Source organism: Bradyrhizobium sp. 87 (assembly GCF_023073015.1).
Taxonomy (GTDB): Bacteria; Pseudomonadota; Alphaproteobacteria; order Rhizobiales; family Xanthobacteraceae; genus Bradyrhizobium; species Bradyrhizobium canariense_D.
The window spans coordinates 1-55,146 of sequence record NZ_JADPIQ010000126.1; the positions used below are offsets into that span (position 1 = coordinate 1).

Below are 55,146 nucleotides of genomic sequence, written 5' to 3' on the forward strand. Positions count from 1 at the left end.
CGTCCCCCCAGCGCGGTTTCCTCCTTTGGAGGCTTTCGGACGCCGGCCCCCGTGTGCGCGGCAACACCGTCATGGGGCCGGCATCCGAAACCCTTCACATTAGCGGACCCTCGCGAACCCGTACCTACGGGGGGAACCAAGGGGCCCGTGATGCGTTAAGAGCAGTTCGGCGGGCCGGAGGGGCGTCCGCCCATTGCACGAACGACGCTCGTATCGGGTCGTCGTTCCTCTCGCCCCCGAGAGCCGGGCACCCGCATGTCGAACGTAGAAGAATTCCCACTCTCCGCCCGGCACCGCCCCACGGAGTTCGAGGCCCTGGTTGCGGCCGGCGCTGCCGCGCTCGATGCCATTCCGGGCGCAGTCTATCTCTGTGACGCGGAGGGGCTGCTGGTCGCCTATAACGCGGAGGCTGTGGTGCTGTGGGGGCGCACACCTGATGTTGGGAGGGAGCGCTTCTGCGGTTCACACCAGCTCTACCTGCTGGATGGAACTCCCCTCGCGCATGCCGACTGCCCCATGGCCACCGCCGTTCGCGCGGGAACGCCGACGCGCAATGCCGAAGTGATAATGGCGCGGCCGGATGGCTCTCGCTTCACGGCCATGGTCAACATCCGGGCGTTGCGCGACTTTTCTGGTCGCATCCAGGGCGCCATCAATTGCTTCCAGGACATCACCGGACGCAAGCAGGTCGAGGAGGAAGTCCGCCGCACGACGCAGGATCTGCAGGACTTTTTCGACAACGGCGCGGTGGGCCTTCACATCGTCAGTGGCGAGGGAATTATCATTCGCGCCAATAAGGCCGAATTGGATCTGCTTGGGTACCGGCCCGAGGAGTATATCGGGCGTCATGTCGCCGAGTTCCACGCCGACGCTCCCGTGATTGGCGATATTCTCCAGCGTCTTTCATGCGGTGAGCCGCTGCAGCGCTACCCTGCCCGGCTGCGCGCCCGCGACGGCACGATCAAGCATGTCCTGATTACCTCGAACAGCCGCATTGTGGACGGCAAGTTTGTCAACACGCGCTGCTTCACGACCGACGTCACCGAACTGCATGCTGCCGAAGAGGCACGGCAAGCAAGTGAGGCGCGGCTTGCGGCGACTTATGAGGCCGCCAGCGTCGGCATTTCGGAGACCGACGAGAACGGTCGCTTCTTGCGGGTGAATGATTCCCTCTGCCGCATCACCGCGCGCAAACGCGACGAACTGTTGGGGATGACCTTCCTCGACTACACCGATTCCAACGATCAGACCGAAGATGCCGAATTGTACGCGCGGCAAGTCCGCGGCGACATCGAGAACTACACGGTTCGCAAGCGTGTACTACGGCCTGACGGGTCCGTTCGCCATCTGGATATCTTCAGTTCGTCGGTGCGGGATTCGGAAGGCTGCTTCCTTTATGGCGTGCGGGTCGCTCAGGATGTCACCACCACCAAGCAACTGGAGGATCGCTTGCGTGAAGGCGAGCAGCGCATGCGCGATCTCCTCGAGGCGTTGCCAGCAGCCATCTACACGACGGACGCCAAGGGGCGCATTAATTTCTTCAATCGGGCTGCCGTCGAGATGGCGGGCAGAACGCCGCAGCCAGGCGACGAATGGTGTGTGACCTGGAAGCTCTATTGGCCCGACGGCTCGCCGCTGCCGCACAATGAATGCCCGATGGCTGTTGCGCTGCGCGAAAACCGGCCGGTTCGCGGTGCCGAAGCGGTGGCCGAACGTCCAGACGGCAGACGCGTGCCGTTTATTCCTTTTCCAACGCCGCTGCGCGACGCGGACGGCAATCTTGTCGGCGCCATCAACATGCTCGTCGACATTAGCGAGCGGAAGAACGCCGAGAACGCTCAAAAGGCTCTCATCGACGAACTAAACCACCGTGTGAAAAACACCCTGGCCACGGTGCAATCTCTGGCGAACCAGACCGCCCGTCACGCCGCCGATCTGCAGGAATTTCTGCCGACCTTCACGGGACGGCTGCTTGCGCTCGCCCGCGGACATGACCTGCTGACGAAGCGAAACTGGCAGGATACGCCTTTCGAAAAGCTCGTCCACGATATCGTCGCTCCGATGTCGGGCGGACGGGTGCTGACTAGCGGGCCGCACGTTGAACTAGACGCCCGCATGGCACTTAGCATCACCATGGTGCTCAACGAGCTTCTGACCAATGCGGCGAAGTACGGCGCACTCTCAGTGCCGAATGGATCAGTTTCGCTCACTTGGCGGATCAGCGCCGGCGAGCGCTCGCAAGCCGTGCTGGATTGCGAATGGCACGAACGTGGCGGACCACCTGTTACGCCTCCAAAGCGGCGCGGCTTCGGCACGCGGTTGATGGAACGTTGCGTCGAGCATGATCTCGCAGGTGAGTTCGATCTGGTATTCGAGCCGGAGGGCACTCGCTGCCGCATGGTGTTTCCCATTATGCCTGCAGCGTCCAATGGTTGAGCTGTCCGGCGCCAAGGTTCTCCTGGTCGAAGATGAGGGCCTTGTGGCCCTCATGCTCGAAGATATGCTTGAGGAACTGGGCTTGAAGGTCGTTGCCTCAGCAGCCCACGTACAAAAGGCGTGCGAACTCGCGACGACGGCATCGTTCGATTTGGCGCTCCTTGATGTGAACCTGGCTGGCGAACTTGTTTTTCCGGTAGCTCGCATCTTGCGGGAGCGAAGGATTCCCTTCCTGTTCAGCACGGGTTACGGCGGACCTCCGCTCGAGGAGGAGTTCAACAGTTCGCCCGCGATAGGCAAGCCGTTTTCTATCGATCAGTTGAACGAGAAATTGCGGGCGATTCTGGCGCTCCCATAGCAGGACGGCTTCGCGCGTTTCCTTGCGTCGGATGCCGATCCGGGCGCCGTGTGCAGGTGCCGAAAGCGAGTACGATTCTCCGGGGTCCGAGGCATCAAGGGGCCAACGCTGCTTTACTGGTACAAAGCTCGTAGGATGGGTTGAGCCCTTGCGAAACCCATCGCTTCTCTATCCCCGTTCTCCGAAATCGCGGCCGTCATCCGACTGATCGCCGGCCCAATCGGCCGGGTAATTGCCGAACTTTATGTGGCGATGAAACGAGGAGGGCGCCCAGTCACGGACTCTGTCGACGAGCCCGTGCTTGACCGGATTGATATGAACATAGTCTACATGCCGCGCGAAATCAGCTTCGTCGCGAATGGTATGCTCCCAATATCTGCTTGCCAGATGCCCCGTTCACCTTTGGCCGCGCGGCTTGGGGATATCCTCTCGTTGCGCGCCAAGCCGCGCGAAAAGGTGGATTTGATCAACTGCCAGCGCATTGCAAAATCGGCACCACCTTCTGGCAACGTCCACACCGTGTGAAGGTGATCAGGCAGCACCACGATGGCATCGATCGTGAATGGATGGCGTCGGTGCGTTTCACGAAACGCCGTGCGCAACAACCCGATATGATCCGTCAGCAACGCTAGCTTCCGCTCCGCCAGGTTGACCGTGAAGAAGAAGCACCCACCCGGAAGAAAGTTGCGGCGGTACGCGGTCATGACGGGACGTTACCACGAAACAAGTGCGATGGGTTTCGCAAGGGCTCAACCCATCCTACGGGCTGCTTACGGTACAAGGTGAGCGTAAAATGGGTCCGTTAGAGCGACTGCGTGGATGGTTTTCAACTGGGTTACTGCCACCGGCGCAATGCCCGCGTTCCGAAGGAGCGAGAGGAGCATCAAAAACTTTGCGTGCGAAATGCGATTTGGAAGTGAAGTGTTGTGAGCAACGATGAACTTTCTGATGGCTGTGAAGCCAGCAACGGTATTAGCAAGCTCGCGGTGAAACTGCGTTACACTTGAGGTAGCAAAGCCCCCTGCCTTGCGAAGTATTGCCTCAAACTTTGATTGAAGCGGAGAGCCAACAAATCTGGAAAACATTCCTGCGACTAATCGAGTGAGATGCTCGTTGCTTCCCCACATGGAGGCCTTCGTGTCAATTATTGCCATGAGTTCATCGTTCGATGAGTACTTCGAAGCAAGCCAGATTTGGGCATACAAGCTCCATATAGACGAAGAACCGAGACCACTTAGCGTTTGTTTGATGTGTCCACGTACCCAACTATTGTCCGGCAAACGTGCCGCCACAATGGCACTGGCGATTTCGACAAGGGACGCGTCATCTACGAGATGGCCATCTTGAAGGATTTGGGTAAGCAAGTTGAGCTTGAGAGCAGGAGAGCCGGTCAATCCCATCGCTGGTCGTCTGCGTATGGTCCCGATGAATTCGGGCTCGCGCCTCAGCGGCGAGCGCTGGAATGACGGGGAGTTCGGGCGCCGCCCCCTTGAGCCCGGCCCCGATTCGTGCGACCTCCGCCCCCAGCAAATCCCTCATTTCTGAGCCCTCGATGCACATTCTCCTGCTTGGTTCCGGCGGTCGCGAACATGCCCTGGCGTGGAAGATCGCGGCCTCTCCCCTGGTGACCAAATTCTGGTGCGCGCCGGGCAATGCCGGGATCGCGCGCGAGGCGGAATGCGTGGCGCTCGATGTCGCCGACCATGCCGCCGTGATCGACTTCTGCAAGACGAATGCGGTCGAGCTCGTGGTGGTCGGCCCGGAGACGCCGCTGGCGGCCGGTATCGTCGATGACCTCACCGCCGCCGGCATCAAGGCGTTCGGGCCGGACAGGATCCCCGCCCAGCTCGAAAGCTCGAAGGGCTTCACCAAGGCGCTGTGCACCGAGTTCGGCATTCCGACCGGCGCCTACAAGCGATTCACCAACGCCGCCGATGCGCGTGCCTACGTCCAGAGCCAGGGCGCGCCGATCGTGGTCAAGGCCGACGGTCTTGCCGCCGGCAAGGGCGTCGTCGTCGCCAAGTCGGTGCGCGAGGCGGAGGACGCCATCGCCATGATGTTCGACGGCACCTTTGGCGAGGCCGGCGCCGAGGTCGTGATCGAGGAGTTCTTGCCGGGCCGCGAGATCAGCTTCTTCGCGCTGTGCGACGGCGAGACCGCCATTCCGCTGGCCTCCGCGCAGGACCACAAGCGCGTGTTCGACCATGACGTCGGCCCGAACACCGGCGGCATGGGCGCCTATTCGCCGACGCCGCTGGTCACGCCGGCGATCCATGACGCGATCATGGCCAAGATCATTCTGCCGACGGTATCAGGCATGAAGCAGCGCGGCACGCCGTTTCGCGGCATTCTCTACGCCGGGATCATGCTGACGACGCAAGGGCCAAAACTGTTCGAGTTCAACGTCCGCTTCGGCGATCCCGAGTGCCAGGTGCTGATGCTCAGGATGATGTCGGACATCGTGCCGGCCTTCCTCGCCGCCTGCGACGGGCAGCTGAAGAACTTTGACCTGCGCTGGCATCCGGAGGCCGCGCTCACGGTGGTGATGGCGGCAAAGGGATATCCCGGCGATTACCAGAAAGGCACGCGGATCGAGGGGCTCGATGACGCCGCCAAGGTCGAGACCGCCGAGATCTTCCACGCCGGCACGGTCGAGAAGGACGGCGCCATCCTCGCCAATGGCGGCCGCGTCCTCAATGTCTGCGCGCTCGGCAAGACCGTGACGGAAGCGCAGGTGCGCGCCTACCAGGCCGTCGACCGCATCAATTGGCCGGAAGGCTTCTGCCGCCGCGACATCGGCTGGCAGGCCGTGGACGCCGAGAAGTCCAAGGGCTGACACGCTTTTTTCGCACGCGCGCGCAATTTCCGCCGTGCCCGTCGGCACTCCGAATTTGTGTAGGCGGCTGTTGGACTTAGCTACTGTGCATGGGGTTGTTTTTCGACTTTTTTGTTTTGGGGCATTCTCAAGACCGAGCAGATCCCACGCTGACAGATAAGGATGCAGAAGATGTCCGATCTCGCCGACCTCTATCCCGGCTTCGCCTCCGAATGGATCAACACCTCCTTCGGCCGCATCTTCGCCCGCGTCGGCGGCAAGGGACCGCCGCTGTTGCTGCTGCACGGCTTCTCCGAGACCAACGTGATGTGGCACCGCGTGGCGCCGCAGCTGGCCGACCGGTTCACGCTGATCATCGCCGATCTGCCCGGCTATGGCTGGTCCGACATGCCCGAGAGCGACGCGCTGCACATGCCCTACAGCAAGCGCGCGATGGCCAAGGCCATGGTCGAGGCGATGGAGCGCCTCGGCCACGTGCACTTCGCGCTCGCCGGCCATGATCGCGGCGGCCGCGTCTCGTATCGGCTGGCGCTCGATCATCCCGGCCGGCTGTCGAAGCTTGCGGTGCTCGATATCCTGCCGACCTACAATTACTGGGAGCGGATGAACCGCGCCTATGCGCTGAAGATCTATCACTGGACTTTTCTGGCGCAGCCCTATCCGCTGCCGGAGACGCTGGTCGCGAGCAATGGCGAGTTCTTCCTGCGCTTCAAGATGGCGAGCCAGACCAAATCGAAGACGCTCGATGCGATCGACAAGCGCGCGCTCGAACACTACATCGCCCCGTTCCGCGATCCCGCCCGCGTCCACGCGATGTGCGAGGATTATCGCGCCGGCGCCTATTTCGACTACGATCTCGACAAGGCCGATTTCGAGGCCGGCAAGAAGATCACCATTCCGATGCTGGCGCTGTGGGGCAATGCCGGCGTGGCGCAAGCCGCCGCCACCCCGCTCGACATCTGGAAGCAATGGGCGACCAACGTGGACGGCATGCCGGTGGATTCCGGCCACTTCCTCACCGAGGAAAATCCCGGCGTCACCGCGAAGGCGCTGCGCGAGTTCTTTGCCGCGCCTTAGCGCCGCTCGCGAAAGAAGTCCTTCAGCATCCGCGCCGACTCGCTTTCGCCGACCCCGGAATAGACATCCGGGACGTGATGGCAGGTCGGCGAGGTGAAGAACCGCACACCTGATTCAACCGCGCCGCCCTTGGGGTCGGCGGCGCCGTAATACAGGCGCCTCACCCTTGCAAACGAGATCGCGCCCGCACACATGGTGCACGGCTCCAGCGTCACGTAGAGGTCGCAGTCGACCAGACGCTCGCTGCCGATCTTTTTGGCCGCCTCGCGCAGCGCAACGATCTCGGCATGGGCCGTGGGGTCGTAATCGGTTAACGTCCGGTTCGCCGCGGTGGCGATGACCTCGTAATTGCGGACCACGACACATCCGATCGGAACTTCGCCCGCCTTTCCGGCGTTTTCGGCCGTTTTGAGCGCCAAATCCATGAAAGAGGGGGCTTTCAAGCCTCGTATCATCGCGAGAAACCTGCTAGTAGCTGCGCCTTCAGCAGAAGTGCTTGACCGAATTTGCCTGAGCATGCGGCTCGAGACGAGCGCGCACAATGCTTTCTGGCCATCCCCTGAGTGAGATTATTCATGCCTCGCGACAGCGACAAAGACAACGATTCCCGCGGCCGGCGTGATCGCGGCCCGGCCAAGGGAGGCCCGGCCAAGGGCCGGTCCGGCAAACCACGCGGGCCCGACAAGAAGTTCGCCAAGCGCGGCCCTCCCGGGGACAAAGGCGACGCCCGCCCGCCCCGCGGCGACCGCGACAGCCGTCCATCATTCCGCCGCCGCGAGGAGGGCGATGCCCCGCGCCGCGACTTCAGCGACCGCCCGAAGTTCAATCGCCAAGACCGGCCGCGTGAAGACCGGCCGCGCGGCGAGGATCGTGGCGAGCGCAGCTTCAAGCCGCGTGGCGATCGTCCCTTCAAGCCGCGTGAAGACCGTCCGTTTTCCGATCGTCCGTCGCGCGACGGCGAGAAGCGCCCGTTCAAGCCCCGTGGTGACCGCCCATTTTCTGATCGCCCCTCGCGCGATGGCGACAAGCGGCCGTTCAAGCCGCGCGGTGATCGCCCGTCCTATGGGCGTGATGACCGTCCGCCGCGCAGGGATCGCGACGATTCCCGTCCGGCCGGCCGAACCGGTGACGCGAAGTTTGGCGACAAGCGACCTTATGCGCCGCGTGGCGACCGTCCGGAACGCAAGTTCGACGGCGAGCGGAAGTTTTCGCGCGGCGCACCGGACCGCAATCGCAGCGAGCGCAGCGATTCAAAACCCTGGCAGAAGCGCGATGCGGCGCCTCGCGGCGACCGGCCGCCGCGCAAGGACTTCAGCAAGGGTCCGCGCAAGGATTTTGGCGGCAGCGACCGCGGTGGGGACAAGCCCTGGCAGAAGCGCGACGATCGTCCATCGGGTGATCGTCCGTTCCGCGAGCGCCCCAAATTCGATCGTCCTCGCGATGATCGTCCGAGGTTCGATCGCGGCGGCGATCGCCCGAAATTCGATCGTCCGCGCGAGCGTTCCGAGGGCCGTTCCGACTGGCACGAGCATCCCCGCAGCGAAGCGCGTTCCGGCGATCGTCCACGCCGCGAAAACGAGGACGAGAGCAGGATCTTCGAGAAGCGTCCGGCCTTCGGCGGTCGCGGCGCCTATCGCGAGCGCGATCGTGATTCCGAGCGGCGGCCGCGCCGCGAGGAAGAGACCAAGCCGAAGAAGGCCGGCGAGCGTATCGCCAAGGTGCTGTCGCGCGCGGGCCTCGCCTCGCGCCGCGATGCCGAGGAGATGGTCACGCAGGGCCGCGTCAGCGTCAACGGCCGTGTCATCAATTCGCCGGCGCTCGACATCACCTCGAACGATGTCGTCACTGTCGACGGCAAGCCGTTGCCGGAGCGCGAGCGCACGCGGCTGTTCCTCTATCACAAGCCCCGCGGCCTCATGACGACGCATGACGATCCCGAGGGCCGTCCGACCGTGTTCGACAATCTGCCCGAAGGTCTGCCGCGGCTGATCAGCGTCGGCCGGCTCGACTTCAACACCGAGGGCCTGCTGCTGCTCACCAATGATGGCGGGCTCGCGCGCACGCTCGAGCTGCCGGACACCGGCTGGCTGCGCCGCTACCGTGTCCGCGCCCATGGCGACGTCACGCAGGCGCAGCTCGACGAGCTGAAGAACGGCATCGAGATCGAGGGCATCAAATACGGTCCGATCGACGCCACGCTGGAGCGTGACCAGGGCGCGAATGTCTGGCTGGTTTTCGCGATCCGCGAGGGCAAGAACCGCGAAGTGCGCAACGTCTGCGCTCATCTCGGGCTCGAGGTGAACCGGCTGATCCGGGTCTCCTACGGCCCGTTCCAGCTCGGCGAGGTCCCCGAGGGCCAGGTCGACGAGATCAAGTCCCGCGTGCTGCGCGACCAGCTCGGCGAAAAGATCATCGAGAAATCGGGTGCGCAGTTCGACGTGCCGCAGAAATCTGCCTCGCATGAGGGCGACGACGTGCCGCGCGAGAAGAAGCCGGCGACCAAGCGCGGCGTGATCAACGACCGCAAGGGCCGCCGCGTGCTGGTGCAACGCACCGGCAGCGAGGAAGCGCGCGAGCGCAACGAGGCTGAGGCGAGCGGCTACGGCCCGCCGCGCCGTCCCAAGCGCGGCTATCACGGCAAGCGCGATCTGGCGCCGAAGGAGGACTGACGTTGCGCGTCGTCGGCGGTCGATTGAAGGGGCGCAATCTGGCCTCACCGTCCTCGCGCGACATCCGCCCCACGGCGGACCGCCTGCGTGAGTCCGTGTTCAACATCCTCGTGCACGCCTATGACGATCCGATTGCGGATGCGCGCGTGCTCGATCTCTTCGCCGGCACCGGTGCGCTGGGAATCGAAGCGTCTTCACGCGGCGCGAAGTTCACGCTGTTCGTCGACAACGGCGCGGAAGCGCGCGCCCTGCTGCGGAATAATGTCGAGACGCTGGGCCTGGGTGGCGTGACAAAAGTCTATCGCCGTGATGCCACCGATCTCGGGCCTGCGCATCCGGTCGAGCCGTTCTCGCTGGTGTTCCTCGATCCGCCCTATGGCAAAGGGTTTGCGGAGAAGGCGCTTGCGAGCTTGCGCGACGGGGGCTGGCTCACGCCGGGCGCGCTGCTCGTGGTGGAAGAGGCGAAGGCTGCGCAGTTCGTCACGCCGGAAGGCTTCGAGGAATTGGAGCGGCGCGCTTATGACGACACGGAGTTCGTGTTTTTGAAGCGGCCGTAATTTCGAACGTTACCGTCGCCCGAACAGCTTCTCGACATCCGACAGCTTCAGCTCGACATAGGTCGGCCGGCCGTGATTGCACTGGCCGGAGTTCGGGGTGTCCTCCATCTCGCGGAGCAGGGCATTCATCTCCTCCGGTCGCAGCCTGCGGCCGGCGCGCACCGAGCCGTGGCAGGCCATGGTGGCGGCGACGTGCATCAGGCGGCGCTCCAGAGGCAGCGCCTCGTCCCACTCGGCCATGTGCTCGGAAAGATCGCGCAACAGGCCGCCGGCGTTGGTCTTGCCGAGCAGCGACGGCGTCTCGCGCACCGCAACCGCGCCGGGGCCGAAGGATTCGATCGCAAGGCCGAACGACGCCAGCTCCTCGCTGCGCTCGAGCAGGCGCTCCACCGTGGCCTCGTCCATCTCGACGATCTCGGGGATCAGCAGGATCTGCCGCTGCACGCCGTTGGCCGCCAGCGAGGCCTTCAGCCGTTCATAGACGATGCGTTCATGCGCGGCGTGCTGGTCGACGATGATCAGGCCGTCGCGGGTCTGCGAGACGATATAGGTCTCGTGGATCTGGGTGCGCGCAGCGCCGAGCGGGCGGTCGACCAGGTCACTGACTGGCTGGGATTCGATCCGCACGTCCGCGCTGGGTGCGCCGACATCGAACGCGGCCTGTGCGCGCTCGGCGAAGGCCGGCACGGCGGCACCGTCGAATGACGGCATCGGCGCGACCGGGGCGGATGGCGACTGGCGCCAGTCCCAGCTTGCCGGGCGCGGCGTGAATGCGGGGCGGAACGAGGACAGCGCGCTTTCGCCGCTGTTGGCGGCGGTGCGCCGGCCCTCCCGCGCAAGCCCGTCCTTCAATCCGTGCACGATCAGCGCGCGGACCAGGCCGGCGTTGCGAAACCGCACCTCGGTCTTGGCCGGATGCACGTTGGCGTCGACCTCGCGCGGATCGAGCGTGACAAACAGCGCCAGCACCGGATGGCGGTCGCGCGGCAGATAGTCGGCATAGGCCCCGCGGACTGCCCCTAGGATCAGCTTGTCGCGCACCGGGCGGCCGTTGACGAAGAGATATTGCCCGAGCGCGTTGGCTTTGGTCAGCGCCGGCGCTGCGGCATAGCCGGCGACCACCACGCCCTCGCGCTCGGCATGGACCCCGATGGCATGGCTGCGGAACTCCGCCCCCAGGATGTCGCCGAGACGGGTCAGGCGACCGGCGACGCCGGGCAGCGCCGCAGCCCAGGTCACCGGCGCGCGCTCTTCGCCCGCGAGCGTGAAAGCGATTTCGGGTCGCGCCATCGCGAGGCGCCGCACCACCTCACGGATCGCTTCCGCCTCGGTCCGGTCGGTCTTCAAGAACTTCAGCCGCGCCGGCGTCGCGTAGAAGAGGTCGTTGACCTCGACCCGCGTGCCGTGGGCCAGCGCCGCCGGCATGATCTCGGATTTCTCGCCGCCCTCGACATTGAGCGCCCAGGCGTGCGGCTCGCTGGCATGCCGCGTGGTGATGGCAAGCCGCGCCACGGAGCCGATCGAGGGCAGCGCCTCGCCGCGGAATCCGAGCGTGCGGATCTGCAGCAAGTCCTCGTCGTCGAGCTTGGAGGTGGCGTGACGCTCGACCGCCAGCGACAGGTCCCTGGCGGTCATGCCGCCGCCGTCGTCGGTGATGCCGATCCGCCGGCGTCCGCCGCCATCGGTAAAGACATCGATCCGGCTCGCGCCGGCGTCGATGGCGTTCTCGACCAGTTCCTTGACCACGCTCGCGGGACGCTCGACCACTTCGCCGGCGGCGATGCGGTTGACGACCTGTTCGGGTAATTGGCGGACGGGCATGAAACTCGATTTTCGGCTTTGATCTTGGGCTTCGATCTGGATTCGCGGAGAACGCCATTCTAGGCCGTGTTGCGTCAAAAGCATGTGTTGGGCAACAGGAACGTGGCGGGCTGGGGAAAAGGGCTATCTATCGCATTGATGGGATTGGACGTTCGAGAAAATCGCGCAACCGGGATGGATCGATCTCCGGCTGCCGTCCCGATTGTGGGGTACCGGGCTGCGGTGTAGCATCGCGAAAAAATGGCAACAGGACGGGAGGACGCCATGTGCCATCTCTTCGCGCATCAGCCCCAAGGCGACTACGAATCCCAGACCCGCTCGTTGCGGATCGGTGGGCATTGCACCTCGATCCGGCTGGAAATGGCATTCTGGGACACGCTGGAGGAGATCGCGGCCAAGGAGAACATGAGCGTCGGCAAGTTCCTGACGACGCTCTACACCGAGGTGCTCGACCATCACGGCGAGGTCAACAATTTCGCTTCGTTGCTGCGCTGCTCCTGCCTGATCTACCGCTCCAAGACGGCAGCGCCGGTGCAGGCGTTCAAGACGACGGTTGCGCCCATCCTCGATGCAGCGGAATAGCCCTGATGTCGTCCTGGCGAAGGCCAGGACCCATACCGCGGAATCCATCAGCGATGGGCGGTATGAGTCCCGAACAACAAGCCTTCGCCGAACTCCTTCCCGGGGCAATGGGTCCTGGCTTTCGCCAGGACGACGAACGAGATTGGATCAAATTTCCTTCTTCTGCATCGCACCCGCAATGTAATCCGCCTGCCGGATCGCCAGCGAGACGATGGTCAGCGTCGGATTGCAGGCTGCGCCGCTGGTGAACTGGCTGCCGTCGGAGACGAACAGGTTCTTGACGTCGTGGCTTTGCCCGAACTTGTTGACCACACCATCCCTGGGCTTCTCGCTCATCCGGTTGGTGCCGAGATTGTGCGTGCTCGGATAGGGCGGTGTCGGATAGCTCACGGTGGCGCCGACGGCGTCGTAGACCGCAGCGCCCTGCTTGTAGGCGTGCGCGCGCATCGCGAGATCGTTGGGATGATCGTCGAAGTGCACGCTTGCGACCGGCTGGCCGAACTTGTCCTTCACGACAGGATCGAGCGTGATGCGGTTGGTTTCCTGCGCCATGTCCTCGCCGACCAGCCACATCCCGGCCATCCTGGGATAACCGTCGAGCGCGGCGGTGAACGGACGTCCCCAGGCGCCGGGGTTGAGGAACGCCGCCATGAAGGGCAGTCCGAGCGACAGCGTCTCCATCTCGTAGCCGCCGACGAAGCCGCGCTTCGGATTGTTGGCGGCCTCGTCGCGGATGATGCCGGCCATGGTGGTGCCGCGATACATGTGCACCGACTTCTCGAACACGGCATAGACGCTACCGGTCATGTGGCGCATGTAATTGCGGCCGACCTGACCGCTTGAGTTGCCGAGGCCGTCGGGGAACATCGTGGATGCGCTGTTCAACAGCAGCCGTGGGCTTTCAATCGAATTGCCGGCGACCGCAACGATGCGTGCCTTCTGGCGCTGCATTGCACCGCTCTCGTCGGCGTAAACCACGCCGGTGACTTTGCCGGCGGCATCGTGCTCGATCTTGACCGCCATGCTGGCGGGGCGAACCTCGAGATTGCCGGTCGCCTCGCCCTTGGGTATCTCGGTGTAGAGCGTCGACCATTTCGCGCCGGACTTGCAGCCCTGGAAGCAGAAGCCGATCTGCTGACAGGCGCCGCGTCCGTCGCGCGGCTGGCTGTTGATCGCCATGTTGCCGGTGTGCACCGTCTTGTAGCCGAGCTTCTTTGCGCCGGCCTCCATCACTCTGAAGTTATTGTTGCCGGGAAGTCCGGGAATGCCGTTGGTGCGGGTCACGCCCATCTTGTTCTCGGCCTTGGCGTACCACGGCTCCATCTCCGCGAGCGTGACCGGCCAGTCCAGCAGGTTGGCGCCGGGAATGTTGCCGTAGGTGCTCTTCACCTTGAACTCGTGCTCGTCGAACCGCAGCGACGCGCCAGCCCAGTGTGTGGTCGAGCCGCCGACCGCCTTGACGATCCAGGCGGGAAGACCCGAGAAGTCTTTTGCGACGCGCCATGATCCCGATGTGGTGCGCGCATCGGTCCAGGCGAGCTGCGAGAAACTCTCCCACTCGTCATTGACGAAGTCCTGATTCTCGATGCGGGGACCTGCTTCGAGAATCACGACCTTGACGCCCTTCTGTGCGAGCTCGTTACCCAGCGTGCCGCCGCCGGCACCGGAGCCGACGATCACCACAACGCTGGAGTCGTTCAGATCGAATTTTGCCATATGCGTTCTCCTGAACCGTTGGGTGAGCCTTAAGCCTTCGGCAGCCAGTCGATGTCGGCGAAGCCGCGGTTGATGTAGCCGCCGTGTTCGGCGGAGGAGCCCTCGTAGCCGAACCGCGGCCAGACCTCTTTCTGGTTGTAGAGAGAGACGACGAGGTCGCCGCGCACCTTCTGGAAGAAGTCGCTCTGCTCGATCTCCTTCAAAAGCACCACGCGGTCGGCTTCCCAGGGCACTTCGACATAGGGCGCCTTGTGGCGATCACGCGCGTTCTGATCGAGCCTGGTGATGCCGTCGCTGATTAGCGCCTTGACGGCGGGGTCCTTGGCGGCCTTTCCGTCCCACGGCTTGATCGCGGTGATGTAGTAGCTGTCGCCGAGGACGTCGTGTGGATAGATATCGCGCGCGACTTTCAGCAGCGTCTTCATCGTCGCGGGCGAAAGCGCGCTTGCCTCGTCGGCCCAGGCGCCCTCGATGCTGACGGCGACGCTGGTCGCGACTGCCGCGACCGGCACGGCGGCCGCGGCGCCCTTGAGAAAGATGCGGCGGCTGTGCCTGCTTCGACGATCGACTTCTCTCATGGCATTCCTCCTTTTATGATTTTGATTTTGTGGTTCGATCAGTTGAAACGTCCGCCGCGCTGGATCACCTCGATCTTGTAGCCGTCGGGATCGCTGACGAAGAAGAAGCGCGCCAGCGTTTTGCCGTCGTGCTTGAAGTCGCGCAGCGGACCCGGTGCGAGCTTCTCACGCTCGAAGCGGGCATGTTCGGCATCGAGATCCTCGACCACCACGGCGAGATGTCCGTAGCCGTCGCCGAGCGCATACGACTCCTTGCGATCGAAATTGACCGTCAGCTCCAACTCGAAGGGTGAGGAGGGGTGACGCAGATAGATCAGGGCAAAGTCTGCGAACTTCAGACGGTCGGTGACTTCCAGGCCAAAGGCCCGTCTGTAGAAGTCGAGCGAGCGCGCCTCGTCGAGTGCGCGGATCATGGAATGGACCGGCTTTGCCACTCAGTTCTGCTCCTTAAGAAAGGCGATGATGGCGGCGCGCGTCTCCGGCTTCGCCTGCCGGTAGACCATGACCACGCCGGGAATCACGGCTTGCGGATTGGTCAGCCATGCGTCGAGCTTCGTCTCGTCCCAGGCGAAGGCTGCTTTTGCGAGGGGCTCTGAATAGTGAAAGCCTTCGACCTTGCCGGCGGGCCGCCCGACGATCCCGACCAGCGGCGGACCCTGCCGCACCGGTTCTGACAGGTTCGTGGTGTGGCACACCGCGCATTGCTGCTTGAACAGTGTTGCGCCATCCGGCGGCTTTGCAGCCGGCAAGGGCATCTGCGCCTCGGCCACCCGCACCACCAGCACCACCGCGGTGCACAATCCCAGCACGATCGCGCGCATCGTCAAAAGTCCGCCCGTCGCGTCAATTCAGCGTGCGCAAACTCTAGGCGCGGCAAAACATGCGGTGGTAGTAGCGGGCTGTTTCGCTGCGTGCGGAGGTGCACGCGGGTGCGTTGTTCCGCGCTGCCGTATATGCGGAGGACAATTCCGCGAAACCGCCGTCAAATCCCTAAACGATCACCACACGAGACAGGTTGCATTGCGGTCGCGCCGTTCGAGCTCGTAACGCGATGGACTGGTTCGGCTCAGACGGACGGCGCATCAAGCCGCCGAACCGATCATCGCGAAAATCCAGGAGAAATGGATGAAGTTGGTGAAGACCTCCGCAATCGCATGCGCCGTCTCGGCTCTCATTGTGACACCGGTTCTCGCGCAAGGTACGTCGTCTGGCGCGAGGCCTAGCGGCGCCGTGCAAAGCAAACCCATGCAAGGCAGCACAATGGGCAGCGGCGACGAGGAGATGAGCGCCCAGCCGGGCGCGGCGGGCGAGACGACGGGCATGAAGCCGACGAAGGGCACCAGGGGCACGGTTGGCACCACGGGCAGTGCTGCACACAAAGGGACCGCCGACGATTCCGCGACGGGCGGTGCAGCCACGGGCAAGCGCTACTAGCCAATGGAGTGAGACGGCAGAACTCCGGTCGCCCTGCGGCCGGAGTTCTTTTGCAGTCTCTGCTAGTCGTCGAAACCGCGCCCGCGCTTCGACTTGATGTCGCTGCGGTGTTTCTTGCCCTCGAGCCGGCGCTGCTTGGAGCCAAAGGTCGGCTTTGTCGCGCGCCGCGGCTTCGGCCGGATCATGGCTTCGCCGAGCATCTCCGTAAGGCGGTCGATGGCGTCCTGGCGGTTGCGCTCCTGGGTGCGGAAGCGTTGGGCCTGGATCACGATGACGCCGTCCTTGGTCATGCGCTGCCCTGCGAGCCGGGCGAGGCGCAACGCGGCATCCTCCGGAAGCGTCAGCTTCCGGGTGTCGAAGCGCAATTGCGCCGAGGTCGCGACCTTGTTGACGTTCTGCCCGCCCGGGCCGGAGGCGCGGACAAAGCCGATCTCGATGTCGTCCTCGTCGATGACAAGATCGCGGGATATCCGCAGCATGGTGGCACCATTCGTGATGCCCGGACATATCCCGGACGCCCAAGTTCGGCAATGGCGCCCCCAAATGCAAATGGCCGGGCGAGCCCGGCCATTTCAGAAGGGTATGGAAGACGTCAGTTCGACTTCGTCGCCGGTGCGGCTGCCGGTTGCGCCGCGGCCTGCGGAGCGCGGCCGACGACGACGGTCAGGAGGCCCTGGCCCCAGAGGCGCTTTGCGGCCGCCTTGGCGTCGTCCATGGTGACCGCATCCACGACGGCGTTGCGCTTCTCGATATAGTCGATCGGCAGCTTGTCCTGCTGATATTGCAGCAGCGCCTGCGCGAGCTTCGAGGAGGTGTCGAGCGCCAGCATCTGCGAGCCCTTGAGGTAGGATTTGGCCTCGTCGAGCTCCTTCTGCGTCGGGCCTTCCTCGGCGATCCGGCGCACCTCCTTGTCGATGGCATCGATGGTGTCGCCGGCACGGTCGGCGCGGGTGCCGGTATTGCCGATGAAAACCGCCGAATGCTCCATCCAAAGCAGTGATTCGAACACCGAATAGGCGAGCCCGCGCTTCTCGCGCACCTCGCGATAGAGCCGCGAGGACAACCCGCCGCCGCCGAGGATGTGGTTGACGACATAGGCCGCCATGAAGTTCGGATCGCTGCGCTTCACCCCGGGACCGCCGAAGGTGATCACGGTCTGGGGCACGTCGAGCGTCACGAAGGCGCGTTGCGGCGGCTTGGCGGCCTCGACGTCGGGGACGGGCACGAGATTGGCCTTGGCCGGCAGGCTACCAAATGTGTGGTCGAGCAGCTTGCCGAGCGTATCGGGATCCACGTCGCCAACCACCGCGATCTTGAGCGTGTCCTTGGCGAGCACGCGGCCGACATAATCCTTCATGTCGGCAACCGTAATGGTCGGAACGCTGTCGAGGTTGCCGTTGGACTGCCGACTGTAGGGATGATCGCCAAAGGCAACCTCCAGGAATTTGCGGCTCGCGAGCGAGGTCGGGTTGGTTGTCTCGCGGCGCAGGCCCGAGATCACCTGCGAGCGAATGCGTTCGACGTCGGCAGTTTCGAAATGCGGCGAGGTCAGCGCGCTCCGCAGCAGGTCGAAGGCCTCGTCCTTGTTGTCGCGCAGCATGCGCAGGCTGCCGCGGAACGTGTCGCGGGTGGCGCTGAAAGAGAGCTCGATGGCACGGCGATCGAGCCGCTCATGGAAGGTCTTGGAATCGAGATCGCCGGAGCCTTCGTCGAGGAGATCGCCGACCAGATTGGCGACGCCCGATTTGTCCTTGGGATCCTGGGCCGAACCGCCGGCAAAGGAATATTCCATGGCGATCAGCGGCACGGTCGCATCCTGCACGAACCAGGCCTCGATGCCGCCCGGCGAGGTCAAATGCTGGATCTTCGCCGCCGCCTGTGACGGCGAGACGGTAGCGAGCGCGAGTGCCGCGCCGGTGGCAAAGGAGAATGCAACGCGTCGAAGGAAGGGATAGGTCACGAACGCTTCTCCTCGCGCTTGGTGGTCGCGGTGTCTTTGATCAGATAGCCCGTCACCGAGCGCTTCTTCTCGAGCCATTTCTGCGCGACGGTGCGGACCTGCTCGGCGGTGACGGCGCGGATGCGATCTGGCCAGCTCCGGATGTCCTCGATCGACAGGCCCGTGGTCAGTGCGCCGCCATACCAGCGCGCCAGCACCGCCTGGTTGTCCTGGGCGTAGATCGCCTCGGCGATGAGCTGGGTCTTGACCCGCTCGAGATCCTCGGCGCGGATCGGATTCTGCGCGATGTCGGCAATGACGCCGTCGACCACCTGCTCGACCTCGGCGAAGCTGACTCCGGATTTGGGCGAAGCCGAGATCGCGAACTGGGTCGGGTCGAGCGAGATGCTCGAATAGCTGGCGCTGGCGGAGACCGCGAGCGGCTTGTCCACCACGAGCGCGCGGTAGAGATAGGAATTGCTGCCGCTGCCCATCAGCTGCGCCAGCACGTCGAGGGCCGCGCTTTCGCCGGCCGCAGCCGTGGTCGCCGAGGGCACTAGGTAATAGCGTCGCAGGCCGGGTTGCTCGACGCGCGGATCGGCCAGGGTCACGGTGCGCGGCGCCGCGGGTTCCGGCTCCTGCGGGCGGACGCGGCGCGCCGGGATCGCGGGCTGCGCCGGGATGGCGCCGAAATTGCGCTCGACCAGCGGGCGGATGTCGGCGGGCTCGACGTCGCCGGCGATCACCAGGATCGCGTTGTTCGGCGCATAGAAGCGGCGGTAGAAGGCGAGCGCATCCTCGCGATCGAGCTTCTCGATCTCCTGGTGCCAGCCGATCACCGGCCGGCCGTAGGGATGGTTGAGATAGAGCGCGGCCATGATCTGCTCGTTCAGCCGCGCGTCCGGATTGTTGGCGACGCGCATGTTGTATTCTTCGAGCACGACGTCACGCTCGGGCAACACGTTCTCGTCCTTGAGGATCAGGCCGGTCATGCGGTCGGCCTCGAATTCCATCATGGTCGGCAACTGCTCGCGCGGCACGCGCTGGTAGTAGTTGGTGTAGTCGACCGAAGTCGAGGCGTTCTCGTTGCCGCCGACGCGGAGCACGGTCTGGGAGAATTCGCCGACCGCATGCTTCGATGTGCCCTTGAACATCAGGTGCTCGAGGAAGTGCGCGAGCCCGGACTTGCCGGGCGTCTCGTCCGCCGAGCCGACCTTGTACCAGATCATTTCCGTGACGACGGGCGTGCGGTGGTCGGGAATCACCACGACCTGCATGCCGTTTCCAAGCGTGAAGCTGGCGGGCGGAGCCGATGTCACCGTGGTCTGCGCAAGGGATGCGCCGGCCGTGAGGACACTCGTCGAAAGCAGCGCGGCAAGGAGGCGGGCAGCCGATCGGTAAGAGGACATCATGATCCTTATGAAAGGCCGAGCCCGGATGTCCGGCTCGGAGGCACGGCATGGTACACCGTGCGGCAAACGCTTCGCGTCACGAAGCAGAGAACTCAACTCGGGCGCAAGTTACTGATCAGCAATTAAAGACCGCGTCCGGCGCGCACGAGCCGCCGGCGCGGGACCGCGTCTGTCGCGATATCGCGAAGGGACAGGAGCGCTATTGTTCCTTGTCCTTGCCGGACATGATGTCGAAATAGGTCCGCCGGGTCTTGTCCTCTCCGGCGCCATAGGCATAGCTCGGTGACGGTGTCTGGTAGCCCGGCGGCGGCTCGACCAGCGACTGGCGCGGCGGCTCGGTCGTGAATTGCTTGGCCTCGCCTTTGTTGTTCGACATCATGCCCCACAGACCGCCGGAGAAACCGAGCTGGGCCGGGCTGAGCGACGGATTGCCGTTGGTGCCCGGCTGAATAGGATCATTGCTCGTGCGCTCGGGTGCGGCTGTCCTGCCGACCTCCATCTCGGCGGGCGACAACGCCCGGCCTGCCTGCCAGCTCTCCGTGGCCTTGACGGCCTTCTTCCGCTGCGCGATGGCCTCCTTGCGGCGTCTCTCGTCAGGGTCCTTCGGCCAGTTCGGCGCGTTCTTGGCTTCAACGCCGGCGGGCGGCGGCAGGTCGAGCTTGGGCGGCACCACCAGCGGCGACCGCTCGCGGTATTCGATACCCTTCTTCTCCATGCTCTTGGCGCCGATGCCCGACATCAGATTGTCGATGAGCTTCTCTTCGAAGGTCATGTCGTCGTCGTCCTCGCCGTCGTCACCGGCGCGAGCGACGCCAGCCGACATGACGAGACCGATGCCGAGCGCGACAGCGGACAATTTCAACGCCCGCCAGAACCCCTGCCGGGGGTCTTCAACCATCGAACCGCTGGTCTTCGAGCTGCGCATCACTGTACCTGTTCCAAAATGTGGCAGTTTGCCGCTCTCGCGCGGCATAATCCCTCGCAAAAGCAAGGTTCCGCCTGCCGGTCCGTATCGGCCGGGATCAGGGCGCTTTTGCGGCGGGTACCCCCAGGAAGGAATCATACAATAGCGCCGCCACGCCAGCAACGATGGCCACGTCCGCGAGGTTGAACACGTACCAATTATAGGTATTTTCGCCGATATTGATGTGAAACAGGGCGAAATCGACCACCGCGCCATAGGCGAGGCGATCGATCCCATTGCCGATGGCGCCGCCAATGATCAGGCCAAGCGCGATGGTTGCCAGCAGGGTGTGCGAGCGGGCCATCCAGATCGCCAGCGCAACCACCGCGACGACCTTCACGGCCATCAGCGCCATTTGCGCCGCCTGACCGTCGTTCTGGAGCCAGCCGAAGCTGATGCCGATGTTCCAGGCCAGCACCAGGTCGAAGAACGGGGTCACCTCGACCGCGCCGCGACGGGCGAGGTCGAACACGTTCAGCAGCCAGAGCTTTGAAGCCTGGTCGGCCACGAGCGTGAGCAGGGCCGCGAGGATGCCGGCGCGGAGCGGGGTCATGGGCAGTCGGCCACAACACGCTCCGTCGTCGTCCTGGCGAAAGCCAGGACCCATAGTCCGAGGCGGTCGTTGTTTGAAAGACTTGCGGTCATCAGCCTTCGTCGCAATTGGCGGCCGTGGAATGGGTCCTGGCTTTCGCCAGGACGACGGTGAGACCTAGATGCTGACCCCCAGCGCCTTCCATTCGCGCAGCGCCTTGGCGTCGCGCGGGGTGACGTCGGGATATTCGGGGTCTTCACCCACCGTCGGCGAAATCTTCCAGGAACGGGCGCATTTGGTGCCGACCGCCTTCTCCACCACGACAGCGACGCCTGGAACGGCATCGAGACGGAATGCGGAAGCCGGCACCTCGCCCTCGCGCACCTCGTAGTTCGAGGTGATGCAGATCTCGGCGAGATCGGTGTCGAACAGCGTCGCAAGCATGTCGCGGTCGGCGACATAGATGACCGGTGATGCCTCCAGCGACGAGCCGATGTTCTTGGCGGCGCGTTCGAGCTCCAGCGCACCGGTGACGACGCGGCGGACATTGCGGATCGCTTCCCACTTCGCGGCGAGCTTGTCGTCGCGCAGGCTTTCGAGGTCGTCGGGAAACTGCGTCAGGTGCACCGAGGGCTCGGCGTCGGGCCTGTACATCCGCCAGGCCTCCTCCGCGGTGAAGCTGAGGATAGGCGCCAGCCATTTCAGGATCGAGCTGCACAACAGGTCGATCGTGGTCAGCGCCGCCTTGCGCGTCGGCGAGGACGGCGGATCGCAATACAGCGTGTCCTTGCGGATGTCGAAATAGAACGCGGAGAGCTCACTGTTCAGGAACGCGGACAAGGTTGCGACCACGGTCTTGTAGTCGAACTCCTGATAGGCTTTGCGGACGACGGCAGCACGGACCGCGAGCTCGTGCAGCATCAGCCGTTCGAGTTCGGGCATGTCGGCGGGCGCGACTGCGTCGGCCGGCTTGTAGTGATCCAGCGTTCCCAGCATCCAGCGTACGGTGTTGCGCAGCTTGCGATAGGTCTCGATGGTGTTCTTCAGGATCTCCGGGCCGATGCGCTGGTCGTCGGCATAGTCGGTGGCGCAGACCCAGAGGCGCAGGATATCCGCGCCCGAATCCTTGATCACCTTCTGAGGCTCGACGGTGTTGCCGATCGACTTCGACATCTTGCGGCCGTTCTCGTCGAGCGTGAAGCCGTGGGTGAGCACGATGTCGTAGGGCGCGCGGCCGCGCGTGCCGGCGCTCTCCAGCAGCGACGAATGAAACCAGCCGCGATGCTGGTCGCTGCCTTCGAGATACATCACGGTGTCGTCGCCGCCGTCGACCTTGCGAACGATGTTGCCGAGCTGCGGGAAGTTCTGGCGATCCTCGAGCACGAAGGCATGTGTGGAGCCGGAATCGAACCAGACGTCGCAGATGTCGTCGATCTTCTTCCAGTCTTCCTTCGCGCGGGATCCAAGGAAGCGCTCGCGGGCGCCTTCCATGTACCAGGCGTCGGCGCCTTCCTCCATGAAGGCCTCGGTGATGCGCTGGTTGACGATCTCGTCCTGCAGGATCTCGGCCGAGCCGTCGCTGTTCTCGCGCACGAAAACGGCGATGGGAACGCCCCAGGCGCGCTGGCGCGAGATCACCCAGTCCGGACGGTTGGCGATCATGCCGTTGATGCGGTTCTCACCTGACGGCGGCACCCATTGCGTGACCGAGATAGCATGCAGCGCGCGAGCCCGCAGCGTATCGCCCTTCCTGGCGTGGCCATCTTCGCTGATGTCCTTGTCCATCGCGATGAACCATTGCGGCGTGTTGCGGAAGATCACCGGCTTCTTCGATCGCCAGGAATGCGGGTACTGGTGCTTGAGGCGGCCGCGCGCGAGCAGCTTGCCGGCCTCGACCAACGCCTTGATCACGGCTTCATTGGCATCGCCCTTCTCGCCCTTGTCGTTGAGCACGCGCTTGCCGGTGAAGCCGGGGGCCTGCGCGGTATAGGCGCCGTTCTCGTCGACAGTGTAGGGGGTCGCGGTCGAGATGCCGCGCTCATCGAGCTCGCGGGTATTGGCCATCCAGACGTCGAAATCCTCGCGGCCGTGGCTCGGCGCGGTGTGCACGAAACCGGTGCCGGTATCGTCGGTGACATGCTCGCCGGCGAGCAGCGGCACGATAAACGCGTAACCGCCATCGAGGCCGCGCAAGGGATGGGCGCACTCCACGGCGTCCAGCGTATCGCCGGGAATGTCGCGCAGCTTCTCATAGGCCGTGACGCGCGCCTGCTTGAACACCTCTGCTGCAAGCGCATCGGCCAGGATCAGGAGATCGCCGGTCTTCGCCCAATTGTCCGCGGCCGCATCCGTCACCTTGTAGAGGCCGTAGGCGATCTTCGGTGAGAACGAGATCGCGCGATTGCCGGGCAGCGTCCAGGGCGTGGTGGTCCAGATCACGACCGATGCATTGGCGAGCGCACCATGTGCCGGGGACGTGACGGGAAACTTCACCCATACCATGTCGGATGTGTAGTCCTCGTACTCGACCTCGGCCTCGGCGAGGGCGGTCTTCTCGACCACGCTCCACATCACCGGCTTGGAGCCGCGATACAGCGTGCCGTTGGCGGCGAACTTCATCAGCTCGCGGGCGATCTGCGCTTCGGCGGGATAGCTCATCGTCTGATAGGGATGATCCCAGTCGCCGATGATGCCGAGCCGCTTGAATTCCTCGCGCTGCACGTTGATCCAGTGTGTCGCATAGGCGCGGCATTCCTTGCGGAACGCCACCATCGCAGCGGAGTCGCGGAAGTCGGGCTTCTGCTTGCCCTTGGAACGGTAGTTCTCTTCCTCGATCTTCCATTCGATCGGCAGGCCGTGGCAGTCCCAACCGGGCACGTAGTTGGAGTCGAAGCCGAGCATCTGCTGGCTCTTGGTCACGACGTCCTTGAGGATCTTGTTCAGCGCGTGCCCGATATGGATGTTGCCATTGGCGTAGGGCGGGCCGTCATGCAGCACGAATTTGGCGCGGCCCTGGGCTTCCTGGCGGAGCTTGTCGTAAAGGCCGATGTCGTTCCAGTATTTCAGCAGCTCCGGCTCGCGCTGCGGCAGGCCGGCCCGCATCGGGAATTCGGTCTGCGGCAGGAACAGGGTTTTCGAATAGTCTTTGGCTTCGGATTTTTGGGACTTTTGTGGCTTGTCGGACATGAGGCTGACTGGCTCGGAAGGGCGCGGGAACGGATGGCGATGCGGAATCGCGGGTGAAACGACGACATCCCGGTCTTGCGCCGAGCCGAAGGCTCAGGCGGAAGCCGGGCCGCTAATCCCTATGATGCGCCGCGCAAACATGGGCTCTCCATAGCAGGGGGGCGGGGGAAGCGCAAAAGGTTCGGCGGGCCGGTTTCCGGCCTCAATCGATGACGCCAAGCCGCGGAAACGCGTCCGGGGCGGCGGCGAGCATGGCGCGGGCGCGGGCGGAATCGTTGTCCATCTGGCGGATCAGGGCATCCAGGCCCTCGAATTTCAGCTCCTCGCGGATGAAGCCGATAAAGGCGCAGTCGAGCGTCTGCCCGTAGAGATCCCCCTTGAAGTCGAACAGGAAGATTTCCAGCAGCGGCGCACCATTGTCGAACGTCGGGCGGCGGCCGAAGCTTGCGACCCCATCCAGCCGCTCCGCGCCGCGGCCGACCCGCACCGCATAGATGCCGTGCTTGAGGCCGCAATTGGCATCAAGGCGGATATTGGCGGTGGGATAACCGAGGTCGCGGCCGCGCTTCTCTCCGTGGATGACCTCGCCGGTGATAAACCAGGGCGCGCCGAGCATGGCCGTGGCCTCGTCGAGTTGGCCTTCGGCGAGCGCGATTCGGATCGCGCTGGACGAGACCGGCCGCTCGTCGATATCGACATGCGGCTGCACGTCGACCTCGATGCCGAGCCGGGGCGCCTCGTTGACGAGGAGGCTCGGCGAGCCGACCCGACCCTTGCCGAAGTGGAAGTCGTAGCCGACGGCGATTCCGCCGATGCCCAGGCGCCCGATCAGGTCGTGGTGAATGAAGTCTTGCGCGCTGGTCCCGGCGCGGGACTTGTCGAAGGTCATGACCACGGCGCCGTCAAGTCCGGTGCCGGCCAGAAGCCGCAGCTTGGCACGCTCGTCCGTCAGGCGGAATTGCGGGGTGTTGGGGCTGAAAAACCGGCGCGGATGCGGCTCGAAGGTCAATGCCAGCGCAGGGCGGCCATGTAGCCGGCCCATTTCCAGCGCCGCAGCGATTACGGCGCGATGGCCGAGATGAACGCCGTCGAAATTGCCCATGGCGACCACGGCACCCCTTGCAATGGCGGAGTCCGGCGTGGTGTCGCGGATAACGGTAAAATGCGGGGCCATCAGGGGAATCTCGAACCGGCGGGACCGGCCGGGACCGTGGCGCGACGGGCCGGATGAAGTCAAGCAGGAGGGGGCGGCCGCATCGAGTGCGATTTCAGTCCACCGGGGGCGTTCCCAGTTAACGCGCTGTTTAACGCCTTGGTGCTAGTCCTTGGGCGTGGAACCGCGGGGCTCCGGCCCGGCAGGTCCGATCGTAATATTTCCTGGGTTTGCGTTGGGGGAGTCGAGATGGCGGTTGATTTGTCGATGTCGGTTCTGGTGGTTGACGACTACAGCACCATGATCCGTATCATCAGGAACCTCCTGAAGCAGCTTGGCTTCGAGAATATTGATGATGCAAGCGACGGTTCGGCAGCGCTGAACAAGATGCGTGGCAAGAAGTACGGGCTCGTGATTTCCGACTGGAACATGGAGCCGATGACGGGTTACGACCTGCTGCGCGAAGTGCGCGCGGATCCGAACCTCGCCACCACGCCCTTCATCATGATCACGGCCGAATCAAAGACCGAGAACGTGATCGCGGCCAAGAAGGCCGGCGTGAACAACTACATCGTCAAGCCGTTCAACGCGGCGACGCTGAAGACCAAGATCGAGGCGGTCTTCCCGGACATGGCGAGCGCGTAAGGCGCGATCGAAGCCATCAGTTGAATTCGGAAAGCCCGGGCGATTGTCCCGGGCTTTCTGCGTCGGGTTCGTCGTTCCGGAATCGACGCCCCACATCAACCGGGAATGACGATCAACTCGCTACCACTTCAGTTCGCGCATCAGCGCCTTCGGGGGATGGCCGAACAATTCCAGCACCGACGCCGGGTCGAGCTGGTCGAGACCCTCGAACTCCTCGGCATGGATGCCGCGGGTCACGAACAGGCAATCGATGCCGAACTCGCGCGCGCCGGTGAGGTCGGTCCGGACGGAATCGCCGATCGCGAGCACCTTTTTGCGGTCGATCTGGTGGCCTTGGCGTTCGCCGGCGAGCGCCATCGCGCGCTCGTAGATCGGCCGGTGCGGCTTGCCGTAGAAGATCACCTCGCCGCCGAGCTCGCGATAGAGCTCCGCGATCGCGCCGGCGCAATAGATCAGGCGGTCGCCGCGTTCCACCACGATGTCGGGGTTGGCACAAACCAGCGTCAGCTTGCGCTCGCGCGCCTTCAGCATCATGCCGCGATAGTCTTCCGCCGTCTCGGTCTCGTCGTCATAGAGGCCGGTGCAGACGATGTAATCCGCCTCTTCCAGCGGCGCGGTCACCGCATCGAGGCCGCGATAGATCGAGTTGTCGCGCTCGGGGCCGAGCCAGAACATCTTGCGGCCGGGATGGTCGGCGACATAGAGCCGCGTCAGGTCGCCTGAAGACACGATCGCGTCATAGGTCTCGTCGGCGACGCCGAGCTTGCGCAATTGCCGCTGCACGGAGTCGGCCGGGCGCGGCGCGTTGGTGATCAGGATGACCGTACCGCCGCGGCTGCGGTAGGTGTGCAGCGCCTCGCAGGCTTCGGGGAAGGATTCAAGACCGTTATGGACCACGCCCCAGATGTCGCTGAGCACGACGTCCACGCCCGCCACGAGTTCACGCAGGCTTTCGGCGAAATGCAGTGTGGTCATGATGCGTGCGGCCGATCAGATACGTCGCGCGAGCGCGGCGTTGCCGGTGACGCGCTGTGGCGCAGACGCAGCCGACGTCGCGCCTGAGCTGGATATGCCGGAGCCATTGGATCCCTGAATGTCCTGTGCCTGGTTCGGCGCGGCGGTAGCAGATGACCCCTCCGGCCGCAATGGCCGGGGCGGCGCGAACAGGAACCCCTGGCCGAACCGCACGTCATAATCGAGCAGGTCGATCACGGCGCGCTCGCCCTCGATTCGCTCGGCGATCAGATCGATGCCGAAGCGGCCGAGCAGGTCGGAGAGATCGGACGGGTGGATGTCCGAGGCCGAAGCCTGCCTGGGGTCGAGCAGGAGCGAGGCCGGCACCTTGATGAAGCGCACGCCGCGATCGGCGAGCTCGCGCGGTTCGATGCGCAAATCGGTGACATGGTCGATCGAGAAACGGAAGCCGCGCTGGGCGAGCGCCGCGAGATTCTCGGTTTCGGCCGGGCCGAGATTGCGGAAGGTGGATTGCTTGAATTCCAGCACCAGCGAGGGCGCCAGCGCCCGATTGGCTTCGAGGAAATCGAGGTATTGCGCGAAGGTCGTGGAATTGCCGAGCGTGGAAGCCGCGACGTTGCAGAACACGCCAACTTCCTTGTTGCGTACCATCAGGCGCCGCAGCACCTGCACGCAGCGCAGCATGACCATGTTGTCGATGCGCCCGATCAACCCGGAGGCCTCCGCGATGCTGATGAACTCCTCGGCCGCGACCAGCTGGTCACGCTCGTCGCGCAGGCGCGTCACGGCCTCGTAGAACCGGACCTTGCGCTGCGGCAGCGACACCATCGGCTGGAGGAAGATGTCGATGCGGTTCTCGTCGATCGCGTTGCGGAGCGTCGCCAGCAATTGGGTCTGGTTGCGGCCGTTGGCGGTCTGAACCGGATTGGCGGTCTGGGTCTGGATCGCCGGTGCTGCCGGCCGCATTGGCGGCGGCGCGGGCGCCGGGGCAGCCGGCCGTTCCTCCTCGAACGTGGCCATCAGGTCGAGCGGCGCGTCCGGCTCCTGCCTTGCGACCGGCGCGGGGGCCGACACTGGCGCGTTGCCGGCCATCAGATCCTCATGGGCCGACACGGTGGTGGCGAGTTGCCTGACCAGTCCGCCGAGTTCGTTGATCTCGCCGACCACCGACTGGATGCGGTCGGAGTTGGCCGAATTGGAAGAGGCGATGCGTGCTTCGATCGTGGCGAGCCGGCGGCCGAATTCGGCGACCTGACGGGCGAGGTCGGCGGTGCCGCGCGAAAGATCGGCGATCTGGCCGCCGACGTCGCTGCGGTCGCGCAGTCGCATCGACACTGCATTGTAGAGGATCAGGAAGGTCAGCGCCGTCAGCGCCACGATCGCGGATTCGGTTCCGCTGATGCCGGCGACCGCGTAGAGCAGGAGCCCGAGCGAGGCGGCGACCAGAACCATGCAGATCGCGATGAAGATCGTCGAAATACGAATCATGCCGCGCGTTACGCCTCAAGAGCTGACTGCCTGACCGGGAAAACACGGGTGGCGTTTCGAACCCGTCACGCCGCATGCTCCCCCAAGCGGCATGACCTTAACATCATTGTTGATTCGAGGGGATAGCGGCCCAATCGCAGAGTCAGGACGGCGCCGCGGCGCCGACCGTGTCGGCCGAGACGGCCTCGCGGGTGCCTAGCGGCTTGGGCGGCCCGGTGGTCGTGTCGCGCAAGGTCTGCCGTTCGATCTCCGAATTCAGCTCAGCCCCGAACATGATGACGATGGCCGACATCCACATCCACATCATCAAGCCGATCGCAGCGCCGAGCGAGCCGTAGGTCGCGTTGTAATTTGCGAATTCGGACAGATACCAGGACAGCAGCGCCGAGCCGGCGATCCAGAGGATCGCGGCCGTCACAGCGCCGGGGCTCAGCCATTGCCAGCGCGGGGCGTCGCGGCTGGGCGCGAAGCGGTAGAGGACGGCGAGCGCCGCAAGGAGAATGACGAACAGCACCGGCCATCGCGCCAGCGCCACGATCAGCTTGCTTTCGGGCGCCATGCCGAGGTGGTTGAGCGCGAGCGGGAAGGCGACGACGGCGCCCACCATCAGCAGCAGGGCAACGATGCCACCGACCGTGAAAGCCAGCGAGACCGTGTTCAGCCGGATGAAGCTGCGCTTTTCACGCTCCTCATAGGCGACGTTGAGGGCGTCGAAGATGGCTTTGACGCCGGCATTGGCGCTCCAGATCGCGAGCACGAGTCCAAACAGGAAAGTGAAACCAAGGGTCGCGCCGCCGTTCGACACGACGCGCGCCACCTGGTCCTCGACGATCTGGAACGCGCCCTCGGGCAGCATCATCGCGAGCGATTGCAGGTTGGAACTGATCGTCGAGGGATCGGCGAACAGGCCATAGAATGAAACCAGCGCCGTGATAGCGGGAAAGATCGCGAGCAGTCCGAAAAAGACGACGCCGCCGGCGGTCGCGAGCAGGCGATCCTCGTCGATGCGCTGATAGGTGCGCCAGAGGATGTCCTTCCAGCCTGCCCACGGGATCGCGAACGGGCTTTTCGCGCGGCGGCCGCGGCCGGGCTGCGAGGCTGCGCCCGTCGGGCTCGTTTCCGGCGAATTCGCCTCGCCGTTGCGGTGGTCTTGCGGAGGTCCCGGCCGGATCAGGCCAGAATCCTGGAAATACCGTTCCGCGGTGAGCACGAACACGGTCGTGGCTGCGACTAACAGCCAGCTGTCGAATTGCTCGGCGCGCCGCATACGCATTTTCAGGTATCCGCTCCGTGGCCGTGACGCCGCCTGCGCGCGGCCGTGATCCCGACCAGCCCAACGGCCGCGAGCATCAGCCCGAGTTGCACGGGCCGGTTGGACCGAGCCGGCCACGTGCTGCCGCCATGTCCTGACTCATGTCCTCGTTCGCCCGGCGCGAGCGGCGCCAGGGGAATTGTCGTCGCGACCTCTTTCACCGCCTCCTTCACCGTTCCGCGCGGGATGCGCGGGGTGGCGATAGCCACCCGTAGGCGGCTGGCGAGCGGCACGATCGGCTTGGTCTTGCGCTTCATCTGGGCCATGGCCACGCCGGCGCAGGCGGCGGCCAGGACCAGGAGCACAGCGCCGACGGCGCCGAACCCCCAGAATTGCCCGTAATGGATTGCAATCCAGCGGTACAGGGCGATCAGGCCGACGAAGAAGGCTGCGACGACGAACAAGCCCGCAACCGCGAGCAGTCCGGCCGCAGCCGCGTACGACGTCATGCGCCCTGTGGCCTGGTTGCTCCGGTCGCGGGCATAGGACTGGGCGGCGCGCTTGAGATGGTTGAGCTTGAGCGCGACGCCGGCGCGCAGCAATTCGCCCGATGGCGCAAGCATGCAGTTATCCTCCGAGTGCGAGAAAATTCGTCGGGGGATGAACGTGGCGGTATTTGACTTGTTCCGACGAGGTCTGCCCGCCGTGATGGATCAGCCGAGATCGGCTGCCGCGATCCAGAACACTTCGCCCTCGGAGTCCTCGGTGTCGAGCCAGAGCAGCGGCAATTCAGGAAAGGCCTCGTCAACCAATTCGCGGCCGCGGCCGATCTCGCAGATCAGCCCGCCATGCGGCGTCAAATGGCCGGGCGCATCGCGCAGGATCCGGCGCACCACATCGAGACCGTCGGCGCCGCCGTCGAAGGCGAGCTTCGGCTCGGCCCGGCACTCGGGCGGCAGCGCCGCCATGCCTTCGGCGTCGACATAAGGCGGGTTGGTGATGATCAGGTCGTATTTGGTGTTACCGAGTGGGGCGAACAGGTCGCCGCGATGCAGGCTGATCCGGCCATCGAGCCCGTATTCGCCGACATTTCGTCTGGCGACGTCGATCGCGCCCTTCGAGATATCGACGGCATCGATCGTGGCGTTCGGGAAATGATGCGCGGCGAGGATCGCGAGGCATCCCGATCCCGTGCAGAGATCGAGCACGCGCTCGACGGCGCTGGAATCGTCGATCAGCGAGCCGGCTTCGCCGTCGCCGCCGAAATGCGACTCCAAGAGTTCACCGATGAAGGAGCGCGGAACGATGACGCGCTCGTCGACATAAAACGGCAGGCCGCGCATGTAGATCTTGTTGACGAGATACGCGGCCGGTTTGCGCGTGGTGACGCGCTGATGAACGAGATCGATGATGGTCCTGCCCTCGGCGGTCGTGACGCGCGCGTTGGCAAAAATCTCGAACTGCTCGGGATGCAGATGCAGGGCTTCACAGACCAGGAAAGCCGCTTCCGCGACCGGATCGGGCGTGCCATGGGCAAAGGCGAGCTTGGCCTCATTGAAGCGGCTCACTGCATAGCGGACGAAATCGATCAGCGTGAGAAGCTCGCCGCGGCCCACCTTCGCGAGCTTTGGCGCGGCGTGGCCGCGCACGGCCTTTTTGGATGTTGTTGCCATCAGGATCGGGTCCAGCGTGCGGCGGCTTCGTCGTCGCGGGCCTGGGCCTCGACCCAGCCGGTGCCGGTGGCGCTCTCTTCCTTCTTCCAGAACGGCGCGTTGGTCTTGAGATAATCCATCAGGAACTCGGCTGCCTGGAACGCTGCCTGGCGGTGCTGCGAGGCGGTCAGCACCAGCACGATGTTCTGGCCGGGCATGAAACGGCCGACGCGATGGATCACCGTGACGCCGCTGAGAGGCCAGCGCGAGATGGCCTCGTCGGCATGGCGCCTGATCTCTTCCTCGGCCATGCCGGGATAATGCTCCAGCGAGAGCGCGGCGATCTTCGCGCTGTCTTCGTCGCTGCGGCAGATGCCGGAAAAACTCACGACCGCACCGATGTCGGTGCGGTTCCCGGTCAGCACCGCGATCTCGCGTGCGATGTCGAAATCGTCTTGCTGGATACGGATGGTGACGGGGCAGGTGGTGACGGGCATGGCCTAGCCGCCGGTCATCGGCGGGAAGAACGCGATCTCGCGAGCGCCCGCGATCGCGGCGTCCGACTTGACGTGGGCATGGTCGATCGCGGTGCGGATCACCTTCGGCTTCTCGAACGCATAGGCGTAGGCTTCGCCTTGGCCGGACAGCCAGGCGATCAGCTCTTCCACGGTGCGCACGGTCGCAGGCGGCTCGATCGTCTCCTCGGCCTTGCCGATGCGCTCGCGCACCCAGGCGAAGTACTTCACCTTCATCCCTCATCCTCCTTGATGAGGTGATGGATGCCGGCGCCGAAATAGTCGTAGCCGGTGTACATGGTGAGGATCGCCGAGGCCCAGAGCAGCGCCAGCCCGATCATCGAGACCATGGGCACGACCTCATCGCCGGCCGGACCAGCCAGCAGGAAGCCGATGGCGATGAGCTGAACCGTCGTCTTCCATTTCGCAAGCTTGGTCACGGGCACGCTGACACGCAGCGCGGCAAGATATTCGCGCAGGCCCGAGACCAGGATCTCGCGGCACAGGATCACGATGGCGGCCCACAGCGACCAGCCGTGAATGATGCCGTCGGCGGCCAGCATCAGCAGGCACGAGGCGACCAGAAGCTTATCGGCGATCGGATCGAGCATGCGGCCGAACGCCGATTGCTGATTCCAGATCCGTGCGTAATAGCCGTCGAGGTAATCGGTGACCGCAGCCGCGATAAAAATGGCGACGGCGACCCAGCGCAGCCACAGCGGGCCGTCCATGATCGACTGTGCGTAGATGCACCCGACCACGACCGGGATCGCGGCGATCCGGCCGTAGGTCAGGATGTTCGGGAGGGACATCGCGCGGCTGGTCGTCCCTCGTGTCGTGGCGATGTTCATCCGTCCTACCAATACCGCTGCAGCCTGAAGGTCAACCGTTCCGCTCCCCAAATGGGGTGCGGGATGCGACGACCATATGACCGCGGCCCCCCTTTTATTTCACCCCGGCTGGGGATGGAAATACTCGAAAATCCTGCGGGCGCTCTCGGCGCTCACCCCCGGAACCTTACCGAGATCGGTGATCGAGGCCCGTTCGATCTCCTTCAGGGTTCCGAAATGATGCAGCAAGGCACGTTTGCGTGACGGACCGATGCCAGGAATCTCCTGCAAGCCGGCCTCGCGGATGTCCTTCTTGCGCAGCTTGCGGTGCGAGCCGATGACGAAACGGTGCGCCTCGTCCCGCAGCCGCTGGATGAAATAGAGCACGGGGTCGCGCGGCTCCAGCTTGATCGCCTCGCGCTCCGGCATGAACAGGGTCTCGCGGCCGGCATCCCGGTCCGGCCCCTTGGCCACCGACATCAGCGCCACCTGGGTCAGGCCGAGATTTGCAAAGATGTCCCGGACCGCGTTGAGCTGGCCGCGGCCGCCATCGATGATCACGAGATCGGGCCATTGCGGGAAGTCGTCGTCCTTGGCTTTGGCCGCATTGTCCTCGGGTGGATTGATCAAGCGCTTGAAACGGCGTTCGAGCACCTCGCGCATCATCCCGTAATCGTCGCCGGGCGTCAGGCCCTCCGACTTGATGTTGAACTTGCGGTACTGGTTTTTCACAAAACCGTCCGGGCCGGCGACGATCATGGCGCCGACTGCGTTGGTGCCCTGGATGTGGCTGTTGTCGTAGACCTCGATCCGCTTCGGCGCATGCGTCAGGCTCAGGGTCGTGGCCATGGCGTCCAACAGGCGGCTCTGCGTCGCGGTGTCCGCGAGCTTGCGGCCCAGGGCCTCGCGCGCGTTGGTGAGCGCGTGGGTGACGAGCTCCTTCTTCTCGCCGCGCTTCGGCATGGACACTTCGACCTTGCGGCCGGCCTTGATCGACAGCGCGTTGGCGAGCAGCTCGCTCTCCTCGATCTCGTGCGAGAGCAGGATATTCCTCGGCGGCGGCTTGTCGTCATAGAACTGGGCGAGGAAGGAGCCGAGCACCTCTTCCGGCGTATAGGTCTTCTCCGCGCGCGGGAAATAGGCGCGGTTGCCCCAGTTCTGCCCGGTGCGGAAGAAGAACACCTCGACGCAGGAGAAGCCGCCCTCCTGGTGGATGGCGAACACGTCGGCTTCTTCCACCGTGCGCGGATTGATGCCCTGCTGCGACTGGATCGCGGACAGCGCAGCGAGGCGGTCGCGGTAGAGCGCGGCGCTCTCGAATTCGAGCTCGCCGGAGGCCTTCTCCATCTCCGCGGCAAGCTCCTGCTTCACCGCATGGCTCCTGCCGGACAGGAAGTCGCTCGCCTCGCGCACCAGGGTCGTGTAGCCGGGGAAGTCGATCTCGCGGGTGCAGGGGCCGGCGCAACGGCGGATCTGGTAGAGCAGGCAGGGCCGCGAGCGACTCTCGAAGAAGGAATCCGTGCAGGAGCGGATCAGGAACGCGCGCTGAAGTGCGGTGATGGTGCGGTTGACGGCGCCGGCGGAGGCGAACGGGCCGAAATAGCGACCCGGCCGCGTCTGCGCGCCGCGATGCTTCAGGATCTGCGGCGCCCAATGGTCGCCCGTGATCAGGATATAGGGAAACGACTTGTCGTCGCGCAGCTGCACGTTGAAGCGCGGCCGAAGCTGCTTGATGAGGTTGGCCTCCAGCAGCAGGGCTTCGGTCTCGGTGTGGGTCGAGATGATTTCCACGGTCACCGTGGCGGCGATCATGCGCAGGATGCGCGCCGGCTGCGGCGCACTCTGGCGCGCATAGTTCGACAGGCGCTTTTTGACGTTCTTGGCCTTGCCGACATAGAGCACGTCGGCATTCGCATTGAGCATGCGGTAGACGCCGGGCGAGGTGGGGGCGAGGCGCACCGCGCGTTCGATCGCCTCGTGGCCGGTCGCCAGCGGCTCTTCGCCGACGGTGCCGCTCTCTTCCAGGATGTCCGGCAGCCGCGCATCGTCCTCGTCGTCGCCATTCGCAGTGGCGGGATCGAGGTCCGGCGGCGCGGCTTCCGTTTCCTGGGGAGGGACGTCGGGTGCGTTGCCGCGCACGGGTTTGCGTACGCGTGCGTCGTCCGGATTGTCGGGGGAATCGTGAACCATGGTGCGAATTTAAGCGCTGCGGGTGTCGATTTGAAGTTCCGGCCGAGCGGCACGCACAGGATGGCGGCGCAGTTCCCGGTAACGCTTGCTTAAGCCTGTTAACAGCGCAGTAACCCGGCTTAACAGGCCTTTAACTTAAAACTCTCGATAAATCTTACGCGAAAAATGGTGGTTCCGTAACCATGCGGTTTTGCCTCGCGCGGCGACGCGGGCATCGCAGCGGTGACGGGAGTTGCGTTGGAGTGTGTGATGAAGAGGCTCGTTGTGGGCGCAGCCGCATTGGCTGCAGTCGGCTGGACGGCTTCGGCAGAGGCCGCCGATCTCAATTACGGGCAGCGAGCGCCCTACACGGTCAATCAGCCGCTCAACGCCTATAGCTGGGCCGGTCCGTATCTCGGTGGCAATCTTGGCTATGAATGGGGTTCGGTGAACAACAATCCCGCAAAACCGTCGGGCTTCGTCGGCGGCGTTCAGGCCGGCTACAATTTCCAGAACGGCCCATGGGTGTTCGGCGTCGAGGGCGACATCCAGGCCGCCGGTGCCGACGACACCTTCGCGCCGTGGAAGTTCTCCAATCCGTGGTTCGGAACCCTGCGCGGCCGCGCCGGCTACGCCTTCAGCAACGTGCTGTTCTACGGCACGGCGGGCCTCGCCTTCGGCGAGCTGCGCGCGCAGACGTTCGGCTGGACCGAGTCGCACACCAGCGCCGGCTGGACCATCGGTGCCGGCGCGGAAGTTATGTTCGCGCCGAACTGGAGCGCCAAGCTCGAATATCTCTATATCGATCTCTCGACGAGTCAGTTCGCGATTACGGGCGTGTCAAACGGCTATAGCGCCAGCGTTGTGCGCGCAGGCGTGAACTATCACTTCTGATAGCTAAAGAAGAAAATACCGGACCAACCTCCCGGCCGCTTGCGGCCGGGATTTTTTTGACGCTTGGCTCGCTAGGGAAGGATGACCAAATCGACCGCCTTCGGCCCCTTGCCCTTCTTGTCCGGTTCGACTTCGAAAGTAATACGCTGTCCTTCGGCAAGGTCCTTCAGTCCGGCCCGCTCCACAGCAGTAATATGTACGAAGACGTCGCGGCCCCCGTCGTCCGGTTTGATGAATCCGTAGCCGCGCTCACCGTTGAAAAACTTGACCGTTCCCGTCATGGCCATCGGGAAACTCCCCCTCATTGCTCCTCCGTCGTGACGCAGACGCGCGTCACGACATGACCGGGCCTTACGAAGCCCGGGAGCTGGCCATCCTTCGGCAGACCATTCGGTCCGACTGGATCTTTCTTAGGCCTTCACTCCGCCGCAACCATTCGCGGAAGCGGAACGTAAAGCCAGTCACTGCAACAGCATAATACGGTTCTCTGCAGATTGACTACCGCTCCTGCATATTTTTCCCAAGAATGCCGGAGTGTTACGGTCTCGGCACCTCTAACCGGAATCTGGCAGCGCCACCCTGGCCGAGCGGCATTTCCAGCTCCGGCAGGATCGTCTTGAGTTCGCCGTGCAGCGTGTAAGGGGGATTGACGATCAAGAGCCCGCTGGAGGTGAGGGCTGCGCCGTCGGCTTGCGGCGCCACGCTGAATTCGAGGCGCAGGCATTTTCCCGGCGGTTTTGCTGCGGCTGCGAGCCGCGCCACTGATTGCACCAGCGTGTCGGTGGCGCGTCGGCTCTTGGCGGGATACCAGATTACATAGATACCGGTCGGCCATTTCGCGAAAGCCGCCGAGAAGGCCTCTGCGAGCTTTTCGAACTCGTCCTTTGCCTCGAAGGGCGGGTCGATCAGAACGAGCCCACGCCGTTCCTTCGGCGGCACGAAAGCCGGCAGCGCCATCCAGCCGTCGAGGTCGACCACGCGGGCCTGTTCGTCGCGGCGCAGTACGCCGATCAGCGCCTTGCGCGCCTTCGGCTCGAGCTCGCAGAGCAAGAGGCGGTCCTGCGGCCTCAGCAGGCCGCGTGCGATCAGCGGCGAGCCCGGATAGGCCTTGAGCTCGCCCTTCGGATTGAAGGCGCGGACGATGTCGAGATAGGGCTTGGTCAGCGCCATGGCGTCGTTCGACAACCGCGCCTGCATCAGCCGCGCAATGCCCGTCAGCCACTCGCCGCCCCGGCGCGCTTCGTCGCTTTCGAGATCGTAGAGGCCAGCGCCGGCATGGGTGTCGATGACGCGGAACGCACCCGGCTTGTCCTGGAGATAGGTGATGATGCGCGTCAGCACGATGTGCTTGATGACATCGGCGAAGTTGCCGGCATGGAAGGCGTGGCGGTAATTCATGCAAGAGCACTACGCCACGTGACGGCCCGAGCAAAGAGGCACGACGCCTGGGCTAGCCACCCCGGATCGGCGGCATCGTCACCTGGTCGCGGCGGCAGGCGCGGCGGTCGATCTCCTCGCAGGCGCGGAATTGCAGGTCCTTGCTGAGGCAGATGCGGACTTCCGATAGCCGCGTCCGGTTGCAGGTGATCGAGACGGCGGCATTGCTGAGGCCCGGATTGGCCTTGATGAAGGCTTCCTCCACCTCCGCCGGCGCCACGGTCTTGGCCTGCGATAGATCGAGATATTCGGCTGGAATCTTGATCGCGGCGCGCGCCTTGCGGATCGTCTCGAAATAGCTGCGGTCAGCGAGCCCCGAGCAGGTGCCGTGCTTGTCCCACTCATTGAAGATCAGCCCCGGCGCCGGCATCAGATCGAGCATGGAGGAGACGATGCTGCGGTTCAGCCGCGGCGAGGGCCGCTGGCAATATTCCGGAAATCCGCTCTCATATTGCGGCCACAAACCATGCACCACGAAAGCGTAGGGCCGTCCGCTGCACTGGGTCTGCGAGCGGCCGCCGCGCTCCGCCGCCTCCTCGCAGAAAGAGGGCGACCAAGACAGTGACAGCACATAAAAATCGAATTCGCCGGGCGTGTTCTGCCGCTTGTCCTGGGCCTTTGCGCCATCGGCCAGCGCAGCCAGCCCGGCCGCAAGCGTCAGCGAGATCATCAGGCGGGAGAACGAATGCAATCTGGAATGAAACATGGCGACGCCCCTCAACTAGACTGTGCAGACAAGCCTAGCAGGCGATAAGAACATTTCAAGAACAAAATGCGGGTGACCGTCGTTCGGCCGCCTGATCGGTCCGGATCAGAACGTTTCAATTACTGTTTGGCGGCGCGGCAGGCCGGGTTGTAGGCCCAGTTGCGGTCGAGCCCGACCACGCACCATTCGACGCCTTGGCCGTAGCCGGCGAAGCCGCCATCCTCCACGATCGAGAAATGCACCTTGCGCATCTTGCCGTCCGTGAGCATGGCCTCGCCGGTGCAATAGCGGCGCGGGATGTTGTCGGATGCCCAAGGCCGGAACGCGGTCTCGTGAACTGCGGCGAAGCCGGTGATCTTCAACGAAGAATTCCAGAACGCGCTTTCTTTCTCCCAGAACTGGGTCGCGATCGTCGGCAGCGCCCTGTCGCACTCGGAGACGTTGCCGTCATAGCGCGGCCCGCTCAGCCAGAAATTCAGCTCCAGCGGATTGGCGGCCCTGGCCTCGCCGAGCGACAGCGCCCCGAACAGGAGGCCGAGCACGGCGGCAAAGCGGAGCGATTTCAGGAAGGTCGAGGCGCGCATGGATGATCCAGACAGCATGATCTGCAAGGGTCGGACGGTGCCGTGAAGGCCGGGGGAGGTCAAGTGCAGCGCGGCAACACTTGCCGACGAGTTGACCGCAATGCTGCGTTGGACCGGCCATCCGTTCTTTCCACCGCCGCGCCGACACCGTAAACTGCCGCCAACCAATCGGAGTGACGGGAATGCGAATCATTGCGGCCGCGGGCCTACTTGCCTTGGGTATGATGGCGAGCCAGTCGGCGCATGCCGATCTGCTTCCGGTGCCTCCGTTCAAGGGCAACGACACCGGCGGCATCATCGCCTATTCGATGGCAACCCAGGTCGATGCGCGGCAGGTCGCGGTCGATCACTGCGCGCGCTATGGCAAAGTCGCCAAATTCCTGGCGGTGCAGGCCTATGAGGGCGGCTACATCTCGTTCTCCTGCCGCTGGGTGCCCTATGGCGCCGCCGACCAGCCGATCCGCACGCTCTACTGAGGCGCTTTCGCACGCCGCTACCTCTCAGCCGGGAACTTCCCACATGACGCGCAAACTCGCTTTGCTCGGCTCCGCCCTTTGCCTCGTGTTGTCGGCAGGCAGCGCTCGCGCTGACGACCTGCCGGTGCGTAAGGCAGGGCTGTGGGAATTGAAGATGGTCCGGACCGGCACGCCGGTGCCCGAGATGACCATGCAGCACTGCACCGACGAGACCGTCGACAAGGAAATGAACAACAACGTCTCGCCGATGGCCAAGCAGATCTGCGCCAAGCAGGACATCAAGAAGACCGCGACCGGCTATGTCAGCGATTCCGAGTGCAATGTCGCCGGCATCAGCACGACTTCGCATGCTGAGATCACCGGCGATTTCAATTCGGCCTATACGGTGAAGACGTCGTCGCACGCGCAAGGCGGCGCCGCCGGCGCGGCAGGCCGCGACACGACCGTGCAGCTCGAAGCGAAATGGCTGGGAGCCTGCAAGCCGGACCAGAAGCCCGGCGACATCGTGATGCCCGGCGGCTTCAAGATGAACGTGCGTGACATGGACAAGCTGAAGGCGCTGCTGCCGAAGTAAGGCTCTTCCCCTCTCCCCTTGTGGGAGAGGGTGGCTCGCCGCGCAGCGGCGAGACGGGTGAGGGGTTTGTCTCCGCGTGTGACTCTTTTCGCTTTGAATTCGCGGAGAGAGACCCCTCATCCGGCGCTTCGCGCCACCTTCTCCCACAGGGGGAGAAGGGAAGAGGCAGCTACACCGGTATCCGCACGCTCGCCCTTAATCCGCCCATCGGACTGTCGCCAAGCGTGATGTCGCCGCCGTGCGAGCGGGCGATGTCGCGGGCGATCGCGAGGCCAAGACCTGTGCCGCCTTCGTCCTGGTTGCGGGCGTTGTCGAGCCGCAGGAACGGCTTGAACACCTCTTCGCGCAGATGGGCGGGAATGCCCGGCCCGTCATCGTCCACCGTCACGGTCAAATAACGGTGATCGCGCTGGCCGGTGATGGCGATGCTCTTGCCGTAGCGGGCGGCGTTGGTGACGAGGTTGGCGAGGCAGCGCTTGAATGAGGCCGGCTTCACCGTGACCACGGGCAGCCCGTTGAACGCAACGGTCGCCGTGTGGCCGTGGCGCTCGGCGTCGCTGCGCAGCTCCTCGAGCGCCTGGGCCATGTCGGTCGGCTGCGACTGCTCGCCGGAATCGCCGCGGGCAAACGCGAGGTAGTCCTCGAGCATCATCGACATCTCGTCGACGTCCTTGCGCATGCCCTCCATTTCGGGGCTGTCGCCGATCAACGCCAGCTCGAGCTTGAACCGCGTCAGGATCGTGCGCAGATCATGGCTGACGCCGGCTAGCATCGCGGTGCGTTGCTCCATCGTTCGCTCGATGCGCGACTTCATTTCGAGGAAGGCGACCGACGCGCGCCGCACCTCGCGCGCGCCACGCGGGCGGAAATTCGGCGCCTCGCGGCCCTTGCCAAAACTTTCGGCGGCGTCGGCAAGTCGCAGGATCGGCTTGATCTGGTTGCGCAGGAATAGCACCGCGACGATCAGCAGGATCGAGGACGTGCCGACCATCCAGAACAGGAAGATCTCCGAGTTCGAGGCATAGGCGGCGCTGCGCTGCGCGAACACGCGCATCACGGCGTCGTCGAGCTGGATCCGGATCTCGACGAGGTTGGAGCGGCCGACCGTGTCGATCCAGAAGGAGCGCCCGATCTGGCGGCCGAGCTGCACCGACAGCGTCTGGTCGAGCAGCGAGAAGAACGGCTTTGGTCCCGGCGGCGGCATGTCGCCGGCCGGGAGGAAATCGACGACGAGGCCCAGGCGCTGCTGCGCGATGCGGCGGATCTGGTCGCGATCCTTGTCTTGCGGGTAGCCCTTGTAGACGTCGATCAGCGCGGCGATGTCCTGCACCACCGCGGCCGACAGGCGGCGTGTCACCGTGTTCCAGTGCCGCTCCATGAACACGAAGGCGACCACCGATTGCAGGATCACCATCGGCACGATCATGATCAGCAGCGCACGCGCATAAAGGCCGGTCGGCATCCAGCCCTTGAACGCATTGCCCATCCAGCCATTGGCGGCGGAGACGCGGCCGGCGGCGCTCTTCAAAAGCGTCAGGCCGGTATCGATCGTGCTCATCGGTGGCGGTTCACTCTTTATGGCGAGGCTACCAGCCGGTAGCCGATGCCGCGCACGGCCTGGAGGAACAGCGGATTGGCGGGATCGGTCTCGATCTTGCGCCGCAGGCGGTTGATCTGCACGTCGACGGCGCGCTCGTTGACGCTGCCATTGCCGGTCAGCGCGCTGCGCGGCACGGTCTCGCCCGGTGTCTCCGACAAAATCCGCAGCATCTCGCGCTCGCGGTCGGTGAGGTGAATGACGTCTTCGCCCTGGCGCAATTCGCCGCGGTCGAGGTGATAGATGTACGGGCCAAACGCGATCTTCTCGACCGCAGCGGCCTGTGGCGGCGGCGCGGCGCGCTTGAGGATGTTGTTGATGCGCAGCGCAAGCTCGCGCGGCTCGAACGGCTTTGCGACGTAATCGTCGGCACCGATCTGCAGGCCCTCGATGCGCGCTTCGGCTTCATGCCGCGCCGTCAGCATCACGATCGGCACCGAGGACGAGGTCCGGATGAAACGGGCGAGATCGAAGCCGGTCTCGCCGGGCATCATGACATCCAGGATCAAGAGGTCGAAGTGCAGGCCCAAAAGCTTGGAACGGGCATCGCTAGCGCTCGCGGCGGTCGAGACGCGATAACCTTCGCCGGCAAGGAAGCGCGAGAGCAGATCGCGGATGCGGCGGTCGTCATCGACCAGCAGGAGATGCGGGGCATCGTCTGCGGGACGTGCCGGCGGGCGTGCGAGCGTGGCAGCGAGCGGCACGGTCACTCCTTGTCCTGATTGACGGTGGCAAAGATCGTCTCGAGCACCTTGTCCGGATCGTCGCGGTCGATCATCGCGCGCAGGAAGCGCTTGACGGTCTCGGCATCCTGCGGCGCCATCTCGGCAAGCGCCTTGGTGATGCGCGTGGTCTGGAGGCCGGCGAGCTTCTGCACCAGCGCCTCGCCCTTCGGTGTCGCAAACAGCAGGCGTTGGCGGCGATCATTGTCGCCGGTCTTCTGCACGATATAGCCCTCGTCCAGGAGCTGCTTGAGCACCCGGCCGAGCGATTGCTTGGTGATGCGCAGGACGTCGAGGAGGTCGGCGACCTTGAGGCCGGGATAACGATAGACAAAGTGCATGACGCGGTGATGGGCCCGGCCGAAGCCGAACGCCTCCAGCTCCTGGTCGGGATCGCCGACAAAATCGCGATAGGCGAAGAACAGCAGTTCGATGATATCCCAGCGCAAATTGCCTCCGTCGTCTGCGGCCGGCCGCGGCCCGGCTGCGTCTTGAGAAGGAGTCGCGAAATTTATGTCAGGCATATTGACGTATCTTGGTCTCAATGTTACAAAACGATCAGCCCGCACGAAATTTTAGATCGTTTCGCGTCGGGTGGGCGTCGAAGCAAGGCGGCCGCAGTGGGCCGGACAGGCGGCAACGGCCGGAGCAGATCTACCGTGCGATGTCGAACGGCATTTCGGCAAAACATACTGGACTTCCGTCTTCCGCAAAAGCATGTCCTCCGTGACATGCTGGCCACGGAAACCGGCCGTAACAAGGCTGGCGGCGGTCCGGCCAGAAACCAATCGAGCCAGCCGGGCCCAAATCGGGGCAGGCGGGTGCCACAACGGCGCCGCTACCGGCAGCGGGAGGCAAGGACATGAGCATGAAATTCGACATCCAGCCCGCATCCAATCCGACCTCCGAGAAGGATCGGGTCGCCAAGCTGGTCGACCCCGGTTTCGGGCGGGTCTTCACCGACCACATGGCAGTGGTCCGCTACAACCAGCCCAAGGGTGGCTGGTACGAGGCGCGTGTCGAGGCCCGCGCCAATTTCCAGCTCGATCCGGCCGGCGCCGTCCTGCACTACGCCCAGGAAATTTTTGAAGGCCTCAAGGCCTACAAGCGCGACGACGGCGGCGTGAACCTGTTTCGCCCCGATGCCAATGCCCGGCGCTTCAAGGACTCGGCGGACCGCATGGCGATGGCGCAGCTCCCTGAAGACGTCTTCATCGAGGCGGTCGAGCAAATCGTGCGCATCGATCGCGCCTGGATGCCGGGCGGCGAGGGCAGCCTTTACCTGCGCCCCTTCATGATCGCGAGCGAGACCTTCCTCGGCGTCAAGCCGTCGTCCGAATACATTTTCGCGGTGATCGCCTCGCCGGTCGGCTCCTACTTCAAGGGCGGCCCCGCGCCGGTCTCGATCTGGGTGTCGGAGAATTACACGCGCGCTGCCGTCGGCGGCACCGGCGCCGTCAAATGCGGCGGCAACTATGCCGCAAGCCTGCGTGCGCAGGCCGAGGCGATCCAGCACGGCTGCGACCAGGTCGTCTTTCTCGATGCAATCGAGCGCCGCTACATCGAAGAGCTCGGCGGCATGAATGTGTTCTTCGTGTTCGACGACGGGTCGCTCTCGACGCCGCCGCTGGGCACCATCCTGCCCGGCATCACCCGCGACTCCATCATTGCGCTGGCCAAAGACGCCGGCAAGACCGTGCGTGAGGAGCCGTACTCGCTCGACCAGTGGCGCAAGGATGCGGCCAGCGGCAAGCTGAAGGAAGCGTTTGCCTGCGGCACCGCCGCCGTGATCTCGCCGATCGGCACGGTGCGCTCGGTGAGCGGCGATTTCGAGATCAGCGGCGGTGCCGCGGGCCCCGTCGCCATGGGCCTGCGCAAGCAGCTCGTCGACATCCAGTACGGCCGCACCAACGATCCGCACAACTGGATCCGGAAGGTGGATTGAGGCCCTTCTTCCTTCTCCCCTTGTGGGAGAAGGTGGCGCGAAGCGCCGGATGAGGGGTTCTATCCGCGAGTTCAAGGGTCAGTTGGACTCGCGGATAGAACCCCTCACCCGTCTCGCCGCTACGCGGCGAGCCACCCTCTCCCACAAGGGGAGAGGGGAAAAGGGCATCGCTGGTTGGCTTTTCTCGCCATGAACGCGACACCATGATCGTGCGACAAAGTCCAAGACCTCGCATACCCAGACATCGAGTCATCCGGACATCGCGATCATGACATCCACTCTTCCCCAGTCCCTGAAATGGGTCGTTCTTGCCGCGGTCACCGGCATCACCGTATTCGGCATTCTGACCATCGGCCCCAAGCCGGACGTCTCCGCTGAGGGCCGTTCGCCCGTCGTCGACGTGCGCACCACCGATCCGGAGATGAACACCGCGATCGCGCGCGCCCGCGGCACGCTGCCGACCTTTTGGGCCTCCTACGAGGCGCCGAAGCCGTCGGAGACAGGGCATGCCCTGAAGGTGCACTTTTCGACCCGCAAAGGCGGTGAGCACATCTGGATGGCCGAGGTGAAGAAGCTACCCAATGGGGCCTATTCCGGCCTCTTCGCCAACGAGCCACGCGATCTGGCCGGCAAGCGGGCAGGCGATAAGGTCGAATTCACTGAAGCCGACATCTCGGACTGGATGTTCATGCGCAACGGCAAGATCGTCGGCGGCGAAACCATCAAGCCAACGCTGAAGTCGCTGCCGAAAGCGGATGCCGACGCGCTCCGGGCGCGGATGGAGCAGCCGTAAGCGATTACCCGGCAGTTGCCGCATCACGCGTCGGCTGGTAAATGCCGCGCATGGCCGAAAAACCCAAAAAATCCCAGAAACTGAAGGCGCGCCTGCCGCGCGGGCTCGAGGATCGCGATCCCGCCGCGATCCGGGCGACGCGCGAGATGGTGGAAAAGATCCGGACCGTGTACGAACTCTACGGGTTCGAGCCGGTGGAAACGCCGGCGATGGAATACACCGACGCGCTCGGCAAGTTCCTGCCCGACCAGGATCGTCCGAACGAGGGCGTGTTCTCGTTCCAGGACGACGACGAGCAGTGGATCAGCCTCCGCTATGATTTGACCGCGCCGCTCGCCCGCTATGTCGGCGAGCGATACGGGACCGACGGTCTTGTGTTGCCCTACCGCAGCTACCGCGTCGGCTACGTCTTCCGCAACGAGAAGCCCGGCCCCGGCCGCTTCCGCCAGTTCATGCAGTTCGATGCGGATACGGTGGGATCGGCCACGCCGGCGGCGGACGCGGAGATCTGCATGATGGCCGCGGACACGATGGAAGCGCTAGGCATTGCGCGCGGCTCGTATGTCGTCAAGGTGAACAATCGCAAGGTGCTCGACGGCGTTCTGGAAGCCATCGGGCTCGGCGGCGAAGAGAACGCAGCACGCAGACTGACGGTGCTGCGCGCGATCGACAAGCTCGACAAATTTCCCGCCGAGGAAGTTCGCAAACTGCTCGGTCCCGGTAGATGGGATGGCGGCGAAGAAGGCAAGGGCGACTTCACGAAGGGCGCCAATTTGAGCGCGTCGGAGGCTGACGTCGTTCTCGCCATCACCAAACCGCGCGACGATTGGAAAGAGGCGATCGCCGCGGCGGAGGTCTATCTCGCCAAGAGCGAAGTCGGTCAGGCCGGCGTGAGCGAGCTGGAAGAGATCGCGAAACTGGTGACGGCGTCGGGGTACGGCGCGGACCGCATCAAGATCGATCCCTCCGTGGTGCGCGGTCTCGAATATTACACGGGCCCCGTCTACGAGGTCGAATTGCTGCTCGAGACCAAGGATGACAAGGGCCGCCCGGTCCGCTTCGGCTCGGTCGGCGGTGGTGGCCGCTATGATGGTCTCGTCTCGCGCTTTCGCGGCGAGCCGGTGCCGGCGACCGGATTCTCGATCGGCGTGTCGCGGCTTCAGGCCGCGCTGACTCTGCTTGGCAAGCTCGACACGCGGCCCGAGTTCGGCCCCGTCGTCGTCACCGTGTTCGACCGCGACCGCGTCGCCGACTATCAGAAGATGGTCGCATCGTTGCGAACCGCCGGCATTCGCGCCGAACTCTATCTCGGCAATCCCAAGAACATGGGCAACCAGCTCAAATATGCCGATCGCCGCAATGCGCCCTGCGTCATCATCCAGGGCTCGGATGAAAAAGCGCGTGGCGAGGTGCAGATCAAGGATCTGATCGAGGGCGCGAAGGCGGCGGCCGCGATCGCTTCCAACCAGGAATGGCGCGAGAGCCGCCCGGCGCAGTTCTCGTGCAGCGAGGCCGACCTCGTCGCCAAAGTGCGCGAGGTGTTGGCGCGGCATGACGTGAGCTGGGGCTAGCCATTCGCTGACGTCGCCATGCCCGGGCTTGTCCCGGACATCTACCTCCTGTTTGATGGCGCCCGTCAATGGCCGGTGTCCGGCCCCAAGGGAGAGAAAAATGCCTGAGATCACTGTCAGCATGGCCGAAGGCCGCACCGACGAACAAAAGGCCGGCATGATGCGCGACATCACCCAGGCACTGGTGAAGAATCTCGGCGTCGATGCCGACGCCGTCGTCATCCAGATCAATGAAGCCCCGCTCCGCCACAAGATGAAGGGCGGCAAGACGTTCGTGGAGCGCGCGGCGGCTGCGAAGAAGTAGCCGGCGCTGGTTCGGCAACCACAAAGGTCGTCCTGGCGAAAGCCAAGGACCCATTACCCCAAGCGGCAGTTGTCGCAGCAGGTCGTGGTTTAGACCGCGCATGACAATGTTGGGTCGGGGTAATGGGTCCTGGATCGGCGCTCCGCTTCGCTGCGCTTGTCCAGGACGACGGGGGGAGGCCCCATGGACGCACGCGACTTCATCAAGGTCGGCATGAGCGCCGAGCGCACGCTGGTGGTGCCGGTGGAGCGCACGGTCGGGCATTTCGTGCCCGGCATGCCGATGGTCTATGCGACGCCGATGATGATCCTGGAAATGGAGATGACGTCGGGCGATGCGATTCGTGCGGCGCTTCAGCCGGGCTGGGTCACCGTCGGCACCGAGGTCGATATCCGCCATCTTGCAGCAGCCCTCGTCGGTGCGACGGTGCGGACCACTGCGAAGGTTTTCGCGGTCGAGCGCCGCGTCATCCGCTTCGAGGTCGAGGCCTTCGAAGGCCCGCGAAAACTCGGCGAAGGGCGCCACGCGCGCGGGCTCGTCAATGTCGAGATGTTCAACAAGCGGCTAGCCGCAGGCTCGAAATCGTAGGGTGGGCAAAGGCGCGCAGCGCCGTGCCCACCATCTTTCCGCGATTGCATTCGAATGGGTGGGGCACGCTTCGCTTTGCCCACCCTACGGCACACTTTCTTACTTCGCCAATTCCTTCGACCGCTTCGTCGCCGCCGCGATGGCGCGGATCATCAGATCGCGCAGGCCGGGCTCGCCCATCAGCACGCCGAGTGCCGCGGCCGTGGTACCGCCGGGCGAGGTGACGTTCTGGCGCAGCGTGCCGGAGGCAAGCTCCGACTGGTGGAGAAGTTCACCCGAGCCGGCGACGGTTTCGCGCGCGAGTTTTGTCGCGAGCGCCTCGGGCAATCCCGCCTCGACACCGGCGCGCGCGAGTTCCTCGGCCAGCAAAAACACATAGGCCGGACCCGAGCCGGACACCGCAGTGACCGCGTCCATCAGGCTCTCATCGTTGACCCATTCGACCGAGCCGGTGGCGCGTAGCAGCGCATCGGCCACCGCGCGTTGCTGTGCGCTGACATTGTTCGCGGCGACAGCCACCGTGATGCCGCGACCGATCGCGGCCGGCGTGTTCGGCATCGCGCGCACCACCGCGCCGCCGCAGACCTCCTCGAGCGAGGCGATCGTGGTTCCCGCCATGATCGACACCACCGCGGTCTTGTCGGAGACGAATGGCTTCAGCTTGGCGCCGGCCTCGCGGAACATTTGCGGCTTCACCGCGACGACGAGCGTCTCGACCTGGCCTGCCGTCGTCACATCAGGATTGAGCGCAATCCCCTTGGCGGCAAGTGCGGTGATCTCGGCCGAGATGTGCGGATCGATCACCGCGACGCGGCGCGGATCGAGCCCGCCCGAAAGCCATCCGGTCAGCATCGCGCCGCCCATCTTGCCGGCACCGGCGAGCAGGATGGTGCCGGTGATGTTCTCGAGAGTGTTGTTGCTCGTCATAGCCGTTGCCACAAACTCAGTGTCGTCCCGGCGAAGGCCGGGACCCATAACCACAACTGGTTTTAATGGATGGAGGTGTTGGCAACAAGCAGCGTGCCACAAGCGAAATCACGCGGTATGGGTCCCGGCCTTCGCCGGGACGACGGCGAGCAGGGAGCGACGCCTTCCTCACGCGCTGGAGAGCTGAGTGCGCTTACGCCTCGCCCACCGTGTCGAACATGGCCGCGTCCATGGCTTCCGTCGTGGACTTGCCTGCCCACACCACGAACTGGAACGCCGGGAAATAGCGTTCGCAGGCGTGGATGGCGCCTGCGAGCATGGCTTCGCACTGGCCGGTGGAGGCGATGAGCCCGCCCGGCAGCACCAGGGCCTGCCGGTGCATGATCATGCCGGTGGTGGTCCACAGGTCGAAGTGCCCGACCCACAATTGCTCGTTGACCGCGGCCACGAGCCGCTGGACCTCCGGTCGCCGCGCAACCGGGATCTTCATGTCAAACGCGCAGGCCAGATGCAGCGCCTCGATCTCGCCCATCCAGGTGAAGGAGATCTGGTAGTCGGTCCATTGTCCCTTGGAGACAATCGTGAGTTCGTCTTCGCCGGAGCGTTCGAACGGCCAGTTGTTGCTGGCAGCGATATCCTCGACCACCGCGAGCGGATGGTTTTTGGAATCGATGGTGCCTTCGAGCAGGGACATGCCGTCTCGACCTCTTGCCTTTTTGTTGTCTTTGATACGCACGCGGTTGGTCCGGCGCGCGCTCCCTTAAATCTTGCTAAGGCGATCCATTCGGATCAGCGCGGGCTTGTCGCGGATCAACTGATGTGATTTGCGGAATCTGCGCAACTGGCTGCCGAGTCCGTCCACAAGTCAGGACTCGTTCGTCCACAGCTCATCTCCGCCACAATTATTAACGCCGGTGAGGCCGAACCGGATGGAGAAGAACAAACCGGAATCGGATTCGCCAAAGGCCTGCCAATCGCTAATTCCGTCGCGTGCCCCCTGGACCGCCATGGCGGCATGGGACCATGCGGTTTTCCCATGCGGAACCCGCTTGCCGCGGCCCCGAACCGGCGTCATATTCCGGTCAGGCCGTTCATCCCGGGCGGCCGATGTTCTCAGGGCGGGGTGAAAGTCCCCACCGGCGGTAAGGGCCGTAAGGCCTAAGCCCGCGAGCGCCTTCCTCAAAGCCTTGCTGAGGGGAAGGGTCAGCAGATTCGGTGCAACTCCGAAGCCGACGGTTAAAGTCCGGATGAAAGAGAACGGTCGGTGGCAGACGCATCGCAGGATGCGGCTGTTTGTCGTTCCGTGTGCCCTGATTCTGGTCCTTAACTGAGGAAAGCCATGAATCAGATGTTGCAAGATCCCCAAGCCGAAACGTCCCAACCAACTCAAACGCCACCGCCGGTTCCGCAAGATCCGGTGCCCGACCATCCGCGCTTCGCGAAACCGCAGCGGGTGGCCTTCGTGCAGGCCTGCTGGCACCGCGACGTGGTCGAGGAGGCCCGCATCGCCTTCGCGAAGGAGGCAGAAGCGCGCCACCTCAATCATGTCGACGTGTTCGAGGTGCCGGGCTCGTTCGAGATCCCGCTGCATGCGCAGATCCTGGCCAAGACACGACGCTACACCGCGATCGTCGCGGCCGGCCTCGTCGTCGACGGCGGCATCTACCGCCATGAGTTCGTCGCCGATACCGTGATCAAGGCGTTGATGGACGTGCAGCTGCGCACCGAGGTGCCCGTGTTCTCCGCGGTGCTGACGCCGCAGCAATTCCACGAGACCGAGGTGCACTACGATTTCTTCCGCAAGCATTTTGCCATCAAGGGCGTCGAAGTGGCAGCCGCCTGCGCGGAGACACTGCTCGGGCTCGAACGCCTGCGCGGCCAGGTCGCCGCGGGAATCGTGTAACGCAGCGCAACGACCATCCCTCATCCCGAGGGGCGCGAAACGCGTCTCGAAGGATGAGGGCGATCGCCGCCGTCATCACCCCAGTGACACCCCCGCTTTGGCGCGGCTGATCCCAAGCGTCAGGATGCGCTGCAGGAGAGCCGGATATTTCAGTCCGTCATGTAGAGCGGCCGTGGCGAACTCCTGGCTCTTGGCGATCTCGGGATTGGGATTGGCTTCGATGAAATATGGCGTGCCGTCGGCAGTGAGACGAAAATCGATGCGCGCATAGCCGTCGAGGCCGAGCACCCGGTAGATGCGTTTCGCGGCCCGCTGGATCCTGGCGGTCACTTCCGGCGCCAGATCCTTCGCAGGCCCGTCGACGATGCCGACCTTCTCCTGATAGTCGGTGTCGTGCTTGGCCTTCTCCGTGGCGATATGCCGTGACGAGCGGCCACCCATGCTGCCGAATTTCAGCTCCCAGACCGGCAGAACGCGCAAGCGATTGTTGCCGAGCACGCCGACGTAAAGCTCTCGCCCCTCGATGAACTGCTCGGCGATGGCGGCGGATTCGACCCGCTCGTGGATGAAGGCAACCCGCTCGGCCAGCTTCTCGTCGGTGTCGACGATGGAGGCTTGCGAGATGCCGAACGAGCCATCCATGTTCAGGCTCTTGACGATCAGCGGCAGCGCAAGGCGTGTCGGGCGTTTCACCTTGCGGCGCATCGGGAAGACCGCAAAGGCCGGCGCAGCGATCCGGCGGTGATGCACCAGCGTCTTGGACAAATCCTTGCCGCGGGCCAGGGTCAGGCCGCGCGGATTGCACCCGGTATAAGGGACCTTCATCAGCTCGAGATAGCTCGCGATGTGCTGGTCGAAGGCGACGTTGTTGTGGAATTCCTCCAGCAGCGTGAACACCACGTGCGGCTTGAACTCCTCGATCGCCTCGCGCACCGGCTTGATTTCCTCCTGCGCGCCGAGTGGTCGAACCTCGTGGCCGGCTGCGCGCAAGGTACTCACGACGTCGTATTCGGTTTTCCACGCGTTGATCTCCTGCACGGTGTGTCCGTCGCTGGAGTCCGGCGGCACGAAGTCCGGATGCATGAGCACCAGAATGCGCAGACGTCTCATAGCGCGATCCATTTTCGTTGAGACGGGCCAAACATCGTGTGCATCGTCTTGGCGGTCACGAGGACGATGAAGTCGAGAACGAGCTTCTGTTCGGGGCCGACGGCACGCAGATCGAGCTCGCGGCAGCGAGAGATCATCTCGTCGAGCACGGCATCGAGTGTAAGCTGATTCTCGCCCGTCCATCGCGCCACCAGCTGCCTGATATGGGCGCGGTGCCGCCGGATCAGGGCCGAAGCCGGCTTCGAGCGGTGATGCCGTGGATCGGCTGAAAACAGCCGGGACAGATCGCGGTCGTAGGTCTTGGGGGGCGTGAAGGCGTAGAACGCCTGCTTCTTCTTGTAGTGCTCTTCGAGCGTCTGGCTCAGCCGACCCAGCGTATCGACACGCTCCCGCGTCGTGATCAGCGGTCGCTTGCCCGCGATCTCGCCCATCAGTTCGTCGACATATTCGAGCTTCTTCAGCGCCGGCCAGCCGGCGTATCGTGTCCGCCAGTTCGAACGGGGCCGCAGCCACACCGCAAAGGTCTCGGCGAAATCCTCGTCCGGATGGCTCTGCGCGTACCAGAGCCGCAGATGCTGGACATAGCGCCGGCTGGCCGGATTGGGCCGGTAATAGCGCGGATAATGTTTCGACGACGGGCCGAACAGTTGCTGCCAGCGCCGGCGGCGCTGCAACTGGTAGCCGTGCTGTATGGCGTGGCCCGCTTCGTGACGGAGGATGGCCATGCATTCACGCCAGGTTCCGCCCTCGACGTCGAACATCATCTTCTTCTCGAGCTTCATCAGGCGGGGATGAGCGAGATAGAACGGAATGGCGATGCCGGGAACGCCGCCCGGACTGAACCATTCGCTCGACATCCAGGTGTGCGGCCGCAGCCGGATGCCGCGCTCCTGGAGCTCCTCGTACAGCGCGCTGACGCAATCCTCGAGCCAGGTGCCTTCGACCGTAACCCTCAGGCTGGAGAGGCGTTGCTTGAGCAACTCATCATCCGACAGCTTCTCCCAGGCAAATTTCCGGCGTGGCATCGGGCATCCAGAGGGCAGAGATGACTCGGGATTCGGATGATGTCATGGGCGCTCGTTGGCAACAACCCGGGGGGCGGCGGCGCGTGAGGCCGTAGGGGGCAAAGCGACTTGTCCGCCGGAACTCGACGAGCGAAGGCGGAAGCGTGCTCACCGTCTTCATGGCCACAAAAAAGGTGGGCACGGCGCTTTGCGCCTTTGCCCACCCTACGATTTTCCGCAAGCGGCCAGAGGCGAAAACCTCAGTCAAACAGGCTCGACACCGACTCTTCCGCCGCGGTGCGCGCGATCGCGTCGGAGATCAGGCTGGCGATCGGCAGCGTGCGGATGTTCGGGGCCTTGCTCACCGCATCCGTCGGCAGGATCGAGTCGGTGATCACCAGCTCCTTCAGCCTGGAGTTCGTGATCCGGGCCGCCGCGCCGCCGGAGAGCACGCCGTGGGTGATGTAGGCGTAGACGTCCTTGGCGCCCTTGGCGATCAGCGCGTCAGCGGCGTTCACCAGCGTGCCGCCGGAATCCACGATGTCGTCGATCAGGATGCAGGTGTAGCCGGCGACGTCGCCGATGACGTTCATGACCTCGGATTCACCCGCCCTCTCGCGGCGCTTGTCGACGATCGCGAGCGGGGTGTTGATGCGCTTGGCGAGGCCGCGTGCGCGCGCCACGCCGCCGACGTCGGGCGAGATCACCATTGTCCTGGAGAGGTCGAACTTGTCCTTGATGTCGCGCACCATCAGCGGCGCTGCGTAGAGATTGTCGGTCGGGATGTCGAAGAAGCCCTGGATCTGGCCGGCATGCAGGTCGAGCGTCATGACGCGGTCGACGCCAGCCTGGGTGATCAAATTGGCGACGAGTTTTGCCGAGATCGGCGTGCGCGAACCCGACTTGCGGTCCTGCCGGGCGTAGCCGAAATAGGGCAACACCGCGGTGATGCGGCGCGCCGAGGAGCGGCGCAGTGCGTCGGTGATGATCAGCAATTCCATCAGATGGTCGTTCGCCGGAAACGAGGTCGACTGGATGACGAAGGCATCCGAGCCCCGCACGTTCTCCTGGATCTCGACGAAGATCTCCATGTCGGCGAAGCGCCGTACCACCGCCTTGGTCAGCGGCAGGTCGAGACCTTGCGCGATGGCCTGAGCGAGAGCTGGATTGGAGTTGCCGGCGACGAGCTTGATGGAGCCGTTCTTGGCCGACATGGACGCTTCCTCCCGCGCTTTGCTGGACACGATGTTCAACATCAAACAATACCCACTGGAAGCACGGTTACGACGGGCGAGGAAATATCAGGCCGGGGGCTGCAATGGCAACCCGGGGCACTACGTTTTCCCTGCGAAATCCCGAGTCCGGCCAACGGTTTGGCCGGAAAACGGGGCCGTGGTTTCGCGGGGGTTAGCGCTCGGCATAGCCCAGCGCCGAGGCCGGCATGTCGGCCAATGGAGCCTCCGGGATCACGCTCGCCACGGCCGGCCCGCGCAAGCCGGGCGCCGAGTTCGGCGCATCCGGTGTACCGTTGATCATGTTGGAAAGTCCGCTGAATCCGGCCTGGGCGATCTTCCGCAGCACGAGGTCGTCGGCAGCGCCCCAAGGATCCCGGCCGCCCTTGGCCGCGGTCGGTTCCTCGCCGGAAAGGCGCAGCGCCCGCTGCTGGTTGGCGTCGTAGACGTCCCAGACCCAGGCGATCACGGTCTTGCCACGAACGATCTGGGCGGAGAGGTAGCTGCGCACGCGGTAGGCAGCCGTCCCCTCGCGGGAGACCACGGACAGGCTGCGCAGCTTGGATTCGCTGTCGAGCACGCCGACCATGCGGTCGAACACTTGCGGCGGCGGCCCGTCGATCGATTCGAACGCGACTGTCGCCCCCGAGCCGGCGCTCGGCGCCATCGCATAGGAGTTCGCGGCGCCACCGCCACCGGCACAGCCGCCAAGCGCGGCCGTCAGCAGCATGACCGCGAGCACGCGCGAACCCGCGCGGCGCAAGATGAATGACGCGTCCCTCATTATGGAGGGCAGCGATATCGTTAAAACGCATTAACGTCTAGGGCGGGGGCGCCACAGGCCACTATCATCGCGCGCAGGCATCGCCCCGGAATGACACGGGGTTGCCTTTGTGTTCACGCTTCGAGCGCGATCGCGTGAACGTGGCGGCCGTAATCCGGCTCCTTGCGATGTACCGAGCGGCGGTAGCTGAAGAAGCGTTCGTCGGCGTAGGTGTCCAGACCGAGATCGTCGATCATCAGGATGCCCGCGGCTTCCAGACGCTTGCGGATGAAGCCGGCGAGGTCGAACATCGCGTGTCCCTCGCGCACCGACGGGATGAAGAACATGGCGTTGTCTCCATCCGCCTCGATGAAGCGCGCCACGAACTCGTTGCCGACTTCATAACTGTCCTGGCGGATCAGCGGGCCGATCGCGGCGATGATGCGGCTCCGCGAGGCGCCGAGTTTTTCCATCGCCGAAATGGTCTGCTCCAGCACGCCGGTGAGCGCACCCTTCCAGCCGGCATGCGCGCCGCCGATCACGCCCGCATTGGGATCGACGAACAGCACCGGTCCGCAATCGGCGGTGGAGACGCCGAGCGCGATGCCGGGCACCTTCGTCACCAGCGCATCGCCCTTCGGCCGCGGCCCGCTCGGCCACCGAGCTTCGGCCACGAGCACGTCGGGCGAATGGATCTGGTGCAGGCTGAGAAAGCGTTCGGGTGCGACGCCGACATGCTCGGCCATGCGGCGGCGGTTCTCCGCAACAAGGGCCTGGTCGTCATTGGAGCCGAGCCCGCCGTTCAGCGCGGAATAGATGCCGCCCGAGACGCCGCCCTCGCGGGTGAAGAAGGCGTGGCGCAGGCCGGGCACCGCGGACAGCAGCGAGGAGGCAAGCGTCATGAATCGTCTCCGGCGCGTTCGAGATCGCTGAGTCCCGCAAGGCCCGTCAGCCGCGGCTCGGAGATGCCGAGCACCTTGAACATCGAACCCATGCCGCTGCGCCCGGTTTCGGTCAGGCGCTTGAGCGCGATCGAAATGTCGGTGGCGACGTCAGGCGCCGCCTTCTGCATCAAGGCGGCTGCACGGGTCTCGATGCCGACGCGTTTGAGGAAATCGCCCTGCGTCACCGGCCCGTGCACGCGGGCGCCGACGTCCTCCGCCCCGCGCGCGAGCGCCTGGAAGTCGACATGGGCTGTGACGTCGGCCTGGCCCGGCGCCTTCAGGGGATCGGTGAAGGT

General features: G+C 64.4%; 56 protein-coding genes, 1 pseudogene and 1 riboswitch (1 of these 58 only partly in view). Of the genes and pseudogenes, 18 read left to right on the forward strand and 39 right to left on the reverse strand.

What is annotated here, in order from left to right; genetic code table 11:
* Positions 1–255 precede the first annotated feature (255 nt).
* Complete coding sequence (locus tag IVB50_RS30935; RefSeq protein ID WP_018453463.1) at positions 256–2,436, forward strand: PAS domain S-box protein; 2,181 nt, start codon at positions 256–258, stop codon at positions 2,434–2,436.
* Positions 2,429–2,794, forward strand: a complete 366-nt coding sequence (locus IVB50_RS30940; RefSeq protein ID WP_018453464.1) for a response regulator — start codon at positions 2,429–2,431, stop codon at positions 2,792–2,794. Before IVB50_RS30935 ends, IVB50_RS30940 begins: the two co-directional genes overlap by 8 nt.
* Before the next feature lie 168 nt (positions 2,795–2,962).
* On the opposite strand, the pseudogene IVB50_RS30945 reads toward IVB50_RS30940, so the two are convergent.
* Both IVB50_RS30945 and IVB50_RS30950 read right to left on the reverse strand, forming a co-directional pair.
* A pseudogene (locus IVB50_RS30945) lies at positions 2,963–3,498 on the reverse strand (transposase).
* Between the two features lie 66 nt (positions 3,499–3,564).
* Complete coding sequence (locus IVB50_RS30950) at positions 3,565–4,194, reverse strand: hypothetical protein (protein WP_247299161.1); 630 nt, start codon at positions 4,192–4,194, stop codon at positions 3,565–3,567.
* Positions 4,195–4,346: 152 nt separating this feature from the next.
* On the opposite strand from IVB50_RS30950, the gene purD reads away from it, so the two are divergent.
* Complete coding sequence (purD, locus tag IVB50_RS30955; RefSeq protein ID WP_018453466.1) at positions 4,347–5,630, forward strand: phosphoribosylamine--glycine ligase; 1,284 nt, start codon at positions 4,347–4,349, stop codon at positions 5,628–5,630.
* A gap of 171 nt (positions 5,631–5,801) precedes the next feature.
* On the forward strand, positions 5,802–6,707 hold the full coding sequence (locus IVB50_RS30960) for an alpha/beta hydrolase (protein ID WP_026232536.1): 906 nt from the start codon (positions 5,802–5,804) through the stop codon (positions 6,705–6,707).
* Here IVB50_RS30960 and IVB50_RS30965 read toward each other — a convergent pair.
* Positions 6,704–7,162, reverse strand: coding sequence for a nucleoside deaminase (locus tag IVB50_RS30965; RefSeq protein ID WP_039798664.1), 459 nt, complete (start codon positions 7,160–7,162; stop codon positions 6,704–6,706). The genes IVB50_RS30960 and IVB50_RS30965 overlap by 4 nt on opposite strands.
* A 120-nt stretch (positions 7,163–7,282) precedes the next feature.
* On the opposite strand from IVB50_RS30965, the gene IVB50_RS30970 reads away from it, so the two are divergent.
* Together IVB50_RS30970 and rsmD are read left to right on the forward strand one after the other, a co-directional pair.
* A complete protein-coding gene (locus IVB50_RS30970; protein ID WP_018453469.1) occupies positions 7,283–9,376 on the forward strand; it encodes a pseudouridine synthase in 2,094 nt (697 codons plus the stop codon).
* A gap of 2 nt (positions 9,377–9,378) precedes the next feature.
* Complete coding sequence (gene rsmD / locus IVB50_RS30975; protein ID WP_018453470.1) at positions 9,379–9,933, forward strand: 16S rRNA (guanine(966)-N(2))-methyltransferase RsmD; 555 nt, start codon at positions 9,379–9,381, stop codon at positions 9,931–9,933.
* 9 nt (positions 9,934–9,942) lie between these two features.
* Here the strand turns inward: rsmD and mutL are convergent, their stop codons facing one another.
* Entirely contained in the window at positions 9,943–11,754 is a 1,812-nt protein-coding gene (mutL, locus tag IVB50_RS30980; RefSeq protein WP_018453471.1) for a DNA mismatch repair endonuclease MutL, read from the reverse strand.
* A gap of 264 nt (positions 11,755–12,018) precedes the next feature.
* On the opposite strand from mutL, the gene IVB50_RS30985 reads away from it, so the two are divergent.
* Positions 12,019–12,336, forward strand: coding sequence for a ribbon-helix-helix domain-containing protein (locus IVB50_RS30985; protein ID WP_018453472.1), 318 nt, complete (start codon positions 12,019–12,021; stop codon positions 12,334–12,336).
* A 147-nt stretch (positions 12,337–12,483) separates the two neighbouring features.
* Here the strand turns inward: IVB50_RS30985 and IVB50_RS30990 are convergent, their stop codons facing one another.
* The 4 genes from IVB50_RS30990 to IVB50_RS31005 are packed head-to-tail and all read right to left on the reverse strand — an operon-like array spanning position 12,484 to position 15,451.
* Positions 12,484–14,052, reverse strand: coding sequence for a GMC family oxidoreductase (locus IVB50_RS30990; RefSeq protein ID WP_085350087.1), 1,569 nt, complete (start codon positions 14,050–14,052; stop codon positions 12,484–12,486).
* Between the two features lie 29 nt (positions 14,053–14,081).
* Positions 14,082–14,630 carry a hypothetical protein gene (locus IVB50_RS30995; protein ID WP_018453474.1) on the reverse strand — a complete coding sequence of 183 codons (549 nt, stop codon included), beginning with the start codon at positions 14,628–14,630 and terminating at the stop codon, positions 14,082–14,084.
* Positions 14,631–14,668: 38 nt separating this feature from the next.
* The gene (locus tag IVB50_RS31000; protein ID WP_018453475.1) at positions 14,669–15,064 is read right to left on the reverse strand and encodes a VOC family protein; all 396 of its coding nucleotides are present in this window, start codon (positions 15,062–15,064) and stop codon (positions 14,669–14,671) included.
* Complete coding sequence (locus tag IVB50_RS31005) at positions 15,065–15,451, reverse strand: c-type cytochrome (protein WP_018453476.1); 387 nt, start codon at positions 15,449–15,451, stop codon at positions 15,065–15,067.
* Between the two features lie 424 nt (positions 15,452–15,875).
* Here IVB50_RS31005 and IVB50_RS31010 point away from each other — a divergent pair, with 424 nt between their 5' ends.
* Positions 15,876–16,064 carry a hypothetical protein gene (locus tag IVB50_RS31010; RefSeq protein WP_240544164.1) on the forward strand — a complete coding sequence of 63 codons (189 nt, stop codon included), beginning with the start codon at positions 15,876–15,878 and terminating at the stop codon, positions 16,062–16,064.
* 62 nt (positions 16,065–16,126) lie between these two features.
* Here the strand turns inward: IVB50_RS31010 and arfB are convergent, their stop codons facing one another.
* From arfB to IVB50_RS31045, 7 genes are all read right to left on the reverse strand, one after another.
* The gene (gene arfB, locus IVB50_RS31015) at positions 16,127–16,543 is read right to left on the reverse strand and encodes an alternative ribosome rescue aminoacyl-tRNA hydrolase ArfB (RefSeq protein WP_018453479.1); all 417 of its coding nucleotides are present in this window, start codon (positions 16,541–16,543) and stop codon (positions 16,127–16,129) included.
* Positions 16,544–16,656: 113 nt separating this feature from the next.
* Positions 16,657–18,024: a pitrilysin family protein gene (locus IVB50_RS31020; RefSeq protein WP_018453480.1), complete on the reverse strand. Its 1,368-nt coding sequence runs from the start codon at positions 18,022–18,024 to the stop codon at positions 16,657–16,659.
* Positions 18,021–19,415, reverse strand: coding sequence for a pitrilysin family protein (locus tag IVB50_RS31025; protein WP_018453481.1), 1,395 nt, complete (start codon positions 19,413–19,415; stop codon positions 18,021–18,023). Before IVB50_RS31025 ends, IVB50_RS31020 begins: the two co-directional genes overlap by 4 nt.
* A gap of 199 nt (positions 19,416–19,614) precedes the next feature.
* A complete protein-coding gene (locus tag IVB50_RS31030) occupies positions 19,615–20,340 on the reverse strand; it encodes a hypothetical protein (RefSeq protein ID WP_018453482.1) in 726 nt (241 codons plus the stop codon).
* Positions 20,341–20,437: 97 nt separating this feature from the next.
* Positions 20,438–20,932, reverse strand: coding sequence for a signal peptidase II (gene lspA / locus IVB50_RS31035; RefSeq protein WP_026232539.1), 495 nt, complete (start codon positions 20,930–20,932; stop codon positions 20,438–20,440).
* 156 nt (positions 20,933–21,088) lie between these two features.
* A complete protein-coding gene (ileS, locus tag IVB50_RS31040) occupies positions 21,089–24,097 on the reverse strand; it encodes an isoleucine--tRNA ligase (protein WP_247299163.1) in 3,009 nt (1,002 codons plus the stop codon).
* Positions 24,098–24,299: 202 nt separating this feature from the next.
* A complete protein-coding gene (locus IVB50_RS31045; RefSeq protein WP_018453485.1) occupies positions 24,300–25,271 on the reverse strand; it encodes a bifunctional riboflavin kinase/FAD synthetase in 972 nt (323 codons plus the stop codon).
* 228 nt (positions 25,272–25,499) lie between these two features.
* On the opposite strand from IVB50_RS31045, the gene IVB50_RS31050 reads away from it, so the two are divergent.
* Positions 25,500–25,895: a response regulator gene (locus tag IVB50_RS31050; RefSeq protein WP_007596883.1), complete on the forward strand. Its 396-nt coding sequence runs from the start codon at positions 25,500–25,502 to the stop codon at positions 25,893–25,895.
* Positions 25,896–26,015: 120 nt separating this feature from the next.
* Here IVB50_RS31050 and IVB50_RS31055 read toward each other — a convergent pair whose 3' ends face one another.
* From IVB50_RS31055 to uvrC, 9 genes are all read right to left on the reverse strand, one after another.
* Positions 26,016–26,870, reverse strand: coding sequence for a TIGR01459 family HAD-type hydrolase (locus IVB50_RS31055; RefSeq protein ID WP_018453486.1), 855 nt, complete (start codon positions 26,868–26,870; stop codon positions 26,016–26,018).
* Positions 26,871–26,885: 15 nt separating this feature from the next.
* Positions 26,886–28,358 (reverse strand): EAL domain-containing protein, encoded by a 1,473-nt coding sequence (locus tag IVB50_RS31060; RefSeq protein WP_018453487.1) that lies wholly within the window; start codon positions 28,356–28,358, stop codon positions 26,886–26,888.
* A gap of 142 nt (positions 28,359–28,500) precedes the next feature.
* A complete protein-coding gene (locus IVB50_RS31065) occupies positions 28,501–29,631 on the reverse strand; it encodes a YihY/virulence factor BrkB family protein (protein ID WP_026232540.1) in 1,131 nt (376 codons plus the stop codon).
* 2 nt (positions 29,632–29,633) lie between these two features.
* Positions 29,634–30,233 (reverse strand): hypothetical protein, encoded by a 600-nt coding sequence (locus IVB50_RS31070; protein WP_018453489.1) that lies wholly within the window; start codon positions 30,231–30,233, stop codon positions 29,634–29,636.
* Positions 30,234–30,323: 90 nt separating this feature from the next.
* Positions 30,324–31,283, reverse strand: a complete 960-nt coding sequence (gene prmB / locus IVB50_RS31075) for a 50S ribosomal protein L3 N(5)-glutamine methyltransferase (protein ID WP_018453490.1) — start codon at positions 31,281–31,283, stop codon at positions 30,324–30,326.
* On the reverse strand, positions 31,283–31,759 hold the full coding sequence (locus IVB50_RS31080) for a molybdenum cofactor biosynthesis protein MoaE (RefSeq protein WP_018453491.1): 477 nt from the start codon (positions 31,757–31,759) through the stop codon (positions 31,283–31,285). Before IVB50_RS31080 ends, prmB begins: the two co-directional genes overlap by 1 nt.
* 3 nt (positions 31,760–31,762) lie before the next feature.
* Positions 31,763–32,014 (reverse strand): molybdopterin converting factor subunit 1, encoded by a 252-nt coding sequence (gene moaD, locus IVB50_RS31085; RefSeq protein WP_018453492.1) that lies wholly within the window; start codon positions 32,012–32,014, stop codon positions 31,763–31,765.
* Positions 32,011–32,628, reverse strand: coding sequence for a CDP-diacylglycerol--glycerol-3-phosphate 3-phosphatidyltransferase (gene pgsA, locus IVB50_RS31090; RefSeq protein WP_007596859.1), 618 nt, complete (start codon positions 32,626–32,628; stop codon positions 32,011–32,013). The genes moaD and pgsA overlap by 4 nt, the downstream gene beginning before the upstream one ends.
* Before the next feature lie 99 nt (positions 32,629–32,727).
* Positions 32,728–34,797, reverse strand: coding sequence for an excinuclease ABC subunit UvrC (gene uvrC, locus IVB50_RS31095; protein WP_018453494.1), 2,070 nt, complete (start codon positions 34,795–34,797; stop codon positions 32,728–32,730).
* Between the two features lie 249 nt (positions 34,798–35,046).
* Between uvrC and IVB50_RS31100 the strand changes: the two genes are divergently transcribed.
* Entirely contained in the window at positions 35,047–35,670 is a 624-nt protein-coding gene (locus IVB50_RS31100) for an outer membrane protein (protein ID WP_018453495.1), read from the forward strand.
* A 71-nt stretch (positions 35,671–35,741) separates the two neighbouring features.
* Here IVB50_RS31100 and IVB50_RS31105 read toward each other — a convergent pair whose 3' ends face one another.
* From IVB50_RS31105 to IVB50_RS31120, 4 genes are all read right to left on the reverse strand, one after another.
* Entirely contained in the window at positions 35,742–35,957 is a 216-nt protein-coding gene (locus IVB50_RS31105) for a cold-shock protein (protein WP_007614865.1), read from the reverse strand.
* A gap of 250 nt (positions 35,958–36,207) precedes the next feature.
* Positions 36,208–37,068: a 23S rRNA (adenine(2030)-N(6))-methyltransferase RlmJ gene (gene rlmJ / locus IVB50_RS31110; RefSeq protein WP_018453496.1), complete on the reverse strand. Its 861-nt coding sequence runs from the start codon at positions 37,066–37,068 to the stop codon at positions 36,208–36,210.
* A 52-nt stretch (positions 37,069–37,120) separates the two neighbouring features.
* Positions 37,121–37,813, reverse strand: a complete 693-nt coding sequence (locus tag IVB50_RS31115) for a ribonuclease T2 (protein WP_026232541.1) — start codon at positions 37,811–37,813, stop codon at positions 37,121–37,123.
* A gap of 119 nt (positions 37,814–37,932) precedes the next feature.
* Positions 37,933–38,397, reverse strand: coding sequence for a hypothetical protein (locus tag IVB50_RS31120; RefSeq protein ID WP_018453498.1), 465 nt, complete (start codon positions 38,395–38,397; stop codon positions 37,933–37,935).
* Between the two features lie 182 nt (positions 38,398–38,579).
* Here IVB50_RS31120 and IVB50_RS31125 point away from each other — a divergent pair, with 182 nt between their 5' ends.
* Together IVB50_RS31125 and IVB50_RS31130 are read left to right on the forward strand one after the other, a co-directional pair.
* Positions 38,580–38,873 (forward strand): hypothetical protein, encoded by a 294-nt coding sequence (locus tag IVB50_RS31125; protein WP_026232542.1) that lies wholly within the window; start codon positions 38,580–38,582, stop codon positions 38,871–38,873.
* Between the two features lie 43 nt (positions 38,874–38,916).
* Positions 38,917–39,447 (forward strand): DUF3617 family protein, encoded by a 531-nt coding sequence (locus IVB50_RS31130; protein WP_018453500.1) that lies wholly within the window; start codon positions 38,917–38,919, stop codon positions 39,445–39,447.
* Between the two features lie 169 nt (positions 39,448–39,616).
* On the opposite strand, the gene IVB50_RS31135 is transcribed toward IVB50_RS31130, so the two are convergent.
* The 3 genes from IVB50_RS31135 to IVB50_RS31145 are packed head-to-tail and all read right to left on the reverse strand — an operon-like array spanning position 39,617 to position 42,290.
* Positions 39,617–41,005, reverse strand: a complete 1,389-nt coding sequence (locus IVB50_RS31135; RefSeq protein ID WP_018453501.1) for an ATP-binding protein — start codon at positions 41,003–41,005, stop codon at positions 39,617–39,619.
* 17 nt (positions 41,006–41,022) lie between these two features.
* Positions 41,023–41,754 (reverse strand): response regulator transcription factor, encoded by a 732-nt coding sequence (locus tag IVB50_RS31140; RefSeq protein WP_018453502.1) that lies wholly within the window; start codon positions 41,752–41,754, stop codon positions 41,023–41,025.
* Positions 41,751–42,290, reverse strand: coding sequence for a MarR family transcriptional regulator (locus IVB50_RS31145; RefSeq protein WP_007596846.1), 540 nt, complete (start codon positions 42,288–42,290; stop codon positions 41,751–41,753). The genes IVB50_RS31140 and IVB50_RS31145 overlap by 4 nt, the downstream gene beginning before the upstream one ends.
* A gap of 338 nt (positions 42,291–42,628) precedes the next feature.
* On the opposite strand from IVB50_RS31145, the gene IVB50_RS31150 reads away from it, so the two are divergent.
* The 5 genes from IVB50_RS31150 (at position 42,629) to IVB50_RS31170 (ending at position 46,967) form a co-directional block, all read left to right on the forward strand.
* Positions 42,629–43,711, forward strand: coding sequence for a branched-chain amino acid aminotransferase (locus IVB50_RS31150; RefSeq protein WP_247299165.1), 1,083 nt, complete (start codon positions 42,629–42,631; stop codon positions 43,709–43,711).
* A 268-nt stretch (positions 43,712–43,979) separates the two neighbouring features.
* Positions 43,980–44,504, forward strand: a complete 525-nt coding sequence (locus IVB50_RS31155; protein WP_018453504.1) for a DUF2314 domain-containing protein — start codon at positions 43,980–43,982, stop codon at positions 44,502–44,504.
* Between the two features lie 50 nt (positions 44,505–44,554).
* A complete protein-coding gene (gene hisS / locus IVB50_RS31160; RefSeq protein ID WP_026232544.1) occupies positions 44,555–46,075 on the forward strand; it encodes a histidine--tRNA ligase in 1,521 nt (506 codons plus the stop codon).
* Positions 46,076–46,130: 55 nt separating this feature from the next.
* Positions 46,131–46,379 (forward strand): tautomerase family protein, encoded by a 249-nt coding sequence (locus tag IVB50_RS31165; RefSeq protein ID WP_083926322.1) that lies wholly within the window; start codon positions 46,131–46,133, stop codon positions 46,377–46,379.
* Between the two features lie 183 nt (positions 46,380–46,562).
* Positions 46,563–46,967 carry a hotdog domain-containing protein gene (locus IVB50_RS31170; protein ID WP_018453507.1) on the forward strand — a complete coding sequence of 135 codons (405 nt, stop codon included), beginning with the start codon at positions 46,563–46,565 and terminating at the stop codon, positions 46,965–46,967.
* Between the two features lie 99 nt (positions 46,968–47,066).
* Here the strand turns inward: IVB50_RS31170 and proC are convergent, their stop codons facing one another.
* A complete protein-coding gene (proC, locus tag IVB50_RS31175) occupies positions 47,067–47,894 on the reverse strand; it encodes a pyrroline-5-carboxylate reductase (RefSeq protein ID WP_018453508.1) in 828 nt (275 codons plus the stop codon).
* 193 nt (positions 47,895–48,087) lie between these two features.
* Positions 48,088–48,588, reverse strand: a complete 501-nt coding sequence (locus IVB50_RS31180) for a YbjN domain-containing protein (protein WP_018453509.1) — start codon at positions 48,586–48,588, stop codon at positions 48,088–48,090.
* A 411-nt stretch (positions 48,589–48,999) separates the two neighbouring features.
* A riboswitch (FMN riboswitch) is annotated at positions 49,000–49,157 on the forward strand.
* Between the two features lie 76 nt (positions 49,158–49,233).
* On the opposite strand from IVB50_RS31180, the gene IVB50_RS31185 reads away from it, so the two are divergent.
* On the forward strand, positions 49,234–49,797 hold the full coding sequence (locus IVB50_RS31185) for a 6,7-dimethyl-8-ribityllumazine synthase (protein ID WP_026232546.1): 564 nt from the start codon (positions 49,234–49,236) through the stop codon (positions 49,795–49,797).
* 75 nt (positions 49,798–49,872) lie between these two features.
* Here IVB50_RS31185 and IVB50_RS31190 read toward each other — a convergent pair whose 3' ends face one another.
* The 6 genes from IVB50_RS31190 to IVB50_RS31215 form a co-directional block, all read right to left on the reverse strand.
* The gene (locus IVB50_RS31190) at positions 49,873–50,907 is read right to left on the reverse strand and encodes an ATP-grasp domain-containing protein (RefSeq protein WP_018453512.1); all 1,035 of its coding nucleotides are present in this window, start codon (positions 50,905–50,907) and stop codon (positions 49,873–49,875) included.
* Positions 50,904–51,932 (reverse strand): putative zinc-binding metallopeptidase, encoded by a 1,029-nt coding sequence (locus IVB50_RS31195; RefSeq protein ID WP_018453513.1) that lies wholly within the window; start codon positions 51,930–51,932, stop codon positions 50,904–50,906. Before IVB50_RS31195 ends, IVB50_RS31190 begins: the two co-directional genes overlap by 4 nt.
* A gap of 239 nt (positions 51,933–52,171) precedes the next feature.
* A complete protein-coding gene (locus tag IVB50_RS31200) occupies positions 52,172–53,125 on the reverse strand; it encodes a ribose-phosphate pyrophosphokinase (protein WP_007614838.1) in 954 nt (317 codons plus the stop codon).
* Positions 53,126–53,318: 193 nt separating this feature from the next.
* A complete protein-coding gene (locus tag IVB50_RS31205) occupies positions 53,319–53,927 on the reverse strand; it encodes a hypothetical protein (RefSeq protein WP_018453515.1) in 609 nt (202 codons plus the stop codon).
* Between the two features lie 113 nt (positions 53,928–54,040).
* Positions 54,041–54,808 carry a peptidoglycan editing factor PgeF gene (pgeF, locus tag IVB50_RS31210; RefSeq protein ID WP_018453516.1) on the reverse strand — a complete coding sequence of 256 codons (768 nt, stop codon included), beginning with the start codon at positions 54,806–54,808 and terminating at the stop codon, positions 54,041–54,043.
* A protein-coding gene (locus IVB50_RS31215) for an SAM-dependent methyltransferase (protein WP_018453517.1) crosses the window boundary here: on the reverse strand, positions 54,805–55,146 show its 3' portion. The gene runs 777 nt beyond the window's last position; the window shows 342 of its 1,119 coding nt (coding positions 778–1,119); its start codon lies beyond the right edge, outside the window; its stop codon occupies positions 54,805–54,807. Before IVB50_RS31215 ends, pgeF begins: the two co-directional genes overlap by 4 nt.

Coding starts and splice junctions, on each gene's coding strand:
- IVB50_RS30935 (WP_018453463.1), top strand. CDS start 256: ATGTCGAACGTAGAAGAATTCCCACTCTCCGCCCGGCACCGCCCCACG.
- IVB50_RS30940 (WP_018453464.1), top strand. CDS start 2,429: ATGGTTGAGCTGTCCGGCGCCAAGGTTCTCCTGGTCGAAGATGAGGGC.
- IVB50_RS30950 (WP_247299161.1), bottom strand. CDS start 4,194: ATGGGATTGACCGGCTCTCCTGCTCTCAAGCTCAACTTGCTTACCCAA.
- purD (WP_018453466.1), top strand. CDS start 4,347: ATGCACATTCTCCTGCTTGGTTCCGGCGGTCGCGAACATGCCCTGGCG.
- IVB50_RS30960 (WP_026232536.1), top strand. CDS start 5,802: ATGTCCGATCTCGCCGACCTCTATCCCGGCTTCGCCTCCGAATGGATC.
- IVB50_RS30965 (WP_039798664.1), bottom strand. CDS start 7,162: ATGATACGAGGCTTGAAAGCCCCCTCTTTCATGGATTTGGCGCTCAAA.
- IVB50_RS30970 (WP_018453469.1), top strand. CDS start 7,283: ATGCCTCGCGACAGCGACAAAGACAACGATTCCCGCGGCCGGCGTGAT.
- mutL (WP_018453471.1), bottom strand. CDS start 11,754: ATGCCCGTCCGCCAATTACCCGAACAGGTCGTCAACCGCATCGCCGCC.
- IVB50_RS30985 (WP_018453472.1), top strand. CDS start 12,019: ATGTGCCATCTCTTCGCGCATCAGCCCCAAGGCGACTACGAATCCCAG.
- IVB50_RS30990 (WP_085350087.1), bottom strand. CDS start 14,052: ATGGCAAAATTCGATCTGAACGACTCCAGCGTTGTGGTGATCGTCGGC.
- IVB50_RS30995 (WP_018453474.1), bottom strand. CDS start 14,630: ATGAGAGAAGTCGATCGTCGAAGCAGGCACAGCCGCCGCATCTTTCTC.
- IVB50_RS31005 (WP_018453476.1), bottom strand. CDS start 15,451: ATGCGCGCGATCGTGCTGGGATTGTGCACCGCGGTGGTGCTGGTGGTG.
- IVB50_RS31010 (WP_240544164.1), top strand. CDS start 15,876: ATGCAAGGCAGCACAATGGGCAGCGGCGACGAGGAGATGAGCGCCCAG.
- arfB (WP_018453479.1), bottom strand. CDS start 16,543: ATGCTGCGGATATCCCGCGATCTTGTCATCGACGAGGACGACATCGAG.
- IVB50_RS31025 (WP_018453481.1), bottom strand. CDS start 19,415: ATGATGTCCTCTTACCGATCGGCTGCCCGCCTCCTTGCCGCGCTGCTT.
- IVB50_RS31030 (WP_018453482.1), bottom strand. CDS start 20,340: ATGCGCAGCTCGAAGACCAGCGGTTCGATGGTTGAAGACCCCCGGCAG.
- lspA (WP_026232539.1), bottom strand. CDS start 20,932: ATGACCCCGCTCCGCGCCGGCATCCTCGCGGCCCTGCTCACGCTCGTG.
- ileS (WP_247299163.1), bottom strand. CDS start 24,097: ATGTCCGACAAGCCACAAAAGTCCCAAAAATCCGAAGCCAAAGACTAT.
- IVB50_RS31045 (WP_018453485.1), bottom strand. CDS start 25,271: ATGGCCCCGCATTTTACCGTTATCCGCGACACCACGCCGGACTCCGCC.
- IVB50_RS31050 (WP_007596883.1), top strand. CDS start 25,500: ATGGCGGTTGATTTGTCGATGTCGGTTCTGGTGGTTGACGACTACAGC.
- IVB50_RS31055 (WP_018453486.1), bottom strand. CDS start 26,870: ATGACCACACTGCATTTCGCCGAAAGCCTGCGTGAACTCGTGGCGGGC.
- IVB50_RS31060 (WP_018453487.1), bottom strand. CDS start 28,358: ATGATTCGTATTTCGACGATCTTCATCGCGATCTGCATGGTTCTGGTC.
- IVB50_RS31065 (WP_026232540.1), bottom strand. CDS start 29,631: ATGCGTATGCGGCGCGCCGAGCAATTCGACAGCTGGCTGTTAGTCGCA.
- IVB50_RS31070 (WP_018453489.1), bottom strand. CDS start 30,233: ATGCTTGCGCCATCGGGCGAATTGCTGCGCGCCGGCGTCGCGCTCAAG.
- prmB (WP_018453490.1), bottom strand. CDS start 31,283: ATGGCAACAACATCCAAAAAGGCCGTGCGCGGCCACGCCGCGCCAAAG.
- IVB50_RS31080 (WP_018453491.1), bottom strand. CDS start 31,759: ATGCCCGTCACCACCTGCCCCGTCACCATCCGTATCCAGCAAGACGAT.
- moaD (WP_018453492.1), bottom strand. CDS start 32,014: ATGAAGGTGAAGTACTTCGCCTGGGTGCGCGAGCGCATCGGCAAGGCC.
- pgsA (WP_007596859.1), bottom strand. CDS start 32,628: ATGAACATCGCCACGACACGAGGGACGACCAGCCGCGCGATGTCCCTC.
- uvrC (WP_018453494.1), bottom strand. CDS start 34,797: ATGGTTCACGATTCCCCCGACAATCCGGACGACGCACGCGTACGCAAA.
- IVB50_RS31100 (WP_018453495.1), top strand. CDS start 35,047: ATGAAGAGGCTCGTTGTGGGCGCAGCCGCATTGGCTGCAGTCGGCTGG.
- IVB50_RS31105 (WP_007614865.1), bottom strand. CDS start 35,957: ATGGCCATGACGGGAACGGTCAAGTTTTTCAACGGTGAGCGCGGCTAC.
- rlmJ (WP_018453496.1), bottom strand. CDS start 37,068: ATGAATTACCGCCACGCCTTCCATGCCGGCAACTTCGCCGATGTCATC.
- IVB50_RS31115 (WP_026232541.1), bottom strand. CDS start 37,813: ATGTTTCATTCCAGATTGCATTCGTTCTCCCGCCTGATGATCTCGCTG.
- IVB50_RS31120 (WP_018453498.1), bottom strand. CDS start 38,397: ATGCGCGCCTCGACCTTCCTGAAATCGCTCCGCTTTGCCGCCGTGCTC.
- IVB50_RS31125 (WP_026232542.1), top strand. CDS start 38,580: ATGCGAATCATTGCGGCCGCGGGCCTACTTGCCTTGGGTATGATGGCG.
- IVB50_RS31130 (WP_018453500.1), top strand. CDS start 38,917: ATGACGCGCAAACTCGCTTTGCTCGGCTCCGCCCTTTGCCTCGTGTTG.
- IVB50_RS31135 (WP_018453501.1), bottom strand. CDS start 41,005: ATGAGCACGATCGATACCGGCCTGACGCTTTTGAAGAGCGCCGCCGGC.
- IVB50_RS31145 (WP_007596846.1), bottom strand. CDS start 42,290: ATGCCTGACATAAATTTCGCGACTCCTTCTCAAGACGCAGCCGGGCCG.
- IVB50_RS31150 (WP_247299165.1), top strand. CDS start 42,629: ATGAGCATGAAATTCGACATCCAGCCCGCATCCAATCCGACCTCCGAG.
- IVB50_RS31155 (WP_018453504.1), top strand. CDS start 43,980: ATGACATCCACTCTTCCCCAGTCCCTGAAATGGGTCGTTCTTGCCGCG.
- hisS (WP_026232544.1), top strand. CDS start 44,555: ATGGCCGAAAAACCCAAAAAATCCCAGAAACTGAAGGCGCGCCTGCCG.
- IVB50_RS31165 (WP_083926322.1), top strand. CDS start 46,131: ATGGCGCCCGTCAATGGCCGGTGTCCGGCCCCAAGGGAGAGAAAAATG.
- IVB50_RS31170 (WP_018453507.1), top strand. CDS start 46,563: ATGGACGCACGCGACTTCATCAAGGTCGGCATGAGCGCCGAGCGCACG.
- proC (WP_018453508.1), bottom strand. CDS start 47,894: ATGACGAGCAACAACACTCTCGAGAACATCACCGGCACCATCCTGCTC.
- IVB50_RS31180 (WP_018453509.1), bottom strand. CDS start 48,588: ATGTCCCTGCTCGAAGGCACCATCGATTCCAAAAACCATCCGCTCGCG.
- IVB50_RS31185 (WP_026232546.1), top strand. CDS start 49,234: ATGAATCAGATGTTGCAAGATCCCCAAGCCGAAACGTCCCAACCAACT.
- IVB50_RS31190 (WP_018453512.1), bottom strand. CDS start 50,907: ATGAGACGTCTGCGCATTCTGGTGCTCATGCATCCGGACTTCGTGCCG.
- IVB50_RS31195 (WP_018453513.1), bottom strand. CDS start 51,932: ATGCCACGCCGGAAATTTGCCTGGGAGAAGCTGTCGGATGATGAGTTG.
- IVB50_RS31200 (WP_007614838.1), bottom strand. CDS start 53,125: ATGTCGGCCAAGAACGGCTCCATCAAGCTCGTCGCCGGCAACTCCAAT.
- IVB50_RS31205 (WP_018453515.1), bottom strand. CDS start 53,927: ATGAGGGACGCGTCATTCATCTTGCGCCGCGCGGGTTCGCGCGTGCTC.
- pgeF (WP_018453516.1), bottom strand. CDS start 54,808: ATGACGCTTGCCTCCTCGCTGCTGTCCGCGGTGCCCGGCCTGCGCCAC.